The sequence below is a fragment of the Streptomyces calidiresistens genome, assembly GCF_014141525.1.
GTDB classification, from domain to species: domain Bacteria; phylum Actinomycetota; class Actinomycetes; order Streptomycetales; family Streptomycetaceae; genus Streptomyces; species Streptomyces calidiresistens.
The window spans coordinates 1-42470 of the sequence record NZ_VKHS01000002.1 but is presented as its reverse complement, the minus strand read 5'-3'; the positions used below and the strand labels follow the sequence as shown (position 1 = coordinate 42470).

Genomic DNA, 42470 nt, shown 5'->3' with positions numbered 1-42470 from the left:
GTCCGGGCCAGGGGCATCAAGCCGGTCATCGCCCGCCGCGGTGTCGAGCACGGCTCCGGGCCGGGTGTCCGTCGGTGGGTGGTCGAGCAGACCATCGCCCTGCTACACGGCTTCCGCCGCCTGCGGAGCCGCTGGGAAATCCGAGACGACATCCACGAAGCCCTCATGCGCCTTGGCTGCGCGCTGATCTGCCGGCGCCGCCTCCGCACCGCATTGCGTTAGGAGTTCTAAGTGCCGGTCGTCGGCAGTCTGGTCGCCTGCAGGGCGCCAGTGCGGGCGCCCTCGGCACGGGCCCCGTCGCGGTCCCTGCAAATGATCTCGACCTCGGAGTAGTCACGAAGCCAGCCGACCAGCGGTTCGGCCTCGCGGCCCGGCAGCACGTCGATGGGTCGCCGCCGTTCCAGATCCACCAAGATCGCCGAGCAGGAGTCGCCTCCGCACATGGCGAATTCGTCAGCCCTCAGCGCCCGGACCTGCCCGACCGGCTCCTTGGGAAGGGCCCGCAGGAGGCATAACAGCGTGTCCTTCGCAACCGGCATCCTCAGAGCCGCCGTGGGCTGGCTCCCCTGCGCCCGGCCAGCGCCACCGCGATCGAGGTCAGCATCTCGCGCAGCAGCAGGGTGAAGCGGACATGAGGACTGGTCAGCCCGGCAACCTGTTCGACGAACGTCACCGCCGTGCAGGCAGAGTTGAGGCACCGGTACCGGCGCACCAGCAATCCGATCATTACCCAGGCGCCACTGGCCGCCGCACCCGACAACCGACGCAGATACCTGCCGTGCACCCGCCCCGAAGGACTGCCGCAGTGCGGGCACAGTCCATCGGCCGCACGCGCGCGGGCATGCAGAGTGATCCCGCCGACCGACCCTCCACCTCGAACGGGACCCTCGATGTGCTGACAGTCCGGCTCGTCGACAACGCCGTCGATGTGCGGAAATTGCCCCCTGCGCACCCTACGACACTACGAGTGGAATCTCAGTAGGCGGCGCAAAAGGCGTCACCCCACCACCGCCCCCAGCCAGAGGTCGAACACTCTCACGAAATCTGACCCACCTGGCTGGATGCGTCCCTCTATGGTTTGTCAGCCCTGGTCGCCCAACCAGCGAGTTCGCGTGCCGTCGGATGCTGATAGAGAATGCGTATGGTCACCGGCAGCGCCAGTGCGGTCCGGAGCCGTGCTGCCACACGAGCGCACATGAACGACGTGGCACCCAGTGCGAAAAGATTGTCATCAGGCTCGACATCGGTGCCGAACAGCCCCCGCCAGACCTTGAGGCAGCGTTCGAGGTAATCCCCATCCGCGCTCGCCGATTCGGCTGTGGAGACGAGGGAAGAGGTGGTGGATGGCACGGGGCCGAGCCGGCTCCCGGCCGAGACCGCGGGATCGTCGAGGTCCTCGAGTACCGCGGTCAGCTCGTCGGCGAAACCCGCCAAATCTTCACGGGTAAAGATGGCCGGATGACCCGAGAGCCGCAACACATTGCCCGTCAGTTCGACCGAAAGCAATCCATGAGCACCGCGGTGAGGGCCGGGATGGAGCACGAGCCCGTTGGGCGACGGTGACATGCGCAGCTGGTCATTGACGGTCAAGAGGCAGTCCGGCATGCCTGGTACGGCACTGCTGGTGAGACGGCCCACCAGATCGGCGGGTGGGGCGCCTCGATCGAGAGAGTCGAGTAGTGCCTCGAAGGATGTGCCGATCTCCGCCTGTACGGTTCGCGCAAATGACCGGGCATGTATGACGGGCAGCGGGCGGATGGCCAGGAGGGCGTCGCCGTCATCCGTCAACGGAACCGTAACGCGGTTGAGCGACCACTGGAAACGGCGTGCCACAGTCACTCGTGTGCAGCCCATCAGCACCGCTATCGGCGTAACTCCGAGCGTCTGCGCGGTTTCATCCAACCTCTGCCGGTCGAGAGTGGTCTGCATGATGGCTGCTGTGCGGTCGTAGACGAAGCGTCGTGCGTCCGATGCCGACCAGGGCGGAGGCAAGAGGTCGATCTGCTTGAGCCACTCTTGGCGGCACGTCTCGGATACCTCAGCGACCGGTGTCCGGGCGAACGCGCTGACGCGTCGTTGGGCCACCGTATCTTCGGGCGCTGCCCGAGCGAGTTCCAGAAATTCGTCGATCAGTGCAGCCAGTCCCGACCCGTCGACGATCGCGTGATGGACGCGAAAGAACAGCCACATGCTCGCGCGCGCAGGGCTGAGCACGAGGGAGAAGAGCGCATTCCCGGACGCCTGGTCGGCAGCCATTGCCAGCTGGTCGAAGGTCCGATTCGGAGATTGGTCGGGGTCGAGCCGCACCACCGAGAGCACTCTGTCCGTAGCGACCGCCTCATCCCGGCGCCAGCGAACCCGTCCATCCTGTATGGCTACTTTTGCTACGAGCTCCGGGTAGCGGCCGGCGAGAGCCGCCACGGCGGCACGCACGTTGTCAACGGTGATGCCGACGGCCTCGGCCCGTACCTCGAGCATGTATCCCGAAGGCGGTGCGATCTGGGCGGCGAGCAGCATCTGCGCGACCACTTCGGGAGGGTCGCTCCACTCGTCAGCGGCGAATACATGGGTAGGCGTGGTTGTATGTTCCATCAATCCTCACGCTTCCAAGGGCAGAGTGTTGACGAAGACGTTCGCATATCGGTATTCGCCTTCGATGAGGCTGGCCACAACCGCATAGTGCTCGGCAGCCTGTACGTGCTCGCCGAGACGGAAGCGCCACCTCTCTCGCTGAGTGCCGCGTGGGCCGACGGATACAGGTCGTGATCGCCCCTGCGGCAGGTCACCGATTTCTCCGGCGACAAAGGCGAAGCCGGCATGTCCGTGGATCGGCCAGTCCCGCTCGCCGATCAGAGTGCACGTGAGCTCGCTGTCCCGCAGCCTCGGTGCATAGACGACATGGTCGGCGGTCACCTCGTAATCGGAGGATGCCGATGTGGACGAGGAGAGCTCTCCACACCGCGAGCAAAGTACGGTGAAGATAGTCAAGTCCACGGGCAGACGATGGGCGAGTTCGACTCTGACAGCGGACTCGCGACGGCATGCAGGGCAGATGACCGGCGTACTGGACACCTGCCGGAACGCGCGTGCGTTGGCGCCCAAGAACTCCCACCAGGTGCCGTGGATCTCACGCACGAGCTCGTGAACTGTGGCGGCCTGGATCTCATCGATGCTCTGCTGTACCTCGCGCAGCGTGTCGAGCTGTCGGCTTCCACGCGCGAGCAGGCTTCGGCGAATAGCACGCTCCGCCTCGCCGAGACGACGTTCGTCAATGGGCAGGTCCAGGGACAGCAGAGAACGCAGTCTGCCCAAGATCACCTGCTGCGTGCGCAACTCCTTGTCGACGGACTCCGCTTCCTGGACAGTCGAGTGGCGCCGTTGAGCCGATCGTGCTGCGGAAAGGTCGACCGGCAACGACGGATCGCCCAGAAGCCCGAACCGGGTGAATTCCCTGTTCGCTTCACACGCCGCGTTGAGACCCTCCACCGCCTCACCCAAACGTGCTCCTCCATGGATCGCGCCCGCCAGTTCGTCGAAGAGCGGCCTCTGAGCAATGTGAAATCCCACGATGCCGACGACGGCGACAGTCGTGCCCTCCAGGAAACCCAGCGCGACGCCGACCGACAGTGGGTGCGCGTTGTTGCCGACCGAGATCGAGTCGCAGGACTGCAAAAACGCGAGCTGTACGTCCATGGACGATGCAGCGATCCGGTCCTCATCTTCCAATTCCTGACGCCAGCAACCTTCACCGCGCAGGCACGACGGCATCCTTGTGCGCGCGGCGAGGTCGGCACCCACCGGCGGTGCGGCGGTTCCCCTGCCGCAGACGAGTCCATCAACCAGCGTCAGGCAGCACTCGCGTCCATGAGTGAGCACCTGAAGGGCCTTGCGAGGACGTTGCAGCAAAGGGCGCAACTCATCCAGTGCCACAGCATCAGCCTGGTCCGCGCCAACCGCCCTGGGATGGATCAGCGCTATGTCATCTGCCGCTGCCCTGCTGCTCAGTGTGAGTGTGCGGTAGATCAGGCAGGACAGCGACTCCTGCGTTCGGCTCGTCACGAGACCGAAGCGAGGATGCCGGATACCGGGCCAGTCGCCGAGACGCGCGGCGTCGGCTGCGGTCGCGACCAGAGCGACGGGAACCGCCGCGAAATCATCGAGAACACCGTACAGGCCGGCCGGGTCGACGCGGTGATGCGGACGCGAGGTCGCGCTCGCCAGCATCCCTGCCGCAGCATGGGCCACCGGGTCGCCCAGGGAAACGACCACCCCGGGCCAGGAAGTGCCGATCACTTCCGGCAACTCTGCGCCCTCGGATCGCAGCACGTTCTCGTAACGTGTGAGTGAGGGCCCGGTCATGACCGGGAAGGCAAAGCCGGGCTGCCATGACGCGGCCAACCGTGCGTAGCCGAGGGCATCCTCGCAGCGGGCAACGGCTTTCGAATCCGACATCGTCTCCCCTAATCGTGCTAGTGCAAGCCCTCGCCGCGCAGGGCGGTGTCATTGGGAGTTCGTGTACAATTTTCTTTCGAGCGCACGGCAATCTGCTGCCTGCAGGACATCCCGGACTCTCACCCGGATCCCCAATTCGGCCTCGATCGCAGCCACGAGCCGCATCGCAGCCAGAGATTCCCCGCCTGCCTTGATGAAACTGACCTGCAGAGGTGCCTCCGGGCTGAGCACCCGTCTCCACAGTGATGCCAGAACGCCTTGTTCCTCAGCGGAAGAAGCGCCCGCACCTTCCGAGATGACGATGGACTGCCCGCCGGACTCGGTCCCGCCCTCGCTTGTACTGCTTTCCTTCGAGAGGTGGGAAGCGAGCAGCGAGCGAACAGTTCCGTAATCGACCTTCCCATGAGCGTTGACGGGAAGGCGCTCAACGACCATGACCTCGTCGGGCAGCATGTAGTCGGGAAGAAGAAGCGCCATGGCCTCGCGTATGACGCCCCGCGCCGAACGTCCCCCCGTCCACTCCTGGTTCGTCACCATCGCCAAGCCGAGACATAGGTCTCCAGCGGGGTTCCGGACACCGACTGCGGCCGCCGAACCAACGCCGGGGACTGCTCTGGCCGCACGCTCCACCTCTTCAGGCGAGACACGATAACCGCGTATCTTGAGTTCGTTGTCGGCCCTACCAAGAAAATCGATACGCCCGTTCTGCCTGATCCGTACGAGATCACCGGTCGGATAGACCGGGGAGTTCACCCCATCCACGCGAACCATGTCACGAAGCCTGCCTCCGCACGGAACGCCCGCGATTCCCAGAATGCCGGGACGGCCGAAGGGAACGAGGGTCCCATCGTCATCGAGAACGCATAGCGTAGCGCCTCCAATGGGAGCGCCCAGCTGAGGCAGATCGTGCTCGGATTCATGTCCCCTTACTTCATGGTAGGTAACTGAAATGGAGCATTCAGCAGGGCCGTAAGCGCTGAGCAAGCTGACGGTGCCGTGATGCTGACGGACGAATCTGGAGGCCTGAGCCACGTCGTAAGCTTCTCCGCCGATCACGACGGCTCTTACGCTGCCCGGCAACCTCTCGTCGCGCTGCTCCAGATGATCGGCTAGAACAGCCCACAACGCCGTCGGAAGGTCCAGCACCGTGGCCTGATGCGCTTCGACTTGTCGCAGCATCCCCGGGATGCCATCGGACAGGTCCAGCAGGAGAAGCGTCCCTCCGAGCGAGAGGATGGGAATCGCCTCTTCGAAGAATGCGTCGAAGAGGAGGGAGTTGGAACCGGCGACCACATCGCTTGAGGTCAACTGCAGCCGGTTGATGAGTGCACCGACATACGCGGACAAGACCCGGCGGCCGACTGAGATCCGTTTCGGCTGACCCGTGGTGCCGCTGGTGCTCACCACGTAGGCGTCGCCGGGTTGCAGCGCGAGGTCGTGGGCGGTACGCAGGCGGGTCAGCTTTCCGTCCGATGACCAGCGGAAATGAGCAGAGTCCAGTATCGACGACAATCGTGCTGCCGGAGCGAGGGGGTCGACCGGCATGAAGACGACACCCTGCTCAAGGCATGCGGCCAGTCGGCTGCAATAGGCCGCATCACGCCCGATGTCGACGGCCACCACTTCTCCGGTCGCTGCTCCGGCAACGTTCAACTCGCGTATTGCGGAACTCAGCAGGAGGGCGAAGTGCTCCTGCGTCGCGTAGGACTCCATCGCGATGACAGCAGGGGCTGAAGAGCGGCGAGGTTCGATCCTCATGTGGTGGTACTGAGGGGGTGGGCCTACGATGACGGCAGGATTGGAGGAAGGCCAGCGCCACTCCTCCGTTATCGTACCGTTCCTGATCTCACAGGCCAGCCGGGACATGCCCTGACGGAACATGTCTGCCAACATCCGCACCGTTTCCACCTGGTACAAGGAGGTGTCGAACTCCCATACCAGGCGGACGGATCCATCGGGAGCCATAGGGTCGGCGCCCGCCTGCTTGGGGAGAACCAGAACGTCCAATGGACACTTGGTCGTGCCGTTCTGCCGGTACTCGAGAAGCGCCGTTCCATGACCCGGTATGTGCGTGTCCCGTAGCGGTGCGTTGTGCGCGCTGAACATGCACCGGTAGAGCGAAGTGCGTCGCTCTACCTCTGCTTGGCGAACTGCTTCCAGGATCGTGTCATAGGGGATCAGTTCGTAGTCCAGAGCATCGCGCAGCGCGACTCTGACCCGGTGGAGGAAGGCGGGGAATGCGGCGGACCACTCGGAACGTACGGCCACGGTGTTGACGAACATGCCCAGGGTGGATTCGAAACCCGACGGACGGGCGCTAACCGCCGACCCGATGACGAGGTCCTCTTCACCTGAGATTTCGTGTAGTGTGCAGAGGAAAGCGGCCATCAAGAGTTCGAAGCCGGTGGCACCTTGTCGCGTAGCCCACGCCTGTAGGTCTTCCCACTCCTGACCTTCTATGACGATGTCGATGGAGTCCGCCGGCGCCGGGGCGAGGTCCACGGATGAGGTTTCGAAGTCGAACGGTGGAGCCACCGGAAGCTGTGGAGCGTCAGCGAGCCGAGCGAGATAGGTGGCCAGTTGCGGTGACCCCGGAAGGGCTTCGACCCGCGTGACCTCATCTGCGACGTAGTGACTGTACTCGAGGCCCCGGGCTTTCCAGGAGCTCGAATCGGGCCTGGACAGGGCACGCACGAAGTCCTTCAACAGAAGAGTCAGAGACCATCCATCGTGGATAAGGTGATGTTCCACCTGGCTCAGTACCTGCTCGTCATCGGATATGCGGAAGAGACGCCAGGAAACCAGCCGGCCCTTCTCCAGGTCCCAATCAATCCGACCATGTTCACGGAGCAATGTGTCGAGTGCGGCAGGCCGGCCGCCGGCCGTGCGGTCGGCGCGGCGAAGATCCACGAGCTCCAGCTCCGGAACCCATGGAGTGCCGATGACGACTCGCCAGCCTTCGGCACCAGGGCGATAAGTGGAGCGAAGGACGGGATGAGCCGCCACCACGACAGCGAGAGCCGCCGAGATCTCCTGTTCCGTGAGCGAACCGGGCAAGTGGATGGCGACCTGATTCTGGTACGCGGGCACGGAAGGTGCCGACGCGATCTCGTAGAGAGCGCGTGCCTGCGCATGGGAGACGGGGAATTCCTGGTCCGAGGTGATGAGGGGCGATGGCCCGCCGGCCACCCGCATACCGCCGACGATCATGTCCGCAAGCTCGCCGACGCTGGTCGACCCCAGAATTTCACTGACCCGGACAATGCTGCCGAGCTCCAGCTCGATCCTGCTCCGGAGATAGGCCGCCGCCAGTGAATGACCGCCGACGTCAAGGAATGAGTCGTCGATGTTCACCCGCTGGTCAGCGACTACGTCGCGAATCATGTCGAGAACCCGCGCCCGTGCCACGTCGGCAGCTTGACCGGGAGCATCGTCTCGGGCCGTAGGGGCCAGCGTCCTCGGCTGACGCTGCGCGGAACCACCGGTGATCTGTTGGGCCAGAGCGTCCCGATCCACCTTTCCGGTGGGTCCGACAGGCAGCGAGGGGAGCATGAGAATGTGATTGGGAAGCATATAGGGGGGCAATGAGGCTGCCATCTCCCTACGCAGAGCAACCGTCGTCAGAGCCTTGCCCGGTGCATACACCACGGCGGTGGCGAGCTCCTTGCCGTCAGCCCCCTCGACCGCCAGAACAGCGGAGTCCGCCACCGCTTCTATTCTGTTCAGCGTTGCCTGGACGTCGCCCAGCTCGATGCGGTAACCACGAATCTTGACCTGGTCGTCAAGGCGCCCGAGGAACTGCATCGTACCGTGGGTGGTCCAGCGTGCGCGATCACCGGTGAAATACATGCGAGATGCGGGGTCTGATGCGAACGGATCGGGCATGAATCGTGCTTCGGTCAGCTCGCTGTCTCCGGCATACCCCATGGCCACCGGCACGCCGGCAATGTACAAGTCACCCGGCTGACCAATGACACATGGGGTGCGATCGCTATTAAGGATGTAATAGCGGGCGTTCTGGATGGGTCGCCCATACGGAATGCTTGGCCAGTCGGCGGCCACCTCCCCGACATCGAAATAGTTCGACCAGACGGTCGCTTCTGTTGCTCCCCCGAGTGCGACGACATGGGCGGCGGGGAACCGTCGGCGGATGTCATCCGGGAGAGCGAGCGGCACCCAGTCCCCGCTGAGGAAGACCAGGCGCAGGCTGGGGTTCTGAGATGGTTGACGGCCCGCGGCGACGGCCATTACTTGACTGAGTGCAGCAGGAGCCGAATCCCAGAAAGTGATCTTCTCTTTATCGAGGATGTCCAGAACGCGATCCGGATCCGCTATCTCGTCCGGACTGATAATGCGAATCGTGCCGCCTGCGGCGAGAATCCCGAAGATGTCGTATACGGAGAGGTCGAAGGTGAAGGCTGTAACGAGCAGCAGCCGGTCCTCCGGACAGATCGAATAGGTTCTGTTGACCCATTCGATAAGGTTCACGACGCTCCGGTGGCATACCTGCACCCCTTTAGGGCGGCCAGTCGACCCTGACGTGAAGATCACGTAGGCCGGATCGCTCGAGGATGTGCGGCAAATTTCGCGGACCTCATGGAGTCGCTCGATGGCCGTCCATGTCAGAACCCTGGGCTTCGGCTCATGGGCCGGAGCGTGGGAGGAGGCGGGCGCTCGGCGGATCACCACGTCGTATCGTCCGGCGAGTGAGCCGTGCCAGTGGTCGCCGCTCCTCGCCACGATCTCTACGTCGACCGGAATCGCCGTCTCCGAGGTGAGGTGCTCAAACCAGGAACGCGGCAGTCTCAGGTGGCCTGCTCCGGTCTCGCTTTCCGTGTCGATCACATCGGCGATGATGACGGCTCCGCCTTCGACAACCAGGCCGATCGCGTCGAGTATGGCCTTCCGGGTGTAATCAGGGCCAGGATAGAACTGCGTGACGCTGGACATGAGGACAGCATCGAACCGCCGTTCACCGGCGATTTCCCTGATATCGTGCGCGAATCCCGAGAAGAAGTGCGTGATGGCAGGCGAGCCGGACATCGCGCTCCGGCAGCGTTCTATCGCGACCGGCGACGGGTCCACCCCGAAATATTCGGCCACCAGTCCGCCGAGCTCTGCTGCGAGCAGCCCAGATCCGCAGCCGATCTCCAGGAGGGAGCGCGGATTTCCGGCTGAAGCCACCAGATCGCGCACGTGCTCCAGGTAAACGGTGACGTCCCCGCGCTCAAAGCCTTCTTCGCTCCGGCCCTGGTTGAATCCGGCTGCGCGTAGCGGGTCCTCATCCGCAGCGATCTCATCCCAGAGAAGGCGCGTGCTCGACTCTTCCAGGTGGTCGACAGGATGCCGGGCGGCGTCCAGGCACATCAGGCGCGTGTCCTGGCCGGCGATCCATACCGACTCCTCCGCCAGGCGTGCATGCCTCCGACTGGTCATGATCCAGTTGATTTGGAGTTGTGCTATTGGTTCCGCCACGCGTGATGCGGGCCACCGAGGATCGAGAGGCACATAGGCCGCACCGGAGCGCGTGACGCCCAGGATCGCAACGATGGCCGTGACCGAATGCTCAACGAGGACACCGACGTAGTGACCGGGGCCAAGCCCTTCCGCGGTGAGCGTATTGCTGAGCTGCTGAGCTCGCGACCATAGCTGCCCGAAGGTAGTACGGGCACCGTCGCTGGTTTCGATTGCGATGGCTTCGGGGTCTGCTTCGACAGCCCTCTCGATCAGATCAGGCAGAGTGGCCAGATCGTCGAAAGGAACCGCTGTGGCATTCCATTCCCCCGGAACGGCATCCCCGTCGTTCAGATCCCACTGCCACTGCGCGGCGGGGCTTTTATCGTTGGCGTCAGTCACTTGCGCAGCCTCTCTCGATATGTCAAACGACCAACCAGAGCGGCGACGTCGTGGGAACCGACGGCGAACCGCCTGCATGGAGTCCTGGAAGACCATGGGCCGCGATCGGCGTCAGAACCTGGGGCGGAGGGTCCGTGCCGGATCATGTCAGCTCGCTGAGCCGGGCTCCTGTTTCTGCTCGACGCCATTTCCCAGGCCCAGTTTCCGCATCGTGGCGGCTGTGTCGGTGCAAGAAACGCCGTTACCGTCCGCGAACCAGGCGATGACGCGCTCTTGAATCTCTGGACTCTTCTCCTGGCTAAACTTGAACATCGCCTCAACCTTCTCCACGTGGAAGGAGAATGCGCCGACACCGGGGGCGAGCGAGCTGTGGTAGTCATACGAGGCTTCGAAGTCAAAGCCTGAGCCGAATCGACTTTCCAGCGTTCGTGCTGTCGTCGTCACCACGGACAGAGCCTCGTCGAGGCTCGCAGCGAGCGTCACCGTCCCGTGTATGTGTACGGTGACGAAATCCCATGTCGGTGCGGCCACGTCGGTGTTGTACAGGGTGGGTGAGACATAGCCACCGGGTCCCATGAAGATCAGTTTTGCGGCGGTTCCGTTGGCCAGTGTCGCCCAATGCGGGTTCGCCCGGTCCATGTGCCCCAGCAGGCTGGTACCGGTGAGCTGATCGTTGCCGGATGCCGACCGCCGGACGATGGGCACTTGAGTTGCCTCGGGAACCGTCTTCCCATTGCTAATGAGAAGGGCGAGCGGATGCCGGTCGACGATCTCGACCGTCCAACTCTCCTCGTCTACCCGGTATATTGGGGGAATCAGCATCCGCCTACCTCCACCTGGCCCGCCGCGGACTCACGGTTTTTCATCACACCAGCTCCTTGGTCAGAACCTCAGCGAGCTCGCCAGCGCGGACGGCCGTAAGCGACAGAAGGGTTTCGGACAGGCCGTGCGAATTTTCTCCAGAGCCGAGAACGTAAATGCCGCATTTTACGGACTCGTGGGTCACCACCCGGCGGTTGCGGTCAAGGAGCAGACGGCCCTGGCCGTCCCGTCGGCAGCGGGGGAGAAGGTCGCCCAGCAGAGGTCCCGGATCGGCTCGCAGGTAACCGGTGGCGCAGACCAACGCATCAGCCTCGATCGTGGTAGTGCTCCCATCGGGCAGGAACTCGATCACCACGCGCAGGCGGTCCCCGGAGGGGGCGGCCTCGACCAGTCGCGAGATCTTATGGAAGTGGAGGCGACGCCGCCCGGTGACCGATTCGAGATATGAGGTTCGGAACAGCCGGCGGATGAGATCTTCGTCCACGACCGAGTAATTAGTATTCGCATGATAGGCGTGCAATGACTGCCGCACGTTCTCGGAAGCCGCGAAATGATGGTCGACAGCCTCGGGGTTGAAGATCGCGTTCGCGAAGGCGCTGTCGTCCGCGACGCTGTAGCCATATCGGGAGTGCACGGAATGCACTTGGGCGTCTGGGAACTCACGGTGCAGATAGTCGACTGCTTCGGCGGCGCTCTGACCGGAGCCGAGGACCACGAATGACGACGGTTCCTTGGCGGCGATGGCCTGCGCGCCGTCAAGAAGCCTGGAGGAATGCCAGATCCGTTCGGACTCCGGTAGACCTTCCGGCATCCGCGGCCGCCCGCCCACTGCGATCACCACGTTACGGGCCCGGTGAGTCCGCAGCGTTCCATCACGACCGCCTACCCGCACGGAGACGTCCACGGCTTCGACATCACCCGGCCCCGTGGCCGAGTTGATCCCGACCACCTCGGACTGGTAGGAGACACGGTTCTCGAATTGCCCGGCAGCCCATGCCAAGTACTCGTGGAACTCGGTCCGCAAGGGGAAGAACGTCTTGGTGTTGGCGAAGTCGACGACCCTGCCATACGTGTGCAGGAACGACAGAAACGAGAATCGACTGGTCGGATTGCGCATGGTGACCAGATCTTTCAGGAAGGACACCTGCATCGTCGCCCCCTCGATCAGCATGCCACGATGCCAGCCGAAGCGCTCTTGGGCTTCGAAGAATCGCGCTGTGACCGCTTTATCGGCTGAGTCCATCTCGTCCAGGGCGATGGCCAGCGCGAGGTTGGCGGGTCCAAATCCGACTCCGGCGACATCGAGCACTGCGTCGGCGTCCATGCTCCTGTTCCCGTAACTCTGGCTCATTGTTTATCCAATCCGGTCAGCGAACAGAGGGAACATGGTCGGCCTGGCGGGTCCCATGGCCACGAGTCACGAGTCTGCGGCGAGGCCGAGGAACGGCATCCTCGCAGGTCAGCCGCCTCGTTCGCTGTCTAAATTTATAGCCATTGCGGCTGATCCGGTCGCCCCTGACAAGCAGCGGAGGAAGCTGTGGTCCTGCTGCGAATGTGCATGAATGAAGAAAACAGCGGGATGGCCAGTCGATCACGCTGAGAATACGTGATTGCCGATGCAGTAACTGTCGAATCGATGTTTGCCGCAAACGAATCAACGGCAGCCTGCAGTCCAATTAAATGAGCTTCGCGTGTGGCCGCGAGCCACTGATCAAGTTATCCGTCGACGTCCGCCACCAGTACTGACATCGGTCAGGGCACAGCGCAGGGCTGTTCGAGAGTCCTAACGAGCTCGTGCATGGTTGGCGGTGAGGCGTCGAGGGCTGCGGCGGGGCTCGATGTTCACGTCTGCCGTGCCGACGTCAGGTCCGCGGTCCGCTGGTGGGACAGCAGTCCGGCGACAGCTTGGACGGTGTCGCTGATGTGGTCGCGGCGGCCGAGGTGGCGGGCCAGGACCCCCAGTTCTTCAAATGGGCAATGCCGTGCTCGACCCGGATCCGCATCGAGGAGTGCGCCTTGCGCTGCCGCTGGCACATCTCCTCGTACCAGTCCGGGGCGTTCATCTTGAACTTGCGGTGGGATGGTGTCACCACCCGGCCGCCGCTCTGCGCCCCCAGACCCTGGTAGCCGGCATCGGCGAGGATTTCCACCGCGGGGCCGTCGGCCAGAAGCTTGACCGGCCCCAACTGACGGGCGTGGGTGATGTCCGCGCAGCTTCCGGGCCTGGCCGGGCTGCAGAACAGCATCCGGCCGTCCGAGTCGGTGAGCACCATGGTTTTGACGGCGTTCTGCTTGCTCTTCCCGGAGATGAACCTGTCCCTGTCCTTGTGCCCCGCTGCCGGGCGTCGGACCCGGAGCGCCGGATAGGCGGTGGGCGTCCGCTCCTCGATGGCAGCGGGGTCAACCTCCCGGGCCCTGCGATCGGGCCGCTGGAACGACAACCCCATCCGATCCATCAACTTGCACAATCCGCCGTGGGAGAACCGCACCCCGAAATGCCGGTGGAGGAATTCGTTGACTTTCCTCGTCGTCCACAGCGTTCCACCGAGACCGAGCTGCTCGGGGCGATAGCCGATGATGGCCTGCCGGACGGCGGCCTCCTCGCTCTCCGGCAGGAAACCACACGAGCCGACCTTCCGGCCGGGTTTTCCGGACCGCAACGCCTCCGCTCCGCCACCATCACGACGCGGCCCTCCACCGACCGATCGACTTGGTCGACACCCCGAAGACCCTCGCCGCCTCGACCACCGGTAACCCCGCGTCGATCGCAGCCATCACCCGCATCCGCACAGCCTCCTGCTGAGCAGGCGAAAGCCTCCGCATGTCCCCGGTCAAGTCATCACCCATGCCACACCAACGAACGAGACACCAAAAAGTGACGGATCAATACGACTCAGGAAACCAGGGGATTGACAGGAATGGGATCGCCCAAATAGGTGAAGAACAGCGGGTTCCCCGTATAGGGCCGACGGCCCTGTGCGGTGAGGACGTTGTCCGTGACGATCAAGTCTCCCGCCTGCCATCGGACGGCTGCGGACGTTTTGGCATAGGCGTCTTGGATGGCGGACACCTCATCCTCGGTCAGCGGAGAACCGTCGCCGTAACCGGTCTCCATCGGGATGTCCGGCCCGAATGCCCGCCGCAGAACCGCCAGGGCTCTCGGCTCTACGCTCGCAGAGTTGAAGAACGCCACCTGATTGAACCAGCACTCCTCGCCCGTCTGCGGGTGCACCACTGTCGCCCGCCGCCGGCGGACCGTGCGCAGTCCGCCGTTGGACACCCGACCGTGATCGATTCCAATCTGCGGTAGCAGCTCGATCAACGCGTCGTGGGAGTCGACGCCAAAAGCCTCACGCCACTTCATGCCGAACTCTTCGCGGAACACTCGCGTCAGCGTCCAGCCCAGTTCCTGGAAACGGCGCACGAGTTCGTCAGGTAGGTGGTGCAGCAGTTCGCGCGAGTCGGAGAGGCAGGCCTCTCCGCCCGTTTCGGGCGGGCGCGCACACGCGGTCAGAGCGATACTGGGGACAACCGCGCTGAACGTCTCCTCCTGGTAAGGGCACAGTTCGCGGTCAGCCGGCCACTCGATCGGCGAAGCAACTCCGTCACCGTAAGCGGTGCGCTGACCGAACAGCTCCGTCGCCTGATACGGTTGCACGCCGAGGAATTTTCTGACGATCGTCAGATCGCCGGGTTCGCGGATGGGCAGGCCACGAATCAGGGCCGCGCCCCGCGTCCGAACCGTGCTGCGGATATGGTCGGCCGCGTCCAGCAACCAGTCGAACGCTGATTCTTTAGGGCTCGGGATGGTCGGGGGCATCATGTGACTCCGTAAGTTGTAAGGCGGCCCGGGAGGGGTGGATGCGGCTGATGGCGGCGTGCCGTTTGTGGCTTCCCCAGAGCGGCCGTCCGGCTCTCCGGGGTGTCCTGGTTGCTGATTGAGATGTGCGCGCCTTGTGCGGTCGCTGATTAAGGAGCGGACAGCAGGGTGTTCCTCGGGCCGACGGCATGCCCTGCGGAATGAGGACAGGGCTGGCGCAATGTCGAGTTCCTCAGCAAAGTCGCAGCTCAGTGGGTACGCCGAAGAGGTTCGGGGTGTCTTGTGGGGGGACAGGGCGATGCGGCGCTCTGCGTCCGCGAGGAAACCACCCATGGTGCGGAGGTAGTTCATGGCCACCGATCGCAACGTCGAGGCATTCTGCGGTCCGTGGCCAGTACGGATGCGCGAGGCGTCCTCGCCGAACGTCACATCCCGCACATGATGGATCTTGTTCTCCACACCCCAGTGGCCCCTCGCGTACCGCCCGAGCATCTCCGGGGCCGCCTCGGACACCGACAGGTCGGTGATCAGGGGGACCGTCTCTCTCCCCCCGCCTGCCGCCCGGTCGATGCAGTGCCGGGTGACTCAGGCAACCTACCCGAGGTAGGGAAACGCCGAAAATGTCCACGTCACCGCCTGCACCACCCGCGTCTCCAGCCTGCCAAGACCTACCTCGCTCTTCCTGTGCCGGGCACTCACCCCGTTCCCCGGGATCGACCTGCACGCCTCCCACAACGCCGACTGATTCCGCTTCACCACCAGCACGCAAAGCGCACCCATCAACTCCACCAGGAGCTTCGCCGTCTCCACCTGCGCGTGCAACGCGTCCGCCGTGACCACCACCCCACGCAGATCCAGCACCGATAACAACGGAGCCGGCGCGGGTATCTCGTTTCTCCTCCCCGCCATCCGCTGCGTGACCAGCGCCCAGTCCTGCGCCACCACACCGATCACCGCCACCGTGACGGACCCCGCCGCTCCGAGACCCGCGCAGCACCTTTCCGTCCACCGTCACCGTCCCCAGGTCGAGGCCACCCCAGCCGCGATCGGGCACCGCGGCTGGGCAAGACCGACGGCCTGGCTGACAGACCGCAGCGTGCGCGGCACCGACGCGGTCGCCGCGACTGCATTGGAAGTAGCCCAGGCCCAGCAGACCGGACTGCCCGGCAAGGACATCGCCGGGCAGATCGTCGCCGACCGGGCCGCGCAGCTCGTGGCCTTGGACGACCGGCTGAAGCGGATCGACAAGCAGATCCGCGAGACGTTCCGCAGCCACCCGTAGGCGGAGATCATCGAGTCCCTGCCCGGCGTGGGCCCGATACCCGGCGTCGAATTCGTCGTCGCAGCAGGCGACCTGTCGGCCTACGCCGATGCCGGCCACCTGGCGTCGGCGGCCGGGCCGGGGTCCGTCCCACGCGACTCCGGATGGCGGACCGGCAACCTGCACCGGCCTAAGCGCTCCAGCCGCCGCCTGCGCCGGGTGTTCTACTTGTCCGCGCGGACCAGTATCACCCGCGAGGGGCCGAACCGGGACTTCTACCTCAAGAAGCGCGGCGAGGGCTGCAAACACGTCCAAGCCGTCATCGCTCTTGCCCGCCGATGCGCGAGCATTCCGTGGGCGCTGCTGTGTGACGGACGGATCTTCACCTCCGCCCCACCAGTCACGCAGGCGACTTGGCTTCGTCACTGGGACCCCTCGGTCGCGAATCGGCATCGAAATCGGCAGGTTGAGAGCTTGATCATCGGAATCACTACGAAGACCGACGACTCTATCAACACCGGAAAGGAAAGTGCCCTGGTAGATGTCAGTACGGCCATGCGTGACCGAATCCTGAGAGAGCAGCTTGTCCAGGTGGGGATCTTATTGGAGTTGATAGTCTCTTCACCTGCGCTGAGCGCCTTCTACCGCGACTCGCTTCTGGAAGCACCGTCGCGCTCGGCGTACGCCACCGCAAGCGCGATGCGTTCCAGTCCGAAGGCGACACAGGCGCTGTGTGCCGGACTGCCGTCCGGCAACTCTATTCCGAAGATATCCCCGAAGTGGTCCTTGTGGCAGTTGGCTGAAGCCACGGCCTGCCTCAGGCCGTCGGCCACCGGGGCCACCAGTTCGAACTTGAGTTCTTGGGCACGCTGGTTGACTGAGAGCAACTTCGCTCCAGGGCCGAAGAACGGGTCGGTGGCCGTCTCCGTGACGACATCGAGTCCCAGGCTGGTCAGCCAGTCCGCGACCCGCTGCCGCCAGCGATCGCGAAACTCGACGCAGGCGTCCGGTGTGCCGATGAATACCAGCTCACGCATGCGGAAGGACCGGAACCGTCCTGGCTCGGTGGTCGCCTCGTGCCGGTAACAGCTCGCCTCCACGGCGAAGCGCGCCGGTGCGGTCAGCGTCGTACCCCCCAGGAGCGGGTAGATGTGATAGCACGCCGCGGGCGTGAGCACCACGTCGGCTATTTCCTGGCGATCGTGCCACGTGCCGCCTGAGACTGCCTCAGCCCGCCGGGTCAGCCATTCGCTCGCGTCGCCGCCGAAGTTGTGCACAGAGCCGAGCAGATGTGGGAACTCGCGCACGTACCCGGACCGCTCGACGACGTCACGGGGGAGCACCGGAGGCGCGGTGAGCACCGTCAGATCCTCGGCTGCGGCCAGGTCATCGATATCCGTGCGCAGGCGTGCCAGCACCGACTCGAACTGTGCCGGAAAAAGAGCCACTCCAGGCGCAGCGGTCTGCAGCGGAAGAGCCTGTCGTACACCGTTGATCATCAACTTTTCCTAATCAGTTCTGGGATTCGGCCGTCCGGCAGACTCCGGGTGGCAGCCGTCAGCAGGTGAGCACTCTGGTTTCCTGGACTCGCGAGCTCTGACGAAAGACCTTGCCCTTGCCGTTCGGCCCGGAGAGTTGATCGCTGATGGGATGTCGTGCCGGCGGCACCTGGGCGTGAGCACTGCTTGATTAGGTCGCTGATGGTTTTCCAGCAGGCTGCTGAAGATGATCGGCATTGAGAGCGGGAGGACCGTTGCGACTGTTTGTGGGGGACGACTGGGCCGAGGCTGGGGGCCTGTCCACGAGAGCCAGGTTCACTGCACGGGGGTACCCAGGTAACCGGGGAATCGCCCCTCCGGATCACGGAAGGCCCGGATCCGCTGCAGCCTGGACCAGGCTGCAGCGGACAGGATTCTGTCCGGGCGGACGGTGAAGTCGCTGTCACCGAGATAACAGCCGTCCGAGTACGCCGACAACCTGTTCATGGCTGAGTCCAACCAGGAACGGCACTTCTCGTCGTCGGCCGGGCCGCGGCCGGCCACGTACGCGGCGAAATACAGGTCGGGGCGAAGCGAGACAGCCATGTCCGGCAACGCTCGTGACGCCTGCGGGCTGAAGTCGCTGAGAATCACCGACGATTGGGGCGTGGGCAGGTCGGTGAATGCCGCCACCAACGCCGGCACCAGATCTGATGCCTCCTCGACGAGGTAAACGTTGTCGACGAAGTAGTGTAGGCCCGCGGGGCTGCCGGCTGACTGCTCGGCGAACAACGCGCTCATGTCCGTCGGCTGAGCAGCCGTGGACTTCAGCGCTCTGCCGGCCACTGGGCACGTCTCCAGTGGGGCCAGCGCGGACGGGCCGCCGTCGAAGGACACCCCATCGATGATCACTACAGGAGAGTCGGAGCCGGGCGGAGTGGCTCCGATAGCGAGGAACGACACCGACGGATCCACGTCGCGCCGTACGGAGTGGAACCAGGTCAGCACCTCGCTCGCCACCTCAGCCGGGTAGACGTAAGTGGATCGGATCAGACTCCGGTGGCGGGGACGAGTGCGCAGCCGTAATTCGGTGACCACGCCGAAGAATCCGGGACCCGACCCGCGCGCCGCCCAGAACAGATCCGCGTTCTCCGTCTCGGAGCAGCGGACCAGTTCCCCGGATGCGGTGACCACGTCCATGGATTCGACCGACTCCACGGCCCAGCCCCCGCCGCGGCAGCCCAAGCCCATCCCGCCCTGCAGGAGAAAACCGCCCATGCTCACGGTGGGATGGTGTCCGACGGCGAAGAACCGGCCGTGCGTGGCGAGGAACGGGTCCAGGTCCAGCCCGCTGCGTGTCGCCGGGCCGACCGTGGCGATTTCGGTGCCCGCGTCATAGTGCATCCCGTTGAGCGCGCCCAGGTCGATGAGCAGCGCGTCCTCGCGCAGCGACCAGGCGGCCCAGCTGTGTCCGCCGGAACGGACCGATAGCTTCCACCCCTCCGCGGCCGCCAGTTTCACCCCGGCCGCCACGTCGGCGGCGTCAGCGGCCCGCAGCACCGCAGCCGGGCGTCGCGAAGGCCTGCGACCGTTGAAGATGTTCGCAAGCGCGGCGTCGGAGAATCCGACGTCGCCGCTGCGCCAGAAGGCGCCGGTGAAGCTCATCAGCGACCATCAGAGACTGCGAATCGCGCCGCCACGTCCACGATGGTGTCAACGGCCTCCGTGGCGATCAGGCTTTCGTCGTAGCGCACGACCAGGCGTGTGTCCGCGTCGTCCAGCCACCACGCGAAGATGAGGGGGTCCGCCAGGCCGTGACCACCCGGGGCGGGCAACTGAACCGGCTCAGCCTGCGTTCCCGCCAGAGGCGAGCTTGGGAAACTCTCTCCTGACCGATCGAGTGCCACATGGGTCCCGTGTCCACCGATTGAGGATGTCAGGTCCAGCCCCCAGGACCGTTCGACGATACCGAGCGGGAGCCCGTATTCGAAGACGTCGAGGCTCTGCCCGAAGACATCGCGGACCGTTTCCAGCGGCCCGCCCGGTTCGCCATCGAGATGCATGGGGACGTCCTGGACGAACTGTCCGAGCGTCTTGGCCGTGTGCGGCAGAGCACGCCCGTGGTGAGCGACCCTGACCCCCACGCTTGAGGCACCGGTCACCTTCTTCATGCCCGCCAGAATGGCGGAGGTCACCACCACGAACGGCGTCGCCCTGGCATGTCTCGCCAGGTCCCGCACCCTCGAGTGCGCGTCTGCCGGCAGCGCACGACGTACGATCTTCAGCGCGGGCTCGCTCTCCCTCGCGCCGGCGATCGGCAAGAGAGGAGAGGAGGTTCCGAACCTTTCGGTGTACGCAAGCCAGAACGCTCTGCGCTCCTCCCCCCATCGGCCGGAGAACTCCTGCCGGAGCAGCGTGGCGAACTCTTGATAGGAGTCGGAGCCCTCGGTTTCGCAGCTGATCCGTTCACCGGCGACCACACGCTCGTAGAGCTCGCCCAATTCGGATACGAGAAGGTTCCACGAGGTGAGGTCGGTGATGAGGTGGTCCAGCGCTATCCCGAACAGATGCCGCCGGTCGTCACACTGCACGACAACGACGCGCGACAGACCTATGGCGTCGAGGCTGAAAGGAGCCCCGACAAGGGTCCGGCGCATAGTCTCGAGCGCTTCATCGTCCGTATCGGCCGTGTAGAACTCCACCTCGGTCAGCACGTCTTCGTACGTGCACGCCTCGTCCGGTGAGACGTACGCCCTGCGCATGACGTCATGGCGCAGGCACAGGACGCGCCACGCCTCACGGAGAGCCGCAAGTTCCAGCCGCCCGGTCAACCACGCCGCGGAGTAGACCAAGTTGTGCCAGTGCGCGTAGTTTCCGGCCAGCCGAGCCATCTCGACGAACGATGTCGGACCTGGCGTGGCCTTACCCCAGTTTCCCGGCATTCCTCTTCCTCCTCAGATCAGGCATTACGTTCGGGCGCGGTGGCGATTTCAACCGAGCGTGGCGATGGCCCTGCTGAGCTTGTCGACGAGTTCGATCGACTCGTCAGTGGTGATCGTCAATGGAGGCGCGATGCGCACCACGCCGCGCTCGGCGCGCACGAGAAGGCCGTTGTCCATGGCCCCCGTCGCGATGGCTTCCGCCGACTCCGGCGAGTCGGCCTCAACGGCGATGACGAGGCCCAGCCCGCGGATGTCAGCGATCCTCGGGTGCGCTCGGAAGGCATCGAGACCGGAACGGATTCCGGCGCCCTGGGTCCCTGCGTTCTCCACGAGCTTCTCTTCGGCCATGACATCGAGCACGGCTTTCGCTACTGCGGCGGCGACCGCGTGCCCGCCCGTCGTGTGCCCGTAGCGCAGCCCTTGGACGACCGGGGCGTCCCTGAACGTCTCCTTGATCGCCGTCGTGGCCGTCACCGCGGCGAGCGGGATCAGCCCGCTGCTGATCCCCTTGCTCGTGACGACGATGTCCGGAGTAATCCCGTCATGGTCGAAGCCGAACATCCGGCCGGTACGGCCGAATCCGGTGAATATCTCGTCCAGGATGAGCAGCGCTCCGTGTTCATCGCACAGCCGCCGGAGCCCGGCGAGGAACCCCTCGGGGAATACAGTGCAGCCGCCCAGCCCCAGCAGCGGCTCGACGATGACCGCCGCGGTCGGCGTCGCGCTGTTGAGCGCCTGCGAGAAAAGCGCGAGCAATGCTTTGGCGCCTTCCGCGGTGCGCAGGGCACGAGGCTCCGCAGGCAGGGCCACGTGGTCGACCGGGAACCGGTTCGGCCAGTCGTTTGCGGTGAACGGCAGTCCCGACAGTTCCTGGCCGAGGGCGGTGGTGCCGTGGTATCCGGCTTCGAAGGAGATGATGCGCTCGCGATTCTCGCCGAGGTGGCGCCAGTACTGCCAGCAGATCTTGAGCGCCGCCTCGATCCCCTCAGAACCACTGTTGACGAGGAAGCTCTCATTGAGATCGCCCGGCATGATCTCGGCCAGCCGCTGTGCCAGAGCCTCGGCGGGCTGATGAGAAGCGGCCATCGGATCGTAATGGGAGAGCCGATGCATCTGGTCGACCGCGGCCTCGATCAGTCGAGGATGCCCGTGGCCGCACGACACGTTCAGCACACCTGAAATGCCGTCCAGGTACCAGGTTCCGTCCGCGTCGCGTACTCGGCATCCACGAGCCTCGGTGATCTGCAGGTCAGCCTGCTGGGTGACCGGCATCCAAGGCCGCCAGAGGGAACTCGAAGAAGTCGATCGGCTCATGGCGTTGCCCTCCGTGAGTCTGGTCATCGGGAATTGTCGTGCGAGATGTACTGCGGACTTCGAACCGATTGAGGTTTTCTCGGTGAGCTCGGATGTGTTCGAAGTGGGTGAGTACGAGACGGGCGCGGGTTATGTCACTGATTCGGCTGGGATCGAAGGTGATGTGCTGGAGGGATGTCCAGCGGGTTTTGAGGAGGACCATCGCAGGTTTCGCCGAGCGCGCGTAACCGGGCGAGGAGGCAGTTGTAGGTACGGTTGTCCTCATCAAGAGGGATCCCGTTGACCTGCCGCTTGACCGGGAGCAGGACCCCGGCGCCCGCACCCTGGTAGCCCTTGTCCAGCAAGAACTTCATGCCGTCACGGGCCGCCTTGCACAGAGCGGACAGGACCAGCTCGCGGGCGACTTCGATATCGGGGACGCTGCCGGGGCGGACGTCTGAGGTTCATGGCGGGAAGCCGTCCGGGGCAGCGAGGAAATGGACGTTTCCACCGTGTTTCTCACGTTTCCCGGAGTACCACAGGTGGATCTCCTTCCCCTTCTTGCTGATGACCTTCTCGGCGACGCCGTCCGTGGAGATCAGGGAGCCATCGAGGATGACATGCCCGAGGCCGGCGCCCCACGCCTGGTTGAGTGCCTCGTGCAGGCCCGGGCCTGGGTAGCGAGGACCGTGATGCCCTCGTGGAGGCGTCGGTAAGCGGTGGCCGTGGAGACGCCGAAGTCGCGGGCGAGCCGGTCGACGCGGGTACCTGATGCCCCTTGGAGCACAGAGCCTGCGACGCTCGGTCTGAAGAAGTCGGCCGAGGTGTCGCACAAACGTGCGGGGGTGTCGAGCATGGCCACATAAGCGACCAACGTGAAGCCTTTGGTTCTGCGGACGACCTTGTGGTGAAAACCCTCCCACAAGGGGCTTTACGCCTGCCTGCCACCGGAGTCTCTGCGTTCGATCTATACCCTCATCCGGCACTTCATCCCACTTCGCGAAGATCATTTCACTGATAAAATCTCATTGAACACTCCTGCCGAAGATCAGATTATCCATCGGCGCGCTGGCCCGATACTGACACCTGTCAGGAGTACGGCGAGACTCCGAGGTCATGCCTGTGTGTATTATCTGGTCCGTGCCTATAAAATCGCTTATCCAGGCTCAGGGCTTGGTCAAACGGTTCGGGGATTTTACCGCGGTGGCGGGGATCGACCTGGAAGTGATGCCAGGGGAGGTGTTCGGGTTCCTGGGGCCCAACGGGGCGGGGAAGTCGTCGACGATGCGGATGATCAGTTGTGTGTCGATGCCGTCGGAGGGGTCGCTGCGGATTCTTGGGCGGGATCCGGTGCGGGAGAGTTCGGCGATCCGGGCGCGGCTGGGGATATGCCCGCAGCTGGAAAATCTGGATCTGGATTTGACGGTGACGGAGAACCTGACGACGTATGCCCGTTATTTCGGGCTGTCACGGGCGCAGGCGCGGGCCAAGGCCGTTGAACTACTGGAGTTCGCGCGGCTGACGGAGAAGGCGTCGTCAAAGGTGGCGCCTTTGTCGGGCGGGATGAGGCGGCGGCTGACGATCGCGCGGGCGCTGGTGAACGATCCGGAGTTGGTGCTGCTCGATGAGCCGACGACGGGGCTGGATCCGCAGGCGCGGCATCTGCTGTGGGAGCGGTTGTTCCAGCTCAAGCAGCAGGGCACGACGTTGGTGCTGACAACGCACTACATGGACGAGGCCGAGCAATTGTGTGATCGGCTGGTGGTGATGGACGGAGGACGCATCGTCGCGGAGGGGTCGCCGCGGCAGCTGATCGAGACGCATACCTCCCCCGAAGTGGTGGAGCTGCGGTTCGGGACGGATGAGCTGGCGACTTATGTGGAAAAGCTGGATGGGGTCGGGGATCGGATCGACCTGTTGCCGGACCGGATTCTGCTCTATGCGAAGAACGGCGACAGGGCAGTGAACGAGGTGCATCGGCGCACGTTGACGCCCTCCAGTGTGCTGATTCGGCGTTCGTCGCTGGAGGATGTGTTCCTGTACCTGACCGGCCGGACCCTGATCGACTGATGGCGAATCCGACGATAGCCGTGTTCGAGCGGCACATGGTGGTGTACAAGCGTTTGTGGCGGACGTCGGTGTTCGCGTCATTCGCGTTGCCGTTACTGTTCCTGGCCAGTATCGGGCTGGGAGTAGGGCGGTATGTGGGCGACATACAGGGCTTTTCCTACGTTGAGTGGATCGTGCCCGGGCTACTGGCGTCGACGGCGTTCCAAATGATGATCGGCGAGTCGACGTATTCGGTGATGGCGGCGTTCAAGGACTATCGCTCGGCGCACGCCGCGTTCGCGACGCGGGTGTCGATCGGGGACCTGTTGCGAGGCTGGTTCCTCTACCTCGTGGTCCGGGCGGAGATCGCGGTCCTATTGTTCCTGGTGGTCGTCGCGGTCGGGGTGGGGTTGTCCTCACCTTGGGTGGTGATGACGCCGGTACTGGCGGCCCTGCTGGCGCTGGCGACGGCCGCTCCGGTGACGGCATTCGCGGCCAAAGTCGACCACGACAGCTATTTCCAGTTGCTGTTCCGGTTCGTGATGATTCCCGCGACGCTCTTCTCCGGGGTTTTCTTCCCCGTGAGCCAGATGGGCTGGCTGAGCGGGGTGGCGTACGTGTCACCGCTGTGGCATGCAGTGGAGTTGTGCCGGGCGGCGATGCTGGGTCTGTCAACGTCATGGCCGTGGCCCGTGCACGTAGTGGTACTGGTGGCCTATGGGGCCGCCGGGTGGTGGTGGGCTTCGCTCACGTTCCGTCGACGGCTTCAGGATTAGGTTGACGTAATGATGACTCTGATAGTGGCACGACATGTGTCGGCGAGTCGGGTGGGTGCGGTGATGAACCGTAACCTGGGGGCTTTGCGGAGCGGCGTGTCGTATTGGCTGGTGTTGTTGGCGGGGTTCTTCGAGCCATTGCTGTATCTCCTGTCGATCGGTGTCGGCGTGGGTGCACTGGTGAACAACATTCAGATGGACGACGGCTCGCTGGTGCCGTACGCAGTGTTCGTTGCTCCGGCGATGCTGGCGGCGTCCGCGATGAACGGGGCGCTGGCTGAGACGGCGTTCAACTTCTTCTACAAGATGAAGTACTCCAAGACGTTTGATGCGATCCTGGCTACGCCAGTGCAGCCGATCGAGGTGGCGTTCGGTGAGATGGTGTGGGCCATGGTGCGCAGTGCGCTCTACACGGCGATCTTCCTGGTAATCATGGTGATGTTCGGGCTGGCGGATCCTTGGTGGGCACTGGCGGCGTTTCCGGCGACACTGCTGGTAGGGATGGCGTTCGCCGCGGTGGGGATGGCCACGTCGACGCTGATGCGCGGCTGGCAGGATCTCGACCTGATCACAGTGGCGCAGTTCTCGTTGTTTCTGTTCTCCGGTACATTCGCGCCCGTGGGCGGGTATCCAGCGGTGGTGGAGGCGCTGGTGGTTACACTTCCGCTGTATCACGCCGTGGAGCTCGTACGGGGTCTGGCGTTGGGGCTGGTCTCGTGGGGGTTGCTGGGCCATGCGCTGTATCTGCTGGTGATGATGGTCGTGGGCTTGTGGATCGCCTCGCGCCGGATCCAGCGGTTGTTGTGCTCGTAGCGGGTGACGGCGCTGGTGTGCCGGCCGTCGCCGGAGAAGGTAGATAACCGCCGCTACGCTGGCCACGAGGTCTCCGGCACGTGGCTCCTTGGTCTACCGGCCTCCAGCGGGCTCTGGTGATGTCGAGGCGGTCCTTGACCAGGTATGGGCAGCTCCCTTCGATGACGCCAGTGGCGATGAGCCGGCCCAGCGCCAGGGCGATGTGGTAGATCAGGTACGGCTGCTTCGCGGTGAGGCAGGCCGCGCAGCGGGCCGGTCCGGGCCTTGTGCGCTGGCCTACTCGGCGGCGCTGGTGGTGGTGCAGGTCGGCGGCCACAGCGACGCTGTGTCCTTCGAAGAGGCGGTGGCGGCGACGAACGCAACCCGTTCCTCGCGCGAGTGGTGCAGGTCGTCGGCGGCCTTCCGTAAATATTCGAGCACGTGGACGAAGTCCACGACGAGGTCGACCTCGACGCCGATCTGAGGATCAACCCGGAGACCCTGCGGAACCGGGTGAGGGCAGCCGGGGTGAGCCGTCCTCGGGGACGCCGGACGCAGGAATCGTCCCAGCCGCCTGCCCCGCTGGAGGCGGAGAACGCAGCCTTGCGGAAGAAGGTCCGCGAGTTGGAGGAGGAACGCCAGATCCTGCGGAAGGCGGCGAAGTATTTCGCCGGGGAGGCGCGCTGGTGAACCGCTTCCGGTGTGTCGCCGACCTCCAGCGCCGTTACGGCGTGAAGCGGCCCTGCAGCATCCTCGGCGTCGCCCGCTCGAGCTTCTATTACCGGCGCCGGATGGCTGCGGACCGGGCCGCCCGGCAGGCGGCCGACGCGAAGCTTGCCACCCGGATACGGGCGGTGCACCAGGAATCGGACGGCACCCATGGGGCTCCTGGAATCGCCGCAGAGCTCCGCGAGACGGGCGGCGAGACGGTCAATCACAAGCGGGTCGCGAGGATCATGCGGACGTTCGGGATCGAAGGAGTCCGGTTGCGCCGCCGGCACCGCACCACCGCAGACCCGGCCGCGACCAAAGCGCCGGCCCTGATCGGCCGCGACTTCACCGTCTGGGCCCCGAACACGAAGTATCTCGGCGACATCACCCACCTACCCATCGACGATGGCAGGTTCTGCTGTCCGGCGACCGTGATCGACCTCGCTTTGCGCCGTCTGGTCGGCTGGGCGCTCGCCGATCACATGCGCGCAGATCTCCTCACGGATGCCCTGGACGCGGCGATCCGAACCCGCGGCAGCATCGCCGGATCGATCATGCACACGGACCACGGAGCCCGGTACACGAGCAGGGCATTTGCCGAAGCATACAGGTCAGCAGGGGTCAGACGAAGCATGAGCACGGTCGGGTCCAGCGCGGACAACGCACTCGCCGAGTCCTTCAACGCGAGCTTCAAACGCGAAACCCTGCAAGGACGAAAGATTTGGCCAACTGAGCGCGAGGCCCGACTCGACCCGTTTCGATGGCTCCACCGCTACAACATCCGCCGCCGACACTCCCGCATCGGACAACGCTCACCGATCGCCTTCGAGAACGACTTCCACCTCACACCAACTACGCTGGCACCAGCCGCATAACCCGTGTCCAACATCCGGGGTCAAGGCCCCTTCCTATCCACCAGCCCGCATGGACCTCAAACGCCCCGCGCAGCCAAGCCCTGGCCGTCTGGAACATCCACTACAACTACCATCGCCCCCACACTGACGCCAGAAACCAACCACCCGCCTCCCGACTCCTCACACGCGTCACCAACCTTGTGGCCTCATACACCTAGCGCCTGTCAGGGGTGAAACAGGCCCGCTCGCGTCTAGAGTCGTGTCACCTTGAAACCAAGAGTCGCGCGATGAGGGGGCCTGCCAGTATGAGCGAGCGCTCATCACTACATCAATCCTGGAATTTTGAGCATTGCCTTAAGGGTTGAATATGTATCCTCTGTCTCTGGCGCCGCAGCTGCCGAGTAGGAAGCTGAGAGCCAGGGTCTTGCCACGTGATCGAAACGAGGAAATGGCCACCACTTTCCTCCGCGAGGGTGGCTCGTGTGCTGTAATCACGCCCTGAGCGTCCTTCTTTTCACCTCGACTTGTTAAAGGCCGAGCGAATGGAGCAGGTCAACGGCCGGGTGGTGAACCTGGCTTACGCTGCCCGCGAGGTCCGGCTGCGACGCGATGAGATGCGCGAGGAATCCCCTATATCCTCTTTGGCGCTTTGCTCTATTCGGCACATGTTGTGGCAGACCTCGGCCGGCGGGTTCAGCCTGGCCGGCGAGCTCCCACACACGTTCATTCCAACAATATCTCCCACCTGCCTGTCGCTGTCCAAGCAGCACGAATTAGAGTGCGGCCGCCGACACACGTCACGAGAAAGCAACTATGATGACTGCTCTCGACCCGAACTCGACCCGACGCGACGCGCCCCTCCCTCTGCCGCCGATTCCCGAGCCCTTTCGGCTGCCCTTCTATTGTGGGGCGTGGCACAACATCGGGATCGACTACCTGGTGAATTTCGAGACGGCTGCGAATATCCTAGGTCGCACCCACCCGCGCCTGGCCCCAGCCGACTTCGACGGCCGCGCCTGCTTCTCGCTCAACTATCAGCTTTACTTCGCGCAGTACGGAGACGGCTCAAGCATCACGGAGGAGGTGGAGATAAACATCATCGCATATCCTCAGGGCGAGGAGCACCGGATGTTCCCGGTGTCGTACGAGCAGTATGCCACCGGAATCGACCAGACCAAGTTGCTCGGCATCGGCAGAATTCACGTGCTCTGCGACAATGTGATGGCCATTGAGGCCGGATCAAAAATATTCGCCGAGCCGAAACTACCGGCCCGCTTCACGGCAACCATGCCGTCGCTCAACGGTCCGGAGACGTCCGACTGGCATGTCCGTGTCCTGGACGCCGACTTCGCCGATGACGGGAGCATCACGCCCGGCGGCCGCCTGCTGTTCAGCATCGACGCACACCTTGGCGGCCTGGCCTGCGTGCCGGTGAACAACACTCCTGTCACGGGCTACGGAACCGATTCGGAGGGCCGCCTGCTGACCAGTCGGCAGAGCGTCTACCACCCCTATCAGTACTACCTGCTGGACTCCGAAACGGCCGCACAGGTCTCACTGCATGTGGCGGAGCCGACCTCGCTCGTAGGCCAGGACCTCACGGCGCTGCTGACCCACGCCGCCGCGGCTGGCATGTGGACCTATCAGTCGGCCCCGGTCGCCGCACACAGCCGACCCTATTACCTCGCCTGAACCGTCCTGGACCGACCGTAGCGAATGAATGCTCACTCCCTCACCATCATGCTGACCAACGCTGAGGCCACGGCCTCCCGAAAGGATGACCGCGGGGAAGACAGAAAATGTGTCTGCGCGGTACGCCTTCGCTAACGGCCTCCATCGCGACCTCGACACCGTGATCGCGGACCTGCTCCGTTCCTGTACTGACGCAACCTGATCGCTTCGTGCCCCGTGGCAGTGCCAGTCCCATGCCGTGAGTTGCTGTGCCACCCCAGTTCTCCGAGACGGTGACCGGTTCAGACCAAGTGTGAGCAGGTGACCAGGAAGTGCGGCTGCAGTACCTGGAGCTTCGGCCCAGTGGAGATCGAGAGGTGTCCCGAAGGTAATGGCGAGCTCCTCAAGGGGTGGCATTCAGAGATCGACTATTCGGACGTGCCATTTCCTTCCACTGCAGACAAGCCCGGTGTTCTCGGCTCGATTTCGGGCTCCTGGCCGGCACAGTTGGTCGGTAACGCCGTTTTCGGCCACTGCGGTTGTGCAGCAAGCAGCTCAGTTCGAGGGTCGTGGACGAGGAGCTCACGAGCTTCAACGCCGAGAACCAGAGCGCCCGCCGGGACCGTCTGCTCGGCGAAGCGCTCTCGTGCATTCCGTTATAGATGCCCTGCGGCCCTTCTCGCTGTCGTCAGATGCCGGGGCGAAGTACGCCTCATTCGTAATCGTGCAATCCATGAGCGGCCGAAGGGTAGTGCCATGCGCTCGCCAGTGTTCTTTGACCACATAGTCGTCGGCGCCGGGTCGACGGGTGCGGTACTCGCCGCTCGACTCGCCGAGTGCACCGACCGCCTCGTCCTGCTGATCGAGGCCGGACCGGACTATCACGGCCTAGCCCTTCCACCGGAGCTCCAGGACGGGCGGACACCATCGTTGAACTCTCACGACTGGGGGTACACCGCCCGCGGTGCCGGCGGCAACGAGTATTGGCTCCCCCGCGGCAAGGTCGTCGGCGGCTGCTCGAGTGTGAACACGTGCATCGCGCTCCGGCCGGAGCCCGGCGACTTCGACGACTGGCCGTCGGGCCGGGTGAGTTGGTCATGGGAAGCGGTGCTGGATGGGTTCGTCGCCATAGAGGCCGATGTCGATCGGGTCGGCGCTCACCACGGCCGCCGCGGCCCCCTTCGGATCGCCCGAACGCCCAGGGAGCGGATGACTCCGCTGTCCCAGGCATTCGCCGAGGCGTGCCGGAGGGCCGGATTCGACAGTACCGCCGATCACAACGAGCCCCACAGCACCGGTGTGGGCGCCCTTCCGCTGAATGTCGACGGTTCGTTGGGCCGGATCTCGACGGCGAAAGCCTTTCTGGAGCCGGCGCGGCAGCGGGCCAATCTCACCGTCATGCCGAACACCCTGGTGGATACGGTGCTGTTTACCGGATCGCGCGCGACGGGAGTGCGGGTCGTCGCTGATGGGCAGGTACGCGACATCGGCGCGGCCGAAGTGACGATCGCCGCCGGTGCGATCGGTAGCCCGGCGATCCTGCTCCGTTCCGGCATCGGCAAGGCCGAGGAACTCAGCGAACTCGGGATCGACATCGTCGCCGACCTCCCTGCCGTTGGCCGGAACCTCGCGGATCACTCGCAGGTACCGGTCGTCTGCGCACCCCAGCAGGGCACGGCAGACCCTTCCGCGCCCTGCGCCGAGGTCGTCTTGCGGTACCGCGCGCAGGGCTCGAACATGGCCAATGACATGCAACTGTGCCTGCTCAACCATGTCGAGATGCGGAAGTACGCGCCCCGCTCGGCCGCCTCTGTGGAAGGCAGCCACGCCTTCGTGATCACCGCGAATCTGATGGGGCCGGAGTCGCGGGGCAGTGTGCGGCTGGGCTCTCGTGATCCCCGTCGGCCCCCGGTGGTGCACCTCGACCATCTTGCTGCGGCATCCGATCGGGCCCGTCTCCGCGAAGGGCTACGGCTGGTGCGGCGTATAGCGGACGATCCGGCAGTCAGTAAGTTCATCCAACGACTCGTGGACGTCGACGGCTGGTCCGTCGACGACGACGCGAGCACGGATCGCTACCTTGCGGCACACCTGCAGACGGCGCACCATCCGAGTGGCACCGCCGCCATGGCGTCGAGTGCGGCCACGGGCGTCGTCGACAGCGAATGCCGGGTCTTCGACACGGACGGGCTCCGCGTCGCAGATGCCTCGGTCATTCCTTCCTCGGTGCGGGCCAACACCAACCTGACCTGCATCATGATCGGCGAGCGCGTCGCCGCGGCGTTGTCCGGAACCGTGCAGGGAGCGGCCTGTTGACGCCGTTGAAGGTCAAGCGTCTCCCGGAGGACATCGTCAGCAGGGAGAGCGTCCCGGTCCCGACTTGGGCAAGGAGCGGCAATCCGGCGGCGCTGTCCACCGCACAAGCACATCTGTATGACCAGGGAGTATCTAATCAACGGCGGATCTGATGATCAAGGAGACGCCAGATGACCGAGACCCCTGCCGAGCGCGAGCCCGTCGAGCTGTCGGCGGAGACGCCGTCGGGTGTGGCGACGGACGAGTAGTTGGTCGCGATGCTTGTGGACCGGGCTCGCGGTGAAGGGCCGCAGCCCACCGGTGAGGGCGGGCTGCTGCAGCAGCTGACGAAGCGTGTGCCGGAGTCCGCTCTGGAGGGCGAGATGGCCCGGTCGAGGTGAAGGTGCCCCGCGATGTCGCCGGCACCTTCGACCCGCAGATCGTGCGCAGGCGGCAGCGCCGGCTGACGGGGGTGGACGAGATGGTGCTGTCGCTGTCGGCGAAGGGCCTCACCCACGGCGAGATCTCCGCGCACCTGGCCGAGTTCTACGGAGCGGTGGTGTCCAAGCAGACCATCTCCACAATCACGGACAAGGTCATGGACGGCATGGCCGAATGGCAGAACCGCCCACTCGACCCGGTCTACCCGGTCTTGTTCGTGGATGCCATCAACGTGAAGATCAGAGACGGTCAGGTCGCCGACCGGCCCATCTATGTGGTGATGGCCGTGACCGTCGAGGGCACCCACGAGATCCCGGGCATCTGGGCCGGTGACGGCAGTGAGGGGGCCAAGTACTGGCTGCATGTGTTCACCGAGCTGAAGAACCGCGGCCTCGGTGATGTGCTGATGCTCGTCTGCGACGGGCTGAAGGGCCTGCCCGAGGCGGTGGAGACCGTCTGGCCCCGCACAATCGTTCAGACGTGCGTGGTTCACCTGCTGCGGGGCAGCTTCCGCTACGCGGCCCGCCAGGACTGGGACAAGATCGCCAAGGCGCTCAAGCCCGTCTACACCGCGCCGAACGAGGACGCAGCGATGGAGCGGTTCCTGGGGTTTCAGGAGGCATGGGGCCGGAAGTATCCGGCGATCCTGAAGCTGTGGTCGGATTCCCGGGCCGAATTCGTGCCCTTCCTGGCCTTCGATGTCGAGATCCGCAAGGTGATCTGCTCGACCAACGCGATCGAGAGCGTGAACGCGCGGATACGCAAGGCCGTCCGCGCACGCGGGCACTTCCCCAACGGGCAAGCCGCCCTGAAGTGCGTCTACATGACACTCATGTCCCTGGACCCGACCGGCAACGGCCGCAAACGATGGACCATGCGCTGGAAGGCCCCGTTGAACGCCTTCCAGATCGCCTTCGATGGCCGCCTCACTCCGACCAACAGCTGACACTCAACAACCAAGATCAGCCGTTAAATTGACACACCCCTTCTCAATGCGACTTCACGAACGCCGACACCGCCTCAACGGTGTCCGGATGGCGCAGCAGATCTGCTCTATCGCATTTCACCCGAATCAGCTGAGTTTGAGAGGCACCCTGCCACGGCTCGCAGTACGGATGGCCTTCGGACGCGATGTGCAGAACGCTTCCTCCCCATGCAGGCCGTGCGGAGTGGTACGCAGATACAAGATAGATGAGATAGTCGAGCATGGACCGCACGATCTGTTCGTGACAGAAGACGAGTTCCTCTTCGCTGAGGTCGTCCGCGGCCAGGCTCTTGAGCACACGATCGGACAAGTCTTTCTCGAGAACGTCGACCAGCGCGCGTGGATCGTCCAGAAGGTCCGACAGCATGGACGTACTCAACGGTGCGATGGACGCTTGCCCGTCCGCTTCGGCGACACACGCCGAGCACCCCTGCCATAGTGCGTCCGCGCCACACGGGTCGGCATCGAAAAGCACCAGCGGCACTGGGCCGACACCTCTCTCCACCAGCAATTGCGCCATTTCCTGAGCAATCGGCGCAGCCGCACAATAGGCAAGTATGGCGTGCACACCGTCGCTCGCGAGCGGTGACCTGGAAAGCAGGTCCAGAGCATAGTCTCGGGCAGTGAAGCGGACGGGAAGCGAGTCCCTCATCAGCTCTGTCAGCTCGATGCCGAAGGGCGACAGGTCCAGGTCGGTTATTCTCGCTCCAACCCGTCGTCCTGGATAATCCAAGCCGAGCAGTCGAGTCGTCATGCTGTCTCGATCTCCGCATCGTGATAGGTGACTCCCAGCATCAGGTGTCACGGGCTCGTGGTCGCTTTTCGCGACAGGATCTCACCGAGACCCGATATCGTCGGGTCGATGAAAAACGTCCGCGCGGAGATCTCCACACCGAACATGGATTTGACGCGATGCAGCATCTTCAGTGCCTTGAGCGAATTTCCGCCGACTGTGTAGAAGTTATCTATACATCCGACACGCTCCAATCCCAGCACGCTTTTCCAAAGCTCAGCGAGTGCCATCTCTATGGGAGTGCTCGGGGCGGCCCCTCCGGCCATCGCCGCTCGATCCGCAGGCGTCGGAGTAGGCAGACGACGCCGGTCAAGCTTGCCTGAAGGACCGAGCGGGAAGGAATCCATACGGACGTAGGTCGACGGCAACATGTACTCAGGTAGATACTGGCCGGCGTGCTCGGCCAGGACGTTCACAGAAGTGTCATCACCCACGAAGTAGGCGATCAGCTCGTCTTCATCTGCACTGTTCTTATGAGCTGTCACAGCACAGCTGCGAACGCCTGGATGACGTTCGAGAACCGCTTCCACCTCTCCGGCTTCGACTCGGCCTCCACGAATCTTGATCCGGGTGTCAGACCGCCCGAGGAACGAGATAATTTCATCCTCGTCGGTCATCGCGAGGTCGCCGGTGAGATAGATCAGCTCATCCGGGGAGAGCGGGTAAGGATGAGGGACGAATCGCTCGGCGGTGAGCTCCGGATTCTTCTGGTAGCCCGTGGACAGCCCTCCGAGTCCGGCGACTCCCAGCTGCCCGACGACTCCGGGAGGTACCAATCTCAGCGCATCGTCGAGGACGAATAGCCGATATACTCCCATCTGTTTCCCAATTGGGACACTGTGCGCGGAATCATACTTCGTGCCCTTCCAGGCAGCGACCTCCGACGTCTCCGTCTGCCCATACAGGTTGTGAAACTCGGCACTGAAGTGCTGAGTGAAGCGATCCAGAAGCGAGCTGGAGACAGCCTCTCCGGTAACCCAGACCCACCGAAGGTCGGGATATGACTGCGGTCGCGCATAGTCGAGGAACGCTCTCAACATGGAGGGTACGAAATGGACCGCGACGAGGCCACGCGTGCTCAGCAGTCTGGCAAGATAGTCGACATCGGCCTCACCGCGAGGCAACGCCATGTGAATGGTCGCACCTACACTGAGCGGCGCGAAGATCTCCCAGATCGCCACATCGAAGATCAATGGCGTCTTCAGGAGAACAGATTCACCCTCCTTGAGAGGGAACCGCTGCATCAGGGATTCGATGCGTCCGGCAGCACAGCGATGGTCGATGACGACGCCCTTGGGCTCGCCGGTCGATCCGGAGGTGAAGTAGATGTAGGCGGTGTCGTCCAGCGCGACCTCGACCGCCGGCGGACGAGCATCCGAGCCGGTGTCATCGACATGGAGAAGAGTGACCCCAGTGCCCTGCAGCAGCGAGTCGAACTGCTCGTCGGTGATGATCGCCGTCAGCTCGCCACCTGTGACGATCGATTGGATACGGGCAGCAGGCAGCCTCGGGTCGAGCGGGACGAACGCGGCACCCGCCTTCAGTGTTGCGAGCACGGCGACGATGAGTTCCGGCGAACGTTCCATGCAGATGCCGACGGCATGCTCGAGACCGATTCCCGCACCGGCCAGCGACTGCGCCATACAGTTGGCTCTGCGGTCAATCTCACCGTAAGTGACGGCCACGTCCCCGAAGTGGATCGCCACCCGGCCGGGATGATCGCGCGCGGCTGATTCGAAGGGCTGATGGATCGGCTTGAGATGAGGATACACATCGAATGTCGCGTTGATGGCGGCTGCGCGCTCTTCCTCCTCATCGCCAGAGAGCATGCGCAGTTCATCGACGCGCGCGTGAGGCCGCCTCACGGCATCCTCGAGCAGCGCGTAAAACGAGCGCCACCACCGATGAGGGCTGATACCGGGAAGTGAATGCCGGTCGCAGTCCAGTTCGAGCACGATCGCCACTCCCCCCGACCTCACTGCACAGGTGACGCCTGACAGTTCCGCCACGCCAGAGCTCTGTAGCGGTTCAACGGACAGGCCGGGAGGTGCTGCGCCCGGATCCCACCTGTCGAGGTCGGTGACAGCGAGCCTGAGAGGGATGTGATGGAGCCATCCCTCCTCCGCATCGGCACTCGCCTGCCTATGCTCGACCACCTCGTCGAACGACACCGCTGTCTCGGCGAGCAGGTCCTCGAAGGTGACTTCTGAAGAGAAAGCCATGCGGAGGTGAACGGTCGCAGGGTGGCAACCGATGACGGAACCACTGAGAGGTGGGCGTTCGTCGAGCACAAGACCGATGGTGACCGCGTCCTGGCGGCTGTGCCGATACTGTGTCGCCGCGAAGGCCGAGAGAAGAACAGCAGAGTCCGATGTCCCGTGACGCTCGGCCAGGAGGCGTAGCGCATTGGCGGTCGCAGGGTTGAGTTCACAGCTCTCCAGTGAATATCGCGCATTCATCATCGTCTTCGATTCCTCCTCGCAGCGACATCCCATCGACGCGCGCTTATCGCTCTGCCTGCCGGGCGCACACCCCTGGGGAAGGACGCACACCCGGGTCGTTGAATCCGCCCGATCTGGGCGTCCGAAAGTCCTGAAATGGACGCAGCGGGTCCGCCCCGCTCCCCAAGGAAGCTCGGGGCTGGAACGTGATGCCGTTCTACGATCCGGGGGCGATCAAGCTCCCCTCAAGGGGGTTCAGGGGCGAGAAGTCCCGGCCTACCAGCCACTCAGGGCGGGGACTAGGAGAGGGGAGGGCGTTACTGACGGCATTGTAACTCAAGAGCAGTAGGGATCGATCGATCGGAGACATGTTCTGTGCCGATCCATGGGGGATGCTGCAGTGGAACCAGAGCAAGGAGCCCGGCGGTCCCTTGGGGGCGACAAGACCCTGCTGGTAAACCAGCTCTTGCATGCGCCCTGAACTTTCGAGCGAATACTTCAGGTTGTTCGTCAACGTCGACTCCCAACCGTCATTTTTGGCGGCGGCGGGGATGAGCCCATCAGAATGGCCGCCGGGGACAAGGATCAAGGGGCCGTTGAACTCCGTCACCTCGTCGAGGAAGACAGCGACGGTGAGCGCACGCGGTTCGGGCATCTGATCCTCGTTGTGCCAGAACATGAAGTCCTGATGCCATCGCCAGATCTCTCCCTGGAAAGAGCGCTTCTTGTTGATCTTGAACTGATGGACGTACACGTCATCATTCAGTAGTTGTCGAGCAATGCCGAGCACTCGGGGATGGCGGACGAACCGAGCGAACAGCTCACTGTGCATATGGGAGCCGTGGACACGGTAAGGGAGCCCGGTGTCGGCCTCGACAGTGCGCCTCGACGTATCCTGTGCAAGCTCTCTCTCGGCTTCTTTTCTCAGCAGCTCGACGTCGCTCGCTTCGAGCACGCTGGGCTGAAAGATGAATCCCGCTCGATGATAGTCTTCGATCTGCTGGGAAGTGAGCAGGTTGTCATTCTGCACTTTTGCCTCCATCGAGAGTTGACTGAGGCTTCATGAATGGTTCTCCGTGTACTTTGACCAGGCCATACGCAGCACCTGAACCGAGTGGAACAGATCGTCCTTGCTCGAAGCCTCGTCCAGAATGAAAGTCGAGGCGCCGAGTTTCATATACTGCAGCAGAAGGTTCGCCGTCTCCGCATAGTCGCCTATTATATACGGGCAGAATGTTTTATATGCCCGAAACGGGTACATCCAGTAGCCGCCTATCGCGGCGCTCACCTTCATGGCATCCTCCGAGAGCCGGCGATGCCAGTGGGATTCGACCAATTCATAGGCGAGATCGTGAAACTCCTCGCCAAGCCGATCGACGGGGAAGCGCTCGTGGGCGAGCCGCCATGCGGTGCTCGAATCCTCTCGAGCGATGATGCCCAGCCGGAAGCCGCTGTCCGCGGGCAAGGACTCCTCGGCATACTCCTGCGGCTCCCGTGGATAGCTCAGCCGTGTCGCACCGAGCTCCTTCTGCACGCGGATGCAGTCGTCCGAGGTTCCTGATACGAAGATGCGCGGCTCCAGGCCGGCGACCGGCGGAGGAGCCGGTCGGAGCCCGTTCAGCTGGTAATACTCGCCGGCGTACTTCAGCGGCCGTTCCGCTGAAGTCAGCTCGGAGATGACGGCGCCGAACTCCGCCAGCCTGTCATATCGCTGCCTGTGGTCCAGGTTGCAGCCCATCTCTCTCAAGTGCCTGGAAAAACCACCGGTCACCAGGTTCAAGCCGATGCGCCGACCGCTGCCAGCGGCTATCGAGTTGATGCTCTTCGCGACCGACACCGGGTGCTGGTACACAGGATTCATGGCAATCAGCGGGACCAGGTCGCGCGACTTCGTCAGGATCCTGCCGGCGACGATCCATGGATCGAAGGAAGTGTTGTCCGAAAAGATCAGCATCCCGACACAGCCCAGCTCTTCAGTCCATGCGGTGATCTCGTCGAGATGTCGGAACGGCTCTTCGCGGGCTTCGCCCATTAGCCATGGAGCCGAGGTGTAGATTGCCAGCATGAGTTCGCTATCGGTTCGCAATGTCGGTGTCTGCCGCTCGGTCTACTACGAGGCTGACCAGCGACCAGAGTGCCCCTGGCGTCCTAAAGCTTTCGAACTTCAGCAGGTCCTCAGGAATCGAGATCCCGTACGCTGCTTCGATGTTCAAGAGGAGATCGACGGCCGCGAGTGAGGTCAGGCCGGCGGCCCTGGTGTCCAGATCCGCGGTCAGTTGCTGGTCGTCCGGCAAATCATGCAGCACCGCGCGCAACAGCGACTCGAAGCGCTGATCCCAGGTGTGCACGCTCGACTCACCTCTCTGACTGGAGCTGGGAGGCGCCGAGGAACACCGAAAGGCTCTTCGGCGTTGAGTACTCGAAGATCTGGCGCAGTCGGACGTTTACGTCCATGACCTCGGAGACCCGGCCAACGATCTCGAGGACGTGCATCGATGCTCCGCCGGCCTCGAAGAGATCCGAGTCCTCGTCGAGGTGCTGCGGGCCGAGAACCTCGCGCCATATTTCGATAAGAGCCGCTGTGCGGTCCGCTTCATTCCCGTATTCGGCCTTCATCTTTGGAAGCTCCTCAGAGGGGCGGCGCTGGGCGACCACCGACTGCAGCCGGAAGATCAGAATCCGGCTATACTGACTGAATACTCCTGACGGACGGCGACAATGCATCGAATAGTAAGTCATGCGGCTCCGACCCGATCCTAATGGATGTCAGGAACCCGACCGCAGACCGTGTCACTAAGCTTGACCCGGGTGCCGATGCAGCCGCGAGCGCCTTACCTCCTGCTCCCTGCGCCTCCCAGGGCAGAGCAGCTCCATGGCGCTCTCAGTGGAGAGCAATTCAACACCCCCAGGGAGTCAAACTTGGCACATCCGGGCGTTCCCAGCCGAAGCACCACACAAACCTGTGCCAGAGCGCGGCGCTGGAAGCGAGCTCAGTGTCCGTGCTGCTCTTCAAGGCAACCGTAAATCAGTTGTACTCAGCGCTCACGGACTTGTCCAGACTTCATCTGCGGCGCGGAACCAGTACGAGCATCAGCGTCTTCAACTGTGAAGTCAATGCTGGACGTTCGGACCCCGCCTGGTGTACGGTCCATCGGTAGCTGATGCTGGCGCTTCCAAAATTTCCGGCGTATCAGGCAGTTTTAATTTTCGCGATGCGGGGAGCCCATGGGGCAGTGGGCGGGCGGATGCCCGCGTCATCCATTCCTGTATCCCCTCTTCGAGTAATTTGCCCACCTTGCACTTTCCGCTGACCCAGCTGGGACAGTGAAAAATTCTGCATGTCGGTGACCTTTGGCATGGCAGGGCTTCGGCCGGTGATCAGTCCGATTGCTAGGGGATGCGAGTGACCACAAGAAGGCAAGCCCACTACGACCACGTCGTGGTCGGTGCCGGGTCGAGCGGCGCAGTGCTGGCCGCCCGTCCGGCGAGTCTGACCGACAGCAGCGTCCTGCTCCTTGAAGTCGGCCCGGGCTACCACGAACGCCCTCTTCCGGCCACACGCGCAACGGGCGTACACCCGCGCTCGGCTCGCCCGACTGGTTACACCTCATCCGGACCGGGTAACCGCGACATGTGGATACCGCGCGGCAGGGTCGTGGGCGGGTGCTCGGTGATCAACACCTGCGTCGCCCTGCGGCCGGAGCCCGTCGACTTCGACAATTGGCCATCCGGTGCGCAGACCTGGTCGTGGGGCGACGCGTTAAACGCCTTCACCGCCATCGAGACCGATGCCAACCACGGCGGGCACCACCACCGGCCAGACCGGTGCGCTACCGGTGGCCAGGACACCTGCCGAGCGGATGACGTCGCTGTCACGCGCCTTCGTTTCCGCGAGCGCGGTGGGCACCCCGGCCCTCCTGCTCAAGGTCCGGCATCGGCCCGGCGGCCGGCCCGGGCGCACTGGGCATCAACGTGGTCGCCGACCTGCCGGCCGTCGGCACTGACCTCGCCGACCATTCGCAGGTCCCGCTGCTCTGCGCACCGGCATCCGGTTCCGTCAACACTTCCGCACCGTGCGTCGAGGTGGTCCTGCGGTACACATCCGACGGTTGGGGACTGACCAACGACATGCAACTCTTTCTGCTCAACCACGTCGAGATGAGCGCCCATGCACCCCACCTCGCGCACTCATGCGAGAGCTGGCACGCTTTCGTGATCACGGCCACTCTCATGCGACCGGATTCGCGCGGAACTGGGCGCCTGACCAGCCGGGATGCCGGTAGGCCCCGGAGATCCGGCTCGACTACCTGGCAGCGCCGGCTGACCGGATCCGCCTTCGCGAAGGACTGCGGCTGGCATACCGAATCGCGGCCGACGAGGACATGCACGGATACGTACAGCGCGTGCTGGGGGCCGATGACCTCTCGCTCGCGGACGACGCGAGCGTGGACCGGTATGTCGCTAAGCAGGTGCAGACTGCCCATCACCCCAGCGGCACTGCGGCGATGTCGGCCGACCCCGGCTCTGGCGTCGTCGACAGCACGTGGCGGGTCTTCGGCACCGAGGGGCTGCGTATGGCGGACGCATCCATCATCCCGTCTTCCGTCCGCGCCAGCACCAACCTGACCTGCATGATTATTGGTGAGCGCGTGGCCAGGCTGCTTGCCGGAACCGCTCGAAAGGAGTCGGTCGTTGAACGAGTTTGAGGTGAAGCACATCCCGGACGACTTCCTCGTTCGCGAGAGCGTGGCGGTGCGCCACACGCCGAAGGAATCGGCGACCCACCGGTTATACCTTCTGCGCAAGTGTGGCTACACCACGATGGAGATCGTCCGAGCGATCGCCGCCGCAGCCGGTACCACCGAGAGCTCGATCGGCTACTGCGGACTCAAGGACGAGGACGGCGTCACCGAACAGCTCATCTCGACACCGCTGGCCGTCTCCCTTCCCACGTCCGACGAAGCGGACGTGGGCACCGGCGGCCGTTGGTACACCACGCAGCACTACGGGTTCACCAACACGCCGCTGCGAGTGGGTCAGATGGAGGGCAACAGCTTCAAAGTCGTGCTGCGCAACGTCGAGCCCGAGCACGCCACCGGGTTCTTTAGCCGCAAGAAGATCAACTTCATGTTCCTGAACTACTTCGACACCCAGCGGTTCGGCGTTCCCAACGGCCCGCACCTCACGCACCTGGTAGGCGCGGCCATGCTCGAGGGCCGCTGGGACGACGCCAGGAAGATCCTGATGGAGCTGAACTCCCCGGAGAGCAAGCTCGCCGCGGACTGGGCGGGACCGAGCCGCGACTTCTTCTTCCAGCTCGACGAACGAGTGACGTCCTTCTACCCGGCCGCACACGCCTCCTTCGCCTGGAACGAGCACCTCGCCGAGCTCGCGACGGCGGCCGCTGGCGCCTGCGTCCGCCGAATCACCGTCGACGGGATCAGCTTCACCTACGTCACCGAGTCCGCGGCCGCGGCGCGCGTGCTGGCCGAGGCCCACGAGCTGCCGACCACGAAGTACCGGTTCGACGGCGGTGCGCTGGCCCGCTCGGCGTCGGTGCGAGCGACCGTGGCCCAGACGGTGATCGAGGTGGACGACCGTGCGGACGACGAGTACTTCCCCAGACGCAAGCGTGTCGAGCTCAGCTTCTTCCTGCCGTCGGGTACGTACGCGACGGCGGCCATCCGGCAGCTCGCCGCGCAGGTCTCATGACCGTCGCGGCCACGGAGGCATCGGTGGTGATCTTCGACGTCGAAGGCGTCATCCTGGACACCGAGCCGACCTGGGACGAAGCACAGGAAATCCTTCTGGCACGACGCGGGCGCACCTACGACCGCAGTTCGGTGAAACACTTGATTACCGGTCTGGGGGATGTCCAAGCCATTTCAGTCATCGTCGACCACTACGAACTGGACGAGGATCCTTTCAAACTGGCCAGTGAACGCCGCGAAATAATGCGGGAACTTCTCGGTCGTGGCGTTCGGTATATTCCGGGGGCCTGGGAGTTCATCACCACTGCGGCCACTTCCACGGACATCTGCGCAGCCACGTCGATGAATCCGCAACTGCTCGGCGCGGCACTGGCGGGATCGGACCTGCAGGCACGGTTTCCTGGCCCGGTGTTCACCACGGGCACTGGCGTCGCGGCAAAACCGGCCCCTGATCTGTTTCTGCACGCCGCTGCGGAGTTGGGTGCCACACCGGAGGACTGCCTGATCATCGAAGACTCACCGACGGGAATCGCTGCCGCGCGAGCGGCAGGGATGCGGTGCGTCGCCCTGTGCACCACGCACGAGCGACGTCGCCTACTCCAGGCCGACCTCGTGTTCGAGCGCTGGGCGGAGGTACCGCGGCCCGCCGGTAGGAGACGGACCGGGGATAGGTCGAGAACACCGAACGGGACTTGCCCGAAAAGCAAGTAACCCCGATGGCTCGAAGGCCCGGTTCGGGGGGCGGTGCGTGCGGGCTCACCCCCGCACGCACCGCCTCGAAATTAAAGCAGCACAAGCTGGAGAAGCCCGGCACTTCCCCGCTCGATTTCGCGTATAATATTGATCTGTCACCAAATGGTGTCTGTCGCGTATCTGGTGTGCGGGGCCCGGAAGTATCCCCTGACACGGACAAGGAATTTCTGGATTCCGTGGAGGATGCTGCGGGTTGATGCCTCCAGATGAGCCCGGTTGTCGATGACCTTGTCGGCGAGTTGACGTTTGAGGTCAGCTGAGGTCGGCGTTGACG

Annotated in this window: 32 protein-coding genes and 6 pseudogenes; 14 read left to right on the top strand and 24 right to left on the bottom strand. The window is 64.0% G+C overall.

What is annotated here, in order from left to right; genetic code table 11:
• Positions 1-222, top strand: a pseudogene (locus FOE67_RS00445) (IS5/IS1182 family transposase); the annotation flags it as partial.
• A 5-nt stretch (positions 223-227) separates the two neighbouring features.
• Here FOE67_RS00445 and FOE67_RS00440 read toward each other — a convergent pair.
• The 11 genes from FOE67_RS00440 to FOE67_RS00390 all read right to left on the bottom strand — a co-directional run bounded on the left by FOE67_RS00440 (position 228) and on the right by FOE67_RS00390 (position 15910).
• Complete coding sequence (locus tag FOE67_RS00440; RefSeq protein ID WP_182659724.1) at positions 228-539, bottom strand: hypothetical protein; 312 nt, start codon at positions 537-539, stop codon at positions 228-230.
• A gap of 2 nt (positions 540-541) precedes the next feature.
• Positions 542-952, bottom strand: a complete 411-nt coding sequence (locus tag FOE67_RS00435; RefSeq protein ID WP_323383929.1) for a transposase family protein — start codon at positions 950-952, stop codon at positions 542-544.
• Positions 953-1071: 119 nt separating this feature from the next.
• On the bottom strand, positions 1072-2529 hold the full coding sequence (locus tag FOE67_RS30205) for a phosphopantetheine-binding protein (protein WP_323383927.1): 1458 nt from the start codon (positions 2527-2529) through the stop codon (positions 1072-1074).
• 69 nt (positions 2530-2598) lie between these two features.
• On the bottom strand, positions 2599-4452 hold the full coding sequence (locus tag FOE67_RS00425) for a hypothetical protein (RefSeq protein WP_182659721.1): 1854 nt from the start codon (positions 4450-4452) through the stop codon (positions 2599-2601).
• 48 nt (positions 4453-4500) lie between these two features.
• Entirely contained in the window at positions 4501-10308 is a 5808-nt protein-coding gene (locus FOE67_RS00420) for an AMP-binding protein (RefSeq protein WP_182659720.1), read from the bottom strand.
• 147 nt (positions 10309-10455) lie between these two features.
• The gene (locus FOE67_RS00415; RefSeq protein ID WP_182659719.1) at positions 10456-11130 is read right to left on the bottom strand and encodes an FMN-binding negative transcriptional regulator; all 675 of its coding nucleotides are present in this window, start codon (positions 11128-11130) and stop codon (positions 10456-10458) included.
• A gap of 43 nt (positions 11131-11173) precedes the next feature.
• The gene (locus tag FOE67_RS00410; RefSeq protein WP_182659718.1) at positions 11174-12454 is read right to left on the bottom strand and encodes a lysine N(6)-hydroxylase/L-ornithine N(5)-oxygenase family protein; all 1281 of its coding nucleotides are present in this window, start codon (positions 12452-12454) and stop codon (positions 11174-11176) included.
• A 538-nt stretch (positions 12455-12992) separates the two neighbouring features.
• A complete protein-coding gene (locus FOE67_RS28730; RefSeq protein WP_228473401.1) occupies positions 12993-13790 on the bottom strand; it encodes a transposase family protein in 798 nt (265 codons plus the stop codon).
• A gap of 19 nt (positions 13791-13809) precedes the next feature.
• Positions 13810-13977 carry a helix-turn-helix domain-containing protein gene (locus FOE67_RS28725; RefSeq protein WP_182667386.1) on the bottom strand — a complete coding sequence of 56 codons (168 nt, stop codon included), beginning with the start codon at positions 13975-13977 and terminating at the stop codon, positions 13810-13812.
• Between the two features lie 46 nt (positions 13978-14023).
• Complete coding sequence (locus FOE67_RS00395) at positions 14024-15409, bottom strand: TauD/TfdA family dioxygenase (RefSeq protein ID WP_182659717.1); 1386 nt, start codon at positions 15407-15409, stop codon at positions 14024-14026.
• Between the two features lie 135 nt (positions 15410-15544).
• Positions 15545-15910 (bottom strand): transposase, encoded by a 366-nt coding sequence (locus FOE67_RS00390; RefSeq protein ID WP_182659716.1) that lies wholly within the window; start codon positions 15908-15910, stop codon positions 15545-15547.
• 73 nt (positions 15911-15983) lie between these two features.
• Between FOE67_RS00390 and FOE67_RS00385 the strand changes: the two are divergent.
• Positions 15984-16622, top strand: a pseudogene (locus FOE67_RS00385) (transposase); the annotation flags it as partial.
• A 230-nt stretch (positions 16623-16852) separates the two neighbouring features.
• Here the strand turns inward: FOE67_RS00385 and FOE67_RS00380 are convergent.
• The 5 genes and pseudogenes from FOE67_RS00380 to FOE67_RS00360 all read right to left on the bottom strand — a co-directional run.
• Complete coding sequence (locus FOE67_RS00380) at positions 16853-17710, bottom strand: aminoacyl--tRNA ligase-related protein (protein ID WP_182659715.1); 858 nt, start codon at positions 17708-17710, stop codon at positions 16853-16855.
• Between the two features lie 315 nt (positions 17711-18025).
• The gene (locus FOE67_RS00375) at positions 18026-19354 is read right to left on the bottom strand and encodes an FAD-binding oxidoreductase (RefSeq protein ID WP_182659714.1); all 1329 of its coding nucleotides are present in this window, start codon (positions 19352-19354) and stop codon (positions 18026-18028) included.
• Positions 19354-20631, bottom strand: coding sequence for a condensation domain-containing protein (locus FOE67_RS00370; RefSeq protein ID WP_182659713.1), 1278 nt, complete (start codon positions 20629-20631; stop codon positions 19354-19356). Before FOE67_RS00370 ends, FOE67_RS00375 begins: the two co-directional genes overlap by 1 nt.
• 48 nt (positions 20632-20679) lie before the next feature.
• Positions 20680-21903, bottom strand: a complete 1224-nt coding sequence (locus FOE67_RS00365; protein WP_228473400.1) for an aminotransferase family protein — start codon at positions 21901-21903, stop codon at positions 20680-20682.
• Positions 21904-22079: 176 nt separating this feature from the next.
• Positions 22080-22373: pseudogene (locus FOE67_RS00360) on the bottom strand (hypothetical protein); the annotation flags it as partial.
• A 724-nt stretch (positions 22374-23097) separates the two neighbouring features.
• On the opposite strand from FOE67_RS00360, the gene FOE67_RS00355 reads away from it, so the two are divergent.
• The 3 genes from FOE67_RS00355 (at position 23098) to FOE67_RS00345 (ending at position 25562) form a co-directional block, all read left to right on the top strand.
• Positions 23098-23994, top strand: coding sequence for an ABC transporter ATP-binding protein (locus tag FOE67_RS00355; RefSeq protein WP_228473399.1), 897 nt, complete (start codon positions 23098-23100; stop codon positions 23992-23994).
• Positions 23994-24749 carry an ABC transporter permease gene (locus FOE67_RS00350; RefSeq protein WP_182659710.1) on the top strand — a complete coding sequence of 252 codons (756 nt, stop codon included), beginning with the start codon at positions 23994-23996 and terminating at the stop codon, positions 24747-24749. The genes FOE67_RS00355 and FOE67_RS00350 overlap by 1 nt, the downstream gene beginning before the upstream one ends.
• Before the next feature lie 63 nt (positions 24750-24812).
• Positions 24813-25562, top strand: coding sequence for an ABC transporter permease (locus FOE67_RS00345; RefSeq protein WP_228473398.1), 750 nt, complete (start codon positions 24813-24815; stop codon positions 25560-25562).
• 276 nt (positions 25563-25838) lie between these two features.
• On the opposite strand, the gene FOE67_RS00340 is transcribed toward FOE67_RS00345, so the two are convergent.
• Positions 25839-25982: a hypothetical protein gene (locus tag FOE67_RS00340; protein WP_182659708.1), complete on the bottom strand. Its 144-nt coding sequence runs from the start codon at positions 25980-25982 to the stop codon at positions 25839-25841.
• Between FOE67_RS00340 and FOE67_RS00330 the strand changes: the two genes are divergently transcribed.
• The 5 genes and pseudogenes from FOE67_RS00330 to FOE67_RS00310 all read left to right on the top strand — a co-directional run bounded on the left by FOE67_RS00330 (position 25971) and on the right by FOE67_RS00310 (position 32459).
• Positions 25971-27127, top strand: a protein-coding gene (locus FOE67_RS00330) for an IS3 family transposase (protein ID WP_438874169.1) whose coding sequence is annotated in 2 segments (ribosomal slippage) — positions 25971-26220 and positions 26220-27127 — 1158 coding nt in all. Because the reading frame shifts where the segments join, the coding sequence is not laid out codon by codon here. The two genes, FOE67_RS00340 and FOE67_RS00330, sit on opposite strands and share 12 nt — an antisense overlap.
• A 50-nt stretch (positions 27128-27177) precedes the next feature.
• Positions 27178-27324, top strand: a pseudogene (locus tag FOE67_RS00325) (IS481 family transposase); the annotation flags it as partial.
• A gap of 598 nt (positions 27325-27922) precedes the next feature.
• Complete coding sequence (locus tag FOE67_RS00320; RefSeq protein ID WP_182659705.1) at positions 27923-28798, top strand: hypothetical protein; 876 nt, start codon at positions 27923-27925, stop codon at positions 28796-28798.
• Positions 28799-29533: 735 nt separating this feature from the next.
• The gene (locus FOE67_RS00315; RefSeq protein ID WP_182659704.1) at positions 29534-31093 is read left to right on the top strand and encodes a GMC family oxidoreductase; all 1560 of its coding nucleotides are present in this window, start codon (positions 29534-29536) and stop codon (positions 31091-31093) included.
• A 257-nt stretch (positions 31094-31350) separates the two neighbouring features.
• A pseudogene (locus FOE67_RS00310) lies at positions 31351-32459 on the top strand (IS256 family transposase).
• A 43-nt stretch (positions 32460-32502) separates the two neighbouring features.
• On the opposite strand, the gene FOE67_RS00305 reads toward FOE67_RS00310, so the two are convergent.
• From FOE67_RS00305 to FOE67_RS00280, 6 genes are all read right to left on the bottom strand, one after another.
• A complete protein-coding gene (locus tag FOE67_RS00305) occupies positions 32503-33252 on the bottom strand; it encodes an alpha/beta hydrolase family protein (RefSeq protein ID WP_182659703.1) in 750 nt (249 codons plus the stop codon).
• Between the two features lie 47 nt (positions 33253-33299).
• Positions 33300-35753, bottom strand: a complete 2454-nt coding sequence (locus FOE67_RS00300; protein ID WP_182659702.1) for a non-ribosomal peptide synthetase — start codon at positions 35751-35753, stop codon at positions 33300-33302.
• A gap of 196 nt (positions 35754-35949) precedes the next feature.
• Positions 35950-36762 carry a phytanoyl-CoA dioxygenase family protein gene (locus FOE67_RS00295; protein ID WP_182659701.1) on the bottom strand — a complete coding sequence of 271 codons (813 nt, stop codon included), beginning with the start codon at positions 36760-36762 and terminating at the stop codon, positions 35950-35952.
• Between the two features lie 30 nt (positions 36763-36792).
• Positions 36793-37797 (bottom strand): LLM class flavin-dependent oxidoreductase, encoded by a 1005-nt coding sequence (locus FOE67_RS00290; RefSeq protein WP_182659700.1) that lies wholly within the window; start codon positions 37795-37797, stop codon positions 36793-36795.
• 7 nt (positions 37798-37804) lie between these two features.
• Positions 37805-38080 (bottom strand): phosphopantetheine-binding protein, encoded by a 276-nt coding sequence (locus FOE67_RS00285; RefSeq protein ID WP_182659699.1) that lies wholly within the window; start codon positions 38078-38080, stop codon positions 37805-37807.
• Positions 38081-38087: 7 nt separating this feature from the next.
• On the bottom strand, positions 38088-38387 hold the full coding sequence (locus tag FOE67_RS00280) for an acyl carrier protein (protein ID WP_323383920.1): 300 nt from the start codon (positions 38385-38387) through the stop codon (positions 38088-38090).
• A gap of 742 nt (positions 38388-39129) precedes the next feature.
• On the opposite strand from FOE67_RS00280, the pseudogene FOE67_RS30585 reads away from it, so the two are divergent.
• Positions 39130-39456: pseudogene (locus FOE67_RS30585) on the top strand (GMC family oxidoreductase N-terminal domain-containing protein); the annotation flags it as partial.
• A gap of 36 nt (positions 39457-39492) precedes the next feature.
• Here FOE67_RS30585 and FOE67_RS28720 read toward each other — a convergent pair.
• The gene (locus FOE67_RS28720; protein ID WP_228473396.1) at positions 39493-39639 is read right to left on the bottom strand and encodes a hypothetical protein; all 147 of its coding nucleotides are present in this window, start codon (positions 39637-39639) and stop codon (positions 39493-39495) included.
• A gap of 385 nt (positions 39640-40024) precedes the next feature.
• Here FOE67_RS28720 and FOE67_RS00270 point away from each other — a divergent pair, with 385 nt between their 5' ends.
• Genes FOE67_RS00270 through FOE67_RS00260 form a run of 3 tightly spaced genes read left to right on the top strand, consistent with a single transcriptional unit; the run spans position 40025 to position 42154 of the window.
• On the top strand, positions 40025-40438 hold the full coding sequence (locus FOE67_RS00270; protein WP_182659725.1) for a GMC family oxidoreductase: 414 nt from the start codon (positions 40025-40027) through the stop codon (positions 40436-40438).
• Positions 40425-41444 (top strand): tRNA pseudouridine(13) synthase TruD, encoded by a 1020-nt coding sequence (gene truD / locus FOE67_RS00265; RefSeq protein WP_182659697.1) that lies wholly within the window; start codon positions 40425-40427, stop codon positions 41442-41444. Before FOE67_RS00270 ends, truD begins: the two co-directional genes overlap by 14 nt.
• A 23-nt stretch (positions 41445-41467) precedes the next feature.
• Positions 41468-42154 carry an HAD family hydrolase gene (locus FOE67_RS00260; protein ID WP_182659696.1) on the top strand — a complete coding sequence of 229 codons (687 nt, stop codon included), beginning with the start codon at positions 41468-41470 and terminating at the stop codon, positions 42152-42154.
• Positions 42155-42470 lie beyond the last annotated feature (316 nt).

Excerpts from the sequence above, each read along its gene's own strand:
- FOE67_RS00365 (WP_228473400.1), bottom strand. The coding sequence starts at position 21,903 with ATGCCGGTCACCCAGCAGGCTGACCTGCAGATCACCGAGGCTCGTGGA.
- FOE67_RS00425 (WP_182659721.1), bottom strand. The coding sequence starts at position 4,452 with ATGTCGGATTCGAAAGCCGTTGCCCGCTGCGAGGATGCCCTCGGCTAC.
- FOE67_RS00345 (WP_228473398.1), top strand. The coding sequence starts at position 24,813 with ATGAACCGTAACCTGGGGGCTTTGCGGAGCGGCGTGTCGTATTGGCTG.
- FOE67_RS00350 (WP_182659710.1), top strand. The coding sequence starts at position 23,994 with ATGGCGAATCCGACGATAGCCGTGTTCGAGCGGCACATGGTGGTGTAC.
- FOE67_RS28725 (WP_182667386.1), bottom strand. The coding sequence starts at position 13,977 with ATGGGTGATGACTTGACCGGGGACATGCGGAGGCTTTCGCCTGCTCAG.
- FOE67_RS00375 (WP_182659714.1), bottom strand. The coding sequence starts at position 19,354 with ATGAGCTTCACCGGCGCCTTCTGGCGCAGCGGCGACGTCGGATTCTCC.
- FOE67_RS00320 (WP_182659705.1), top strand. The coding sequence starts at position 27,923 with ATGACTGCTCTCGACCCGAACTCGACCCGACGCGACGCGCCCCTCCCT.
- FOE67_RS00290 (WP_182659700.1), bottom strand. The coding sequence starts at position 37,797 with ATGCTGGCAATCTACACCTCGGCTCCATGGCTAATGGGCGAAGCCCGC.
- FOE67_RS00370 (WP_182659713.1), bottom strand. The coding sequence starts at position 20,631 with ATGCCGGGAAACTGGGGTAAGGCCACGCCAGGTCCGACATCGTTCGTC.
- FOE67_RS00380 (WP_182659715.1), bottom strand. The coding sequence starts at position 17,710 with ATGATCAACGGTGTACGACAGGCTCTTCCGCTGCAGACCGCTGCGCCT.
- FOE67_RS00415 (WP_182659719.1), bottom strand. The coding sequence starts at position 11,130 with ATGCTGATTCCCCCAATATACCGGGTAGACGAGGAGAGTTGGACGGTC.
- FOE67_RS00305 (WP_182659703.1), bottom strand. The coding sequence starts at position 33,252 with ATGACGACTCGACTGCTCGGCTTGGATTATCCAGGACGACGGGTTGGA.
- FOE67_RS00410 (WP_182659718.1), bottom strand. The coding sequence starts at position 12,454 with ATGGACGCCGACGCAGTGCTCGATGTCGCCGGAGTCGGATTTGGACCC.
- FOE67_RS00440 (WP_182659724.1), bottom strand. The coding sequence starts at position 539 with ATGCCGGTTGCGAAGGACACGCTGTTATGCCTCCTGCGGGCCCTTCCC.
- FOE67_RS00315 (WP_182659704.1), top strand. The coding sequence starts at position 29,534 with ATGCGCTCGCCAGTGTTCTTTGACCACATAGTCGTCGGCGCCGGGTCG.
- FOE67_RS00300 (WP_182659702.1), bottom strand. The coding sequence starts at position 35,753 with ATGATGAATGCGCGATATTCACTGGAGAGCTGTGAACTCAACCCTGCG.